This window comes from Pseudoalteromonas sp. BZA4, from assembly GCF_040104395.1.
In the GTDB taxonomy this organism is placed as follows: Bacteria; Pseudomonadota; Gammaproteobacteria; order Enterobacterales; family Alteromonadaceae; genus Pseudoalteromonas.
The window spans coordinates 1-57,671 of sequence record NZ_JBECOT010000007.1 but is presented as its reverse complement, the minus strand read 5'-3'; the positions used below and the strand labels follow the sequence as shown (position 1 = coordinate 57,671).

The following is a 57,671-nucleotide window of genomic DNA, read 5'->3' as shown; positions in this document are numbered from 1 at the left end:
GCGAGCAGTATTAATAATGATAGCTGACGGTTTCATCATGCTTAATTCTGCCGCAGCGATTTGGTTGCGTGTTTCATCAGTTAGCGGGCAGTGAACACTAATGATATCGGCTGTGGTTAAGGCATCATTGAAACTAACACGACCTTCACGAGGCGTTTGGCCTTTTCGTTCACTAATGATGACATTGGCACCAAAGGCGCGTGCTACATCGGAAACGGCTTTACCCAGTGAGCCATAGCCAACAATAGCCAGTGTTTTGCCGGCAATTTCATTAAAGCTGTAATCTAAACGGCAAAACATAGGGCTTTGCTGCCATAAGCCTTGCTGGCAATCATTAATGTATCTGTGAGTATTGCCCAGTAAATTAGTGATGAGAGTAAAGGTATGCTGCACCACACTCGGTGTTGAATAGCCCGCTACATTTGTCACTGCGATGTTATGCTCTTTGGCTGCTACCAAATCAATATTGTTAGTCCCTGTCGCTGCAACGCATATTAATTTTAAATTAGGTAATTTGCTCATGGCGTTATGATCAATCACCACTTTATTACTGATAACGATATCGGCATCTTGGCAGCGCTCAACAACCTGTTCTTGAGCGGTTAAATCGTAACAGGTTAACTTACCTAATTGCGCTAAGGCATCTAACGAAGTGTTGGCTAATGTCGCTGCATCAAGGACAGTAATATTCATGTGCTTTCCTTTTTTAATTTATTGCTTGACCTTGGGGTGTACTCCAAGGTTTATAGTGAGCATAATAAATAAACGCTTCACAATGGAGACGGTGATGAAAATAGGTGAGTTTGCCCGTCAGTTGGGTGTCTCAACAGATACGCTACGGTACTACGAAAAGCATGGTTTGTTAACGCCTAGTTCGCGTTCAGACGTGGGATATCGTTTTTATTCTGAGAATGACTATAAACAAATGGCGTTTATTCTCAGAGCAAAGAATGTTGGTTTTAGTCTGGCTGAGATTAAAGAGCTACTGCAAATTAAGTTTCATAAAGATCAGCATTCTTGTCATGAAGTTAAAGAGATGACGTTACAAAAACGTGATCTCGTTGCACAACGAATTGCAGAGCTTACTCGCTTTTATGACTCACTTTCATTATTAGCAGATAAATGTTGTGGCGGAGAAGAACCTGCTGAAAACTGCTCAATACTAACGACGCTGGAGGATATCGATGGACTTACTCAATAATTTTTGGCATCTGTTTTTACTCTCAGCGCCTTGGTTAATGCTGGGCTTATTCATAGCAGGTCTTCTCAATGTGTATTTGCCTGCTAACTTTCTTAACCGGCATTTAGGCAAAGAAGGGTTATGGACCACAGTTAAAGCAGCCTTTATTGGTGCCCCAATGCCCTTGTGCTCATGTGGTGTGATCCCTGCGGCCATTGGTTTAAGAAGGGCAGGAGCGTCAAAAAGTGCTACCACAGCATTTTTAGTTTCAACCCCTGAAACTGGGGTCGATTCGGTTTCGGTTTCTTATGTGTTACTAGGTCCATTTATGGCGGTGATACGTCCTATTGCCGCCGTGTGTAGTGCCATTGTGGCCGGTGTCTTAGTAGGGAAAGACAGTGAACTTCATAAAGTGCAAAGTTCAGAATCAGATGAAAAAGACTTAGAATCAACATCTTGTTGTAGCAGTAAACAGCTTGAGCCTGTGACTACAGCGAGTTGTTGTAGCAAAGAGGCATCTACTAAGCCCGCACAAAGTTGTTGTAGTAAGCAATCACCTCAAGAACTTGAGCCTGCTAAAACAACAAGTTGTTGTAGTAGCAAGGAATCGCAACCAACACAGGAGCCGCAACACAGTTGCGCAACTGAAAAAGCAGCACCTTCGCAGAAAAGCTGTTGCAGCACTGAGCAGTCAACTAAAGTCGTTGAAAGTCGTTTTAGCAAACTGAAACGCGCGGTGAGCTTTAGTTGTAACAAGCTGCTTGAAGACACCATGATTTGGCTAATGATCGGTTTATTTTTTGCTGCTCTAGTTCAAACTTATGTACCAGAATCTTATTTAAGCCAATGGGGTAATGGCATTCTGGCGATGCTGGTGGTTATTTTAATCAGTATTCCTATGTATATTTGTGCTACTGCATCGACACCTATCGCGGCAGGCTTATTACTCAGTGGTGTGTCTCCGGGGGCGGTGTTGGTGTTTATGTTGGCAGGGCCGGCAACCAACATTGCAACGCTTGGTGTGGTTGGAAAAGAGCTTGGCAAGCGTGCGGTATTTGCCTACTTAATAGGAGTGATTGGCACGGCGCTGGCATTTGGCTTTTTAACCGATTATTTAGTGGCGCAATATGGTTTTGTGGTGGCGCCGATGATGGGCGAAGAGCATGAAGTCCTACCACATTGGTTAAGCCTTGGGGCAGGTATTGCGTTGGCAATTTTAATGCTTAGATTACTGCTAAAAATGGTATTAAAAAAGGCGTCGCAAACTGGTAAGAGCATTGCTTAATTGTTTGTTATAAAAATATATTTTCTACATTAATTGGCATTTAATTTGGTTAACTATCGCGTCTCGGTTCGCATTTAAAATTGCCTGAGTTATAATCCGCCAATTATTTTTAACGGCACGCTCTGCGTGCCGTTTTTTAACTTAAGTAGTTTTTAATGAGTGAAAGTGTGGATAAATACGCCGACATAAGACCTTACAATGATGATGAAGTAGCTGATTCAGTAGCGCGTTTGATTGCTGATAATGCCTTTGTAGATGTAATCGCTAAGTATAACCTACCGCGCTTTTTATCGAACTTCCCATTTATTACTCGCCCATTAGTGCGCAGTCAGCTGCGTAAAAAGTGGGGCAACACCGCATCGGTTGAGCAAGTTCAGCATGAAGTGGCTGATTATTTAAATAAACTAATCACCCGTACGACTTCAGAAGTGACGTTTTCGGGCATCGATAAACTAGACCCAAAACAAGCTTACTTATTTATCTCTAATCACCGCGATATCGTGCTTGATCCTGCGTTGGTGAATTGGGGCTTGTTCAAGCACAACATGCCGACAGTTCGCATCGCAATTGGTGATAACTTACTGCAAATTCCTTATATCACTGAGTTAATGCGTTTAAACAAAAGCTTTATTGTAAAGCGCTCAGCGAAAGCTCCGAAAGAGATGTTAAAAGCGTTGTCGCAGCTGTCTGCTTATATCTATGACTCACTTGCTGAAGGCCACTCAATTTGGATAGCGCAAAAAGAAGGTCGAGCAAAAGACGGTTTTGATCAAACAGATCCTGCCTTACTTAAAATGTTGCAGTTACAAGGTCGTAAGCAGAAAAAAGAATTTGCTGAGTACGTACGCGAATTAAAAATTGTGCCAGTGTCTATCTCTTATCAATACGAGCCATGCGCGATTGCTAAAGCGAAAGAGCTTTATCATAAACAGCAACATGGTCAGTATGTGAAACAGCAAGGTGAAGATATTGCTAGTATTGTTGAAGGCTTTAGTACAGCTAAAGGGCATGTACATTTAGCGTTTGGCGAACCAATTGAATCGGGCTGCGAATCACCTGAAGAGCTGGCAAAAACCATTGATCAGCAAATTGTTGATTCGTTTTTCTTACACCCTGGTAACTACATAGCGGGTGGTTGTACGCAAGCTGTGATTGACGAAAAAGATGCTGCAGCTTTTAACGAGCGACTAGCAAAAGTGCCAGAGGAGCTAAAACCTTTGGTATTAGCTATGTATGCTAAACCTTTTCATCGTAAAGCAGAACTTGCCACAAGCGAATCTGAGTAAGCGAAACAGATAGTTTAAGAAGCCACTTTATAAAGTGGCTTTTTTTATGGTTAATTTTCAGGCTATACTTTTAATATTACTTATTAACCGGCATTTGTGATGCAACAGATTGAAATATTTGAAATTCCAAGCCCTTGCAAAGGAATATGCCAAGTTAATAATCGAGGCTATTGTAAAGGTTGCTACCGTAGTCGTGATGAGCGTTTTTATTGGAATAAGTTTACCAATGCAGAAAAACGTAAAGTCATTAGCTTATGCCAACAGCGCTATAAACGTTTCCTTCAGAAAAAACAGCAGGCAGAGCTGCAACAAAAAAATCCTGAGCAAGGCGGTTTTGATTTTTAAAATTTACTGAGGTTGTATTTCGATTTTAAAAATTGCACCGTGCCGTTTTCATCAAGCTTTTTAAGTACTTTAGTCAGTTGTGGAATTATCGCTTTATGCCGTTTATGCACAAAGTGAAAGCTCTGCATCGGCATTAAAATCTGTTTATGAAAGGCCGTTTGGTCAAACCCCGGGTGCTTAGTCGACAATAAAAAGTCTAGTAATATTGTCCCTTCAACACGTTTTTGAGTGAGTAAATTAAGCTGCGCGGTGACATTTCTGACCTTGATTACATCACCATCAAATGGATGGTTATCGATATAACTCTGGGCCGCCGGGTAGCTTGACTGAATTGCTAACGATTTAAGATCTTCATATTGGCATTGTCGGCAGTTTTTCAGTAGCACTAGATTAAAATCAAAAAGCGGATAGTCTACTTTCAATAAATTAGGGTAATCATCTTTAACATTGGCAATGCGGCCTAGTTGCCCATCGAGCACACCTTGATTCGCGGCAACCAAGGCATTTTGATGATTAAAGTCGATAATATGGATCTCATAGCCAATTTCTTTGTATGCCATTTTCATTAAATCAATAACATAGCGAGCTTGTGGTGTATCGGCGGGGCGATTAAAGATCAATAAATTAGTGCTGGCACTACTTGAGAAGCAAAAAAACAGCAAAAATAAGGCAAATCTGTGACTCAGATACTTCGACAACGTGCGTTCCTTGCGTACATAAATTGCTCGTTAATTTACTGATATGTGTTTCCAAAATCAAGCTTATCCGAGGGCTTTTTAAGCTAATAAAAGGGATTAAAGCCTGTTAATTTTGTTATACTTGTGAAATCAAAAATTTATTGCTGAGAAAGTATGAGTTTCAATTTATGTAAATTGCCACGAGAGCAAAAATATCAAATTCAATTGGATTACGAAGCGTCTTTTTGGGCTTATCAAATAAAGCGTGGTAAGAACACCCGCGAAGGTGTTTACACTGCAATAAATAATCGCCCTATGTCTGAGCGAGCTTTTCTTAAGCAGCAATTTGAGCATTACCTTTCGCTAATGAGCTAACCATGGCTGCGTTTAGATTTTATTTACTTGAGCCAATTAAAACGCCGTTAGTAAACAAATTTTATGATAAACACAAGGCTCGCGGCCGAGCGACCAAAGCTGACCAAGTATGGGTTGCTTACAAAGAAACAGAAATAATTGCCGCTTGCCGAGTTCAAAACCAAGCTGGGCTGTTATTTTTGTCTACCCTTTATGTTGATGAAGTATGGCGGGGTCAAAAAATTGCCTCACAATTACTTGCGGCTGTCACCGCCGCACAAAAAGGGACAGTTTTTACCTTCGTGTACCAAAATCTGATTGATTTTTATCTACAAAATGGGTTTAACTATGCATTAACATTACCCAATTCTTTGCAATCGTTGTTTGAGGTATATGCGCATCGAAACGTAGTTGCGATGCACTTTACGCGTGACACAGTGCCAAGTTAGCAATTTGGAACGTCAATGACTAAGTTCTTCTCCAGTATAACGTTATTTTTTATTTTGACCTGTGGCTTGTTTAGCCATCCCGCTATCTCGCAGGTAAAACGTTTATCAACCAGTGAAGGCTTATCGCAAAGTTATGTAAACACCATGCTTATCGATAACAGTGGCTACTTGTGGTTATCGACTGAAGGTGGCCTCAATCGCTACGATGGTTATCAGGTGGTTCATATCAAAGGCCCTAATGGTGAGCTTGAAGATGCCATCATTGACCGTATTTACCAAGATCCACAAGGCTATATTTGGATAGCTTCGCTACAAGCGGGTTTATTCCGTTACGATCCCACTTCCGATACTTATCAGCAGTTTATTGCTAAACCAACCACTGAAGAGCAAATATTTATTGAGTCGGTGTTTAGTATGGTGGCTGTTGATGACAAAACACTATGGCTAGGGCGTGGCTGGGATTTTGCCAAACTAGACTTAGAAACGAAAAAAATCACCTCTATTTTTGAAATACCTGAACGTGTAAAAAGCAGTGTTATTCGTGAGCTTTTCGCGTACCAGAGTTATATTTTTATGGGTACCAGTAATGGTGCTTATGTCTATGAGCTGGCATCAGGAAAAGTCCGTAAGCTTGATCATCTGCAAAATGAGCCAACTCATATTTATCAAAACTATGTGAAATCATTCGCTATTATCAATGAACAAACATTGCTAGTGGGTGCTGTAAGAGGCCTTTATCAGGTTGATATTAGCAATTTAAAAGCAATGTTTGATACCCCAGACATCGCCTTTAAAAATAAAACACTCATCAGTGAATTAAATATTTGGAAGATTATTCCTGAGGCTAACTCTATTACGCTTGGCACTGACAAAGGGTTATTCGAATATAACCTTGAAACAGGTGAGTTAGCTAAGAATATGCGCTTAAAAGAAAGTGGTTACACACTAGCTGACACCAGCATTATTGATATTGTGAAAGACCGCTCTGGTGGAATGTGGCTGGCAACCAAAAATGATGGGGCGTTTTATCAGTCATACGATAATTACAATTTTATCAATGTGACAGCCAATTCATTAACAGGCGATGGGCTATCTCATCATTCAATTTGGAGTATTACTGAGTTCCAAAATCGTCTTTGGCTTGCCACCCATAATGGCTTAACAGCGGTTGATTTAGAAACCTACGAAAGTGAAGTGTTTTTAAAAGATTATCAGGTTGACTTGATAACCACTGAGTTTAGTGTTTATCAAGTTATGCCCTATAAAGATAAGTTATGTCTGCATACTAATCGCGGCATTTTAAGCTTTGATCCGAAAACCGGGCAGGCCATGCCTGTCAAAGCGGCAAACCCCGATAATCAGGTTTTAATTAACGATTGGGTGCACGGCATATTGTTGATGCCATCGGGCGATCTTTACTATGTTCACCCTGATTACGGCATGTTTGTTTATAATATTGATAGCCAAAAAGTAACCCGATTAGGCGGTAAATTTGATGAATTTGAGCCGTTTTTAGCCTACGGGTTTTTACCTGCTTTATCTTCAAAGCCTGATGCGCCATTATTTTATAATGCGGGTATTCTTTATCAAGTTGATCCCAAAACTTACGAGCTTTCGACGATTTACAAAGTGCCTGAACAGCATGAAAATGTTGCTGTGAATGTGATGTCTTACATCATAGATAACAACAATGTGTTGTGGTTATCGCTTTCAAACTTTGGCTTAATTGGCTTAGACGCCAGCACCTACGAACATATTTATACCATCGACCTTGAAAAGAATAAGTTAGGTACTTTGTTATACGACATGGTGCTTGATGAAGCAGGCATGATCTGGATGAGTAGCCACAAAGGACTTTGGCGACTGAACCCAGATAATTTACATTTTCAGCAATTTACTGGCTCAGAAGGGTTATTCTCAACCGAGTTTAATAGCGGAGCTTTTACTAAGCTTAAGTCAGGGCAAATTGTCTATGGTACGCTAAAAGGCTTTACCTATTTTTACCCTATGGATAACCACTATCAGCAAGCTTTAATTGATCACGTAAATATTACCAACCTTGATTTGATGTCGCGCGATTTACCCGCTGAGCTAAAGCAGCCAATCGACAGTGTCGTCCTTGAGCATGATGATATAGGCCTTGAAGTTGCCTTTTCGGCGATGGCATTTAACTATCAAGAACGTATCATTTATGAATACCAGCTAGGTGATGGTCAAAAAACTTATACCCGCAATAACAACCGAGTGCTCTTCCCAAAACTTAGTGCAGGAAAATACCACCTTAAGGTATGGGCAAAAGATCCATTAACCGGAGAGTTAACGCCGCCGGCAATTTTAAATATCGAAGTGAAATACCCACCTTGGCGTGCACCTCACTTTATTGTTTTGTATGTAATTTTGGTTGCTCTGTTTGTTGCTGCATGGGTGTTTAGACGTAACCGTATGCAACAAATATTGCTAGCCGCCCATAAAGAAAGTAAAGAGAGTGAAGCACGCTTAAAACTTGCTCTCGAAGGCAGCCATTCTGGAGTGTGGGATTGGTCTTCGCAAAGCCCGATTATTTATCAGCCGCGTCTTAAAAATGAGTTAGGCTATGAAACTGACAGCGTTTATTTAGATGATTATTTAGCAAAGATTCACCCCCATGATAAACAAAATTTCCGGTTAGAGTGGTTAGAGTTTTTATCTACACAAAAAGGCTACTTCAATTGCACCTACAGGCTGCGCCATGCTGATGGCAATTGGCGTTGGTATAAAGACTTTGGCAAAGTGGTTGAGTGGCAAGACAGCGCCCCTGAAAAAGTAGCTGGTACCTACACAAATATGACCCGAGAGCTGGTATTTGAAGAAAATGCCCGTTTGTTTGGTGCGGCATTTGAACAAACTCGCGACTGGGTGTTTATCTTAGATAAAAATCTGCGTATTCGCGCTACCAATAAGTCATTCCAAGATGCCTTTGGTTTTCCTGCAGAGCCTCGCTCTAGCCGTTCGCTCACACTTGGTATGCCTATATCAACTCGTATCCATTACTTACGCATTATGCAAAAGCTTGAATCGGGTGAGCACTTTTCAGCCGAAGATGTTGTTGAAGTTGCTGGCGGTGAAAAGCGCCAAGTATTAATAAAAATAAGTGCGGTTGCAGGCAATAATCGCCAACTTGATAGCTATGTGATTATAGTTACTGATATTAGCGCGCAAAAGCTGGCTGAAAACGAGCTGCATCTACTGGCCAACTACGATGCTTTGACGGGGCTGCCAAATAAAACCTTGTTCAACGACCGAGTCGTTCACGCTATTGAACAAGCTGATTACCATCAAACAAAAGTGGCGTTATTAAACGTTAATATTAAGCGCTTTAAGCACTTTAATGATTCGCTAGGCCGTGAAGAGTCTGATGAATTAATTAAGCGTGTTGCTAAGCGTTTAAAACAGGTGTTGCGTCCACAAGATAGCGTGGCTCGTTTTGATGGTGACGAGTTTGTTATCCTTGCCGAAGATTTTAAACAGCTTGATGAGTTACTGCTGTTATGTGCAAAAGTGATGGATTGTGTCGATACTCATATTGAACTGAGCCAGCAAGCTGTAAAAGTGAATCTGAGTGTTGGGGTTGCTGTTTACCCTGATGATGCAAAGGATACCAAAGCCTTATTAAAAGCCTCTAATGTGGCACTGTACCACGCGAAAAGTCATGTCGAAGGCTGTTATCAGTTCTATAAGCAAGAAATGAACTTACAAGTGCAGCGTACTTTGCATCTTGAATCACAGTTAAGTAAAGCTTACCAAGAACATGAGTTTTGTAATTTTTATCAGCCAATCGTGAGCGCTGAGACTCGCCAAGTGGCGGGGCTTGAAGTGTTGTTACGTTGGCCGAGTAATGATGAATATAAACCAGAAGACTTTGCAAATGCAGCAGAAAGCTCCGGGCTCATTACCAAAATTATGCTGCAGACTCTATCAAGAGCATTGATTGAGCTGCGCCAATGGCGTACCACGCATCCTGATTTATATATTTCTATTAATCTCTCAGCTCTTGATTTTGAAAGCGAAAATCTGGTTGAGAAAATACATCAATCAATAAGCGCAATTAAAGTTCCTGCGAGCGCGTTAGTGTTTGAGATCACCGAATCAGTGATGATGCATGACTCAGATAAAGCGCAGCAAAGTATGGAAAAACTCAAAGCCCTAGGCTGTCGTATTTATATGGATGACTTTGGAACGGGTTATGCGTCACTGACCTATTTGAAATGTTTTCCGGTTGATGTGCTTAAAATAGACAAAAGCTTTGTTAATGACATTGGTATTGATAAAGGTGATGAAGCGATTATCAATTCAACGCTTACTCTGGCAAAAAGTTTGGGTAAAGAGTGTGTAGCAGAAGGAGTTGAAAACCGCACGCAATTGCAGTTCTTACGCTCTTTAGGCTGTGAGTATTTCCAAGGTTACCTGTTTAGCAAACCTGTAGCGGGTGATGAAGTGAAAGCGCTTTTAGATACCCAGTGGGATAATGAATTTTTAGGGTAAAGCCAAAGCTTTACCCTTTTCGTTAATCTTGGCGTTTACCACAGTGGCGGCAATACAGATTGCGATTGCGGTTTCTAAGCTCGTTATGAATCGCTTTATTCGCCTCTTGCTGACTTAAACCCAGTTTATACCGTAAGTTTTCTAAGTGTTCTTCTTCAACAGGCGATAAGTGCCCATCTTCAACGGCTTCGTGGACTGCGTCGGTAAACACTTGTCTGCGTTTACGTAACTGCTCAGAAAAGCTTGAGGCCAACAAACCAGTTGGAATAGCCACCATGCCCATACTCACTAGTGTTATAGCACCACCAAATAAGCGGCCAAGGGGAGTCACAGGTACGACATCGCCATAACCAACGGTTGTTAATGTCACCATTGCCCACCACATTGCAGCAGGGATAGAACCAAATTTATCTGGCTGCACATCATGTTCAATTAAGTAGATACCGCATGAAGCAATGATCAGCACTACGGCCATAATAAAAAATGCCGCAAGTAGTGAGCTGCTTTCTTCTTTGAATGAGTTTAATAGTAGCTGCATCGCCCTTGAATAGCGCGTCAGCTTAAAGATACGCATTAATCTAAGCACTCGTAAGAAGCGTAAATCAACACTCACAAAGACCATCAGAATGGTGGGTAAAATCGCGATGAGATCAATCAGCGCCAACGGCGAAAAGAAATATTTAATGCGAATTTTTGAGTTTGTTAACGGGCTTTCTTTATGCACGCTTTTATCTACACAAGACCAAAGCCTGAGCACATATTCTAAGGTGAAGATACCGACAGAAATCAGCTCAATCATTAAAAATTCGTGATGATATTGCTTTGCTAAAGGGGCAACTGACTCCAACACAATCGCCACCACATTAATCATGATCAACGACATTAAAAACACGTCGAGAGCGCGTCCTATACGTCGATATTTACCGTTACCTTCAAAAACTCGTGCAGTGTAATTTCTTAAACGATGCAAAATAATGATCCAGTTTTAGTTAAGTTTTAGCACCATATTAATGCTGCCTTCTTCAAAGTCGCGGGTGATCTTAAACCCGAGTTTTCGTGCCAGTTCAATCATGCCGGTGTTTTCTGGCAAGGTAATACCAGCAATTTGTTTTACGCCTTGGTTCTTGCAATGCTCAATCGCCGCATTCATTAATATTGTGCCAAGTCCTAAACCTTGGCAATCAGAGCGCACCACAATTGCAAACTCAGCATCGAGTTTGTCTGGATCCATAAGTACACGAGACACCCCTAATGTACAGGCTGAGCCATTTTGCTCTTGGCTAACAATAAACGCCATTTCTCGGTCATAATCAATTTGCGTCATTTTCGCGAGCTGATCATGGTTAAATTGCGGTAATTCACCGAAAAAACGCTTATATCTGTCTTCTTTACTTAATGATTGATCAAACTCTAAGTGAGCTTGCTCATCTTCTGGTTTAATTGGCCTTAGCTGTGCTTGGGTATTGTTTTTAAGTGTTACTTCTTTAACCAATTCAATCGGGTAGGGGCGAATGCACAAGCGTTTACGGTTCGCTTTTGCTTTATAACGGCTAAGGCCGATAGTCGCATCAAGGACCAAAAACTGCCCGTTGCTGGCTAAAATAGGGTTTAACTCAACACTGGTAATGTCAGGTTGGTCGATAACAAGCTGCGAGATACGGGTGAGTAGGGCACATAAACGGTATTTATCGACTTTTTCTGGTAGTACGCGATCTTTAAGTACGCCTTTATCGTGCGCCGCAGCAATCAGGTATTTTGCCAAGTTCATATTCAGTGGTGGTAGTGCCACTGCAGCTTGAGCGAATTCAAGTCCGGTGCCTGCTTCACCAAGTAAGATCACCGGGCCAAAGTTGGGCTCTGTTTTAATAGCTATTCGTAGCTCATTAGCACCTGCTCGCGGCGCCATCTTTTGCAATGAAAAGCCTTCAATATGGGCGTCAGGGTAGGTGTTTTTGATTCGTAGCAGCATGGCAAAGGCTGTTTGCTCAACTTCTTGCGCATCATTTAAATTAAGGACCACACCACCGACTTCTGATTTAGAAGGAATACTTGGGCTAATTAGTTTTAACGCTACCGGAAAGCCCAGCTCAATGGCTTGCTCTTTGGCTTCTGTTGGTGTGTAAGCAACCTCAGTTTGAATACAATCAATACCATAATGAGTGAGTATTTGGCTTGCTTCATGGGTTGATAAATAGCTTTGCTCTTCGGCTAAAAACTCATTTACGACTGTGCGTGCTGCGTCTTTATTTATTTTTGCATCATCGGTGTTTGATTCTGGCGTTTGCGTTAAATGCTTTTGGTTACGGCGATAACTTACCAAGTGCATAAACGCACCAACCGCACCTTCAGGTGTACGGTAGGTCGGAATGGCATTATTAGCGCAGACCTTTCGCGCAGCATACGCGGCATCTTCACCCATAAAGTTTGTCATAACATAAGGGCGAGCCATCTTCGGGATTTTTTCTAAGGTTTCGACAATAATCTCAGCATAGTCTTCACTCGGTGCAAGCGCAGAAGGGGTATGAATGATCAGCAGGTTTTTAACTTCTTTGGCTTGCAGCAAGATTTCTAAGGCTTGTTGATATCGCCTCGGTGCTGAGTCACCAAAAATATCCACCGGATTCGAGGTCATTTCTGATTGTGGGATCACTTTATTCAGCGCTGCTCTGGTCTCGTCGCTAAGCTCTGCCAGTTTCCCTGAGCTTTGCAAAAGCGTATCAACCGCCATGACACCTGGGCCGCCGCCATTGGTTAAAATAGTCAGCTGTTCGACTTTAAGTAGTTTGGGGTGCATTGCCAGTGTTTGTGTCGCAGCAAAAAGCTCTCGTAAGTCATTTACCCTTAGCATACCCGCTCGCTGGAATAGCGCATCATAGACCGCATCAGAGCTTTGTTTGCCACCTGTGTGTATTTCTGCAGCAAGGGCTCCGGCACTGGTTTTACCGGTTTTAATGGCAATGACGGGTTTGCTAAATGCAGCGGCTCGCGCTGCAGAAATAAAGCTGCGAATATCTTCTATATTATCGATATACAACAAAATAGCCTTGGTTTTTGCATCTCGACCTAAAAAGTCGAGTAATTCATCAAAGTCGATATCAAGGCAATCACCCACAGACACAAAATATGAAAAACCAATCTCTTTGTTCTTCGCCCAATCAAGAATGGTTGAGCAAACCGCCGCTGATTGCGATACAAAGGCGAGCTTTCCGGGGCTTGCAACTGTATGCGAAAAACTAGCATTTAAGCCTATGTGAGGAATAAGTAAGCCCAAACAATTAGGCCCAAGTAAAGAGACATTTGCCTCAGCAGCTGCTTCTTTTAATGCGTACTTTTGGTCGGCGTTTAAGCCCGCCGCAATCACCACTGCATGTTTACAGCCAAGCTCCCCAAGCTCGTTAATGATGTTGATTAAGGTGTTTTTATTAGTACAAATAACCGCAAGGTCAGGTACTTTTGGAAGTGCAGCAATGCTCGGATAGGCTAGTACGCCGTGTACAGCGCTGTGATTTAAACTAACAGGCATGATTGGGCCTTTAAAACCCCCTTGTAAAAGGTTGCGCATAACCACAAAGCCCGCTCGGTTAGGGGAATTTGAGGCGCCAATGACCGCGACTGATTTAGGGTTAAAAAATTGGCTAATACGTTTAACGCTCATGCTGTTTCCTTCGCTTGCGCTGTTTGTTAAAACTTCAGGGTCTGTTAAGTTTAATACACCCAAACTAGAACCGACACGCTTCTAAAGTATTAAAAGTTATACTCATAAGATAACCTGTTTATAACTACTTTTCGAGTCAAAAACAGTGACCTACATCAAGGAGAAAAGCATGAATAAAGCGCAACCATTTAATATCGTTATTGCAGCGTGTGCATTGGCGGTTGGTTTGCTCGGATTAGGTTTTATTTTGAAAAGTGCAGCCCTTGATGTGAAAGGCATGGAGCGCACTGTTCACGTTAAAGGGTTAGCTGAAATGGAAGTGCCAGCAGACACTGTTATATGGCCGTTACAGTTTTCTGATGCCGATAACAACCTTGAAAAATTAGTGGGTCGGGTTGAAGAAAAAAGCGATGCAGTCGTCGCCTTTTTAAAGCTGCATGGCTTTAGTGATGAAGAAATCAGCCTTGGTAGTCAGTCAATTATTGATAAACAAGCCCGTGAGTATGGCGGCGAGAATCAGCAGTTTCGTTATATTGCCCGTAATAATGTCATTGTTTATTCAAATGACATCGAAAAAGTGCAACATGCGTTAGGCGCAGTAAGCCAATTAGCCAAGCAAGGCATTGCGATAGTACAAGACAATTACGAAACGCGTATTCAATATTTATTTAATGGCTTAAATGAAATTAAGCCAAATATGATTCAAGAAGCAACCGAAAAAGCCCGTGAAGTGGCAATGAAATTTGCCAAAGATTCACAGTCTAAATTAGGTAAAATTAAAACAGCCCGTCAGGGGCAGTTTTCAATTTCTGATAGAGATTCAAACACACCTCAGCTGAAAAAAGTGCGTGTTGTTACCAGTGTTGAATATTATCTATCTGACTAAACCCAATACCACAGATAAAGGCAGCCGCATGCGTGTACATACAATCACCATGCGGCAAAGCGCACCGAGCATAAAGCCACCACTAAATGCCACAGCCACCCCCAATAAGCCAAACTGATCTTTTAACAGTATTGCCATTAAAACCGTGACACTGGTTGCGCCAAGCAATACGTACAAATTAATAAGCGGGTTTCCTTTTAACTTGATTGAGCGCGTTTAGTAACTGCGCTGTTGGCACTTGCAAATAGGCCGCGCACAGTAGAACTTTACTGTCGCTACTCGTTGGTTGATTGGCACCATAAAATTGCTTAAGGGTATGTATTAAGGCGCTGACTGCGCTAGGGCTATGGCTTTGGTCGACTTCCATCATAGCTAATAACGCAGAGAACTCATGTTTGGCTAGCATTTGGGTCGTACTATTTTGCGCTATAAAGCAACCAATAGGAGTGAGCTGCTGTTTATTTAATGTTTTTAACGCTTTGCCTAAGCTTTCGTTGCTTTCAAATAACATTAACGAACGCAAGTAATTAAAGGGTAGGTTATCAACCTGACATTGCGTAAATAAATGATGTAGTAAGGTATTGCCCTGATTGTCTGTTACACAAAAAGCATTTTGAAACTTAAGACCAGGCGTGAAAAAGCTCAGTTTATCGATATCATCAATTAAGGCTACAGCTTCACTTGGCAGCGGGCATGCTTCGAGTAAATGCGCTGCCACATTTTGTAAAAACAAGTATTTAACTTCACTACTGCACGCTAATTGATAAATGTGCTGTAATTGTGCCGCTTGCAAAACTCCCGATAAACTTTGGTAATCGGCAATGAGTTCTTTTAACTGATGAAGTTGAAGCCGGCTGTTCAATTGCTCAATCGCGCTTTGCATGGAGATACTCGTTTTTTATTATTTATACATTTATAGCTCAACTAGTTGTTTAAATAAATAAAAAAGGCCGCTTAGCGGCCTTTTTCAAGTCTTTATTGATTATGCTGCTTGTTTCTTAGCAACCCATTGGTCAACAAACTTCTCTAGTACATTTAATGGTACTGCACCATTTTTAAGTACTACATCGTGGAATTCACGAATATCGAATTTATCGCCTAGTTTTTCTTTAGCCGCTTCACGAAGCTCTAAAATTTTCAGCATGCCCACTTTGTATGCCGTTGCTTGTGAAGGCATTACAATGTGACGTTCAACCATTTTAACGCCATCAGACGTCGCATTTGGTGTGTTATTTACGTAGTAGTCGATACCTTCTTGACGTGTCCACTTCATAGCGTGGATACCTGTATCTACTACTAGGCGACATGCACGCCATAATTCCATCGCAAGACGACCAAAATCTGAGTAAGGGTCTTCGTATAAGCCCATTTCTTTTGGTACTAGCTCTGAGTATAAACCCCAGCCTTCAACATACGCTGTGTAGCCGCCAAACTTACGGAACTTAGGTACATCTTCAAGCTCTTGCGCGATAGCAATTTGCATGTGGTGACCCGGAATACCTTCGTGGTACGCAAGTGCTTCCATTTGGTATGTTGGCATTGCTTCCATGTCGTAAAGGTTTGCGTAATAAATGCCTGGGCGTGAGCCATCTGGTGCAGGTTGTTGGTAGAACGCTTTACCTGCAGCTTTTTCACGGAATGCTTCAACAGCTTTCACTTTAAGGTCAGCTTTTGGCTTAACAATGAATAGCTCGTCTAGACGAGATTTCATGTTATCGATAAGAGCTGTTGCCTCATCAAGATAACGTTGTTTACCTTCAGCCGTGTTAGGGTAGTAGAACTGCTTATCAGTTTTCATGAATTCCATGAATGCTTTAAGGTCACCTTTAAAGCCTACTTTGTCCTTAATTTCACGCATTTCGTCGTGAATACGCGCGACTTCAGCTAAACCAATTGTGTGGATTTCTTTTGCTGTTAAATCAGTCGTTGTGGTACGTGCTAAAGCATTATTGTAGAACGCTTCACCGTCAGGGAATTTCCAAGCACCATCGCGGTCATCAGCGCGTTTTTCTAACTGAGCTAAGAAGTTAATTAGCTTAGTGTAAGAAGGCTTTACTGCTGCTTTTAGGGCTTTTTCAGCATCGCTGATAAGTGCTGATTTTTCGCTATCGGCAATCTCTAACGCATTAACTTTACGTTTAAAGTCAGCTAGTAACGTTGAGTCTTCACCGTCATGGAATGGGGCGCCGCGTAAGATATTATTGCTTGAATCAATCACGTGTGGAAAAACAAACTTAGGCGCGATAATGCCTTTATCTGCACGTACTTCAAGGTCTGTGATTAGCTGATCAATAACCGTTGTAACACCATTTAAACGTGAGATATACGCTTTAGCATCAGATACATCGGCAATTTGATGTTGATTGATTAAAAACGCAGGGATCATCGAGTGAACACCAAACATTTGGTTCACAGGGTAGTTGTAATGACGCCATTTGAAATCAGCAATTTCGTTTTCTAAATCTTGCTTTTTAAGGTCGTAGCTTACTTTTGTTGCGTCATCTAATAGGTCGCGGTTAATTGCGTTAAGCGCAACTAGGTCAGCTTTAGTTTGTTCAAAGTCTTCTAAAACGCGCTCTTCGCTGCCATCGTCCCATTTGTCGTAATCTTTTTTGATGCCCATGTATGTTTGATAGATAGGGCTTTTCATTACATCACGGTTAAAAGTATCTTCGAAGAAGGCATTAGCTTTATCGATTTCACTTTGTACAGGTTGGCTTTGTACACTAGGTGCAGGCTTCGGTTGCTCTTGCATTTGTTGGCAGCCGCCAAGTAATGCAACACTTACCGCCGCAGCGATGAAGGTCAGTTTACGCATTATCGTTCCTTTGTAGTTGTTAGAAATTTAATTATAATTCTTAAACGAATAATTCTAGCAGGTCATTTAAAAAGCGGTGGCCTTTTTGGCTTACCTGCCAGTTATCTTTATCATCAATTAGTAAGCCTTTTGCAATTGCATCAGTCAAGGCTTGTTCCTGACTTTGCAGTGACAAACTTGTAAGCAAAGGTAAATCAGCTTTGGGGCAGGGTTCGACTAAACGAAAACGATTCATAAAGAATTCAAAAGCTAAGTCGTCTTCTGCTACTTGCCATTGTTCGTATAAATACGGTTTGGCAAGATCCATATAACCTCGAGGGTGTTTTACTTTCACCGTACGGGTGATGACTTTATTTTCATCAGTAATTTTACCATGGGCACCGCAGCCGATACCGAGATAATCGCCAAATCGCCAATAATTCAAGTTATGACGGCATTGGTAACCGGGCTTCGCGTAGCCTGAGATCTCGTATTGCTCATAACCTGCTGCTGCGAGTAACGCTTGACCTTGTTCTTGAATATCCCAAAGGGTGTCGTCATGAGGTAAGGTCGGTGGTTTAGAAGCAAACTGAGTATTCGGCTCAATGGTTAGTTGATACCACGAGATATGAGGTGGATTTAGGGCGATAATTTTTTCAAGGTCACCCAAGGCGTCTGCAACAGATTGCCCTGGTAAGCCATGCATTAAATCAAGGTTAAAGCTGTTTAGCCCCGCTTGATGCGCCTGTTTAGCCGCATAACTTGCTTCATCAGCACCATGAATACGGCCAAGGGCTTTTAGCTTGTCGTTTTGCATGCTTTGCACACCAATCGAAATACGATTGATGCCAGCGGCAACATATTCTTTAAAGCGACCTGTTTCGACAGTACCAGGGTTTGCCTCTAGGGTAATTTCACAGTCATCAGTTAGGCCAATTAATCTGTCGACTTCACCAAGTAGGCGAGTATAAGCGTCACCGGTTAATAAGCTTGGGGTGCCGCCGCCAATAAAGATGCTGTGGATTTTACGCCCTTGCACTAAATGCAAATCAGCCTTGAGATCATCAATAAGATGTTGAACGTATTCTTTTTCGGGGATTGTGCCTTTTTGGCCATGGCTATTAAAGTCACAGTATGGGCACTTTTGCACGCACCAAGGCACGTGCACATATAAACTTAAAGGCGGTAAACTCACAGGCCGCCTTTTTGCTGCAATTGCGCAAGTAATTGTTTTAAAGCTTGGCCGCGATGGCTAAGGGCATTTTTTTGCTCCTTAGTTAACTGGGCGCTCGTGCATTGCTCAGACGGTACGTAAAAAACAGGATCATAACCAAAACCACCCTGACCATCTTGGCTATAGGTGATTTCACCTTCCCAACTGGCACTACAAATAAGTGGTGTAGGGTCGTCGGCGTGGCGCATTAATACTAACACACACCAAAAACGCGCACTGCGAACTGGGTTATCAGCAAGCTCTTTTAGTAGCTTGTCGATATTATCTTGATCGCTGGCACCCGCTCCGGCAAAACGTGCAGAGTACACACCAGGTGCTCCATTTAGGCCGTCTACTTCAAGGCCAGAGTCATCAGCAATCGCAGGCATGCCTGTGATCTTTGCTGCATGGCGCGCTTTAATAATGGCGTTTTCAACAAATGTGGTGCCTGTTTCTGGCACGTCTGGCACTTGAAAATCGCTTTGTGGAACCACGTTAATATTAAGTGGGCTGAGCATACTTGCCAGCTCTTTTACTTTGCCAGGGTTACCCGTGGCTAAAACCAAGGTGTTGTTCATAGGTTAATTAATCTACGTAAAATTTTTGCTGAAACTTCAACGTTTGTACTTTGCCATTTTGATTAATTTCGATATCAAAACGGTAAATTTCTTCGTTGCTGTAATCGATTTGCGCGAGGTAATAAATCGCATCGCCTTCCACAACTTCTTTAAATGTAAGCTGTTTTTTATTACCAAGTAGGTTACGTGCAGTGCCAGTTAAAGTTGCAGTCTGCGCTGTTTTATCGGTGTTTTTTAATACCGAAATATTAATAATCCCTTTGCTAGGGCTACGCTCTAAATCATAGTTTTTAGCAATGTTTGGCTGAATAAAAGTCGATGGAAATGCAATGTAATGAACTTCCCAAGGGCCAAGAACCTTGTACTGGGCGCCTGCTTGTTCATCAGCTTTGGCAAAGGTTGTAAATAAACTCAATACAATCAAAGAAAAATAAATAAATTGCTTCATGGTATATCTCACTTAACAAAAGAGGCCTTTCGGCCCCTTACTGCTTCACGTTAAACGCTTAGCCAATTAAATCCATTACTAAAAACTGTAAAAACTGTAGACCAATAATCAACACTAAGATTGATAGGTCTAGACCACCTAGTGGTGGGATAATCTTACGAATAGGACGTAACATCGGCTCAGTTAGCTGGTGGAATACAGCCTCAATAGGGTTGTACCCTTGGCTTACCCAACTTAGTAAAGCACGAATAATTAATACCCAAAATAGTAAGTTTAAGCCTTCTTTAACTACCGTAATTAACGCTTGAATAAATACCGGACCTGGCGCCCAAGCGTTATAAAACATCAGAAAAATAACACTGAGTTTTGCTACAGCAACTAAATAAGCAAGCACTAACGAGGCAATATCAAAGCCACCCACTCCTGGGATGATTTTACGAAGTGGGTTCACTGCGAACGAAGTGGCTTTTACCACAAACTGGCTCATAGGGTTGTAAAAGTCAGCTTTTGCCGCTTGTAACCAAAAGCGTAAAAGGACCACCATTAAAAAGAGATCAAAAATAATCCCAACTAAAAAGTGCATGGCTTGCATAGTTTTACCTTCAAAAAGTAAGCTTAAAGTTCTTTTTCCATCGCTTCAGCGCGAGCAATACAGGCATCCATTGCATCTGCAACAGTGCCGACTAAACCTTGTGATTTAAGGTGTTCAACAGCTTCATGAGTCGTCCCCCCTTTAGAGGTTACGTTTGCACGTAGCTGAGAAATGCTAATGTCTGGTTGCGACAGTGCCATTTCGGCGGCACCCAGTGCTGTTTGTTGCACTAAACGGCGTGCATCTTCATCGCTAAAACCAAGTGCTTTCGCTTTTTCTTCAATAGCTTCCATAAATAAGAAGAAGTAAGCAGGTGATGAGCCTGTAACAGCGATGATGTCGTTGATTTGTGACTCTTGCTCAACCCAAACAACAATGCCTGTACACTCAAAAACTTGTTGTACAAACTCGTGCTCTTCAGCGGTTTCGCCAGCGCCATAAAGACCTGAAACACCACGGCCTAGTAATGATGGTGTATTTGGCATACAACGTACCATTTTCACATCTTGACCTAGCATTTCACGTAAACGGCTAACGGTAAGGCCTGCTGCTACTGAAATAAATAGCTTGTCGCTAAAATCAACGCCTGAATCTTGGAATGATTGGCAAAGATCGCCCATCATTTGTGGTTTAACAGATAAGACAATCACATCTGCATCGCGAAGTGCCGCGTTGTTATCCGCGGTAGTTTGCACCCCGAAATCAGCAGCAACCTTAGCTAATTTTTCTTGGTTGCGATTGGTTGCAATGATGTTTTTTGCTGCAAAACCGTTCTTTACCATGCCGCCAATGATGGCGTAGCTCATGTTACCCGTGCCTATAAATGCGATTTTTTTGTCTGACATATGTCTGTTATCACCTTTTAATTTCGTTGGCCAAATATATCCGTGCCAATGCGTACCATGGTTGAACCTGCTGCGATCGCCGCTTCAACATCATTACTCATACCCATCGACAAGGTGTCTACTTGGGGATATTGGGCCTTTAGTTTATCAAAGCAAGCGCTTAATTGCTCAAAATATTGTAATTGTAGCTGGACATCATCGGTTTTGGCAGGAATCGTCATCACACCGCGCAGGCACAAATTAGGACATTGATTGACGAATTCGGCCAATGCCATTAGCTCGTCTGGGTGGCAGCCTGACTTAGCCTCTTCTAAACTAATATTAACTTGAATTAATACATTGAGCGGGGCTTTGTCGGCTGGTCGTTGCTCATTAAGACGTTTTGCAATTTTAGTGCGGTCAACACTTTGTACCCAATCAAAATGCGTGGCTACTTGGGCACTTTTATTTGATTGAATAGGACCGATAAAGTGCCAAACAATGTCTTTATAATCTGCCAGTGCTGTAACTTTTGTTACCGCTTCTTGAACGTATGATTCGCCAAACTGGCGTTGACCATGCTCATAGGCAGCAATAATATCGTCGGCAGGTTTTGTTTTTGAAACAGCCAATAGGCTGATTGATTGCTCATCGCGGTGATTATTTTTTGCAGCTTGAGCAATTCTTGCGTAGGCGGATGTAAGTCGTTCTGCTATTGTAACCATATAATTATCAGTTGGTTGTGGAGTCATAATGGATATTACCGAATTATTGGCCTTTAGTGTGCAACACAAAGCCTCGGATTTACACTTGTCATCAGGCGTATCACCTATGATACGTGTTGATGGTGATGTGCGTCGTATTAATATTCCAGCATTAGAACAAAAAGATGTAAATAGTCTGGTATACGATATTATGAACGATAATCAGCGTAAGGACTACGAACAAAATCTCGAAGTGGATTTTTCTTTCGAAGTACCAAACCTTGCGCGTTTTCGTGTTAACGCATTTAACTCAAACCGTGGCCCTGCGGCGGTGTTTCGTACTATCCCAAGTGATGTTTTAACACTGGATGATTTAGGTGCGCCTGATATTTTTAAAACCATTTCCGATAATCCACGTGGTTTGGTGCTAGTCACCGGGCCAACGGGTTCTGGTAAATCAACCACATTAGCGGCAATGGTTGATTATATTAACCAAAATAAGCATCACCATATTTTAACTATCGAAGATCCAATCGAATTCGTACATGAGAATAAGCTGAGCCTTATTAACCAGCGTGAAGTTCACCGTGATACGCATAGCTTCTCTAATGCACTTAGAAGCGCATTACGTGAAGACCCTGACGTTATCTTAGTGGGTGAGCTGCGTGACCTTGAAACGATTCGCTTAGCGATGACCGCAGCAGAAACAGGTCACTTGGTGTTTGGTACCTTGCATACCACATCAGCACCAAAAACCATTGACCGTATCATTGACGTATTCCCAGGTGAAGAAAAAGACATGGTACGTTCAATGTTGTCAGAATCATTACGTGCCGTAATCTCGCAAACTTTACTTAAAAAAGTGGGCGGTGGCCGAGTTGCAGCTCACGAGATCATGATAGGTATTCCTGCAATCCGAAATCTGATCCGTGAAGATAAAATTGCACAAATGTATTCATCAATTCAAACCGGTGCATCGCATGGTATGCAGACCATGGATCAATGTTTAGCAAGCTTAGTTAACTACGGTATTATTACAACCAATGATGCGCGTGCTAAAGCGCAAGATAAAACCCAGTTTGGTGGTTAACGGAGCTATTTAAAATGTCTTTACCTTTAAATCATTTTTTACAAGTTATGATAGATAAAAAAGCGTCTGACTTGTTTGTTTCTAGCCAACTGCCGGTCAGTGCAAAAATCAACGGTGAGCTAGTACACCTTACCGACGAAAGGCTTTCGGATGATGCTTCTCTTGCGTTAGTTGAGTCGGCTATGAATGATAAACAACGCAAAGAGTTTCATGACACTAAAGAGTGTAACTTTGCGATTGCAACCGATGAAGGTCGTTTCCGTGTTTCTGCTTTTTGGCAGCGTGATAGAGCAGGTATGGTTATTCGCCGTATCGTGACGCAAATCCCAGATGTGAACGAACTAGGTTTACCATCAACATTAACCGATGTGATCATGGCAAAACGTGGTTTAGTACTGTTTGTGGGTGGTACAGGTACAGGTAAATCAACATCATTAGCAGCGCTTTTAGGTTATCGTAACCGCAATCAACGTGGTCATATTCTTACTATTGAAGACCCTATCGAATTTGTTCACGAACATCGTAAAAGTATCATCACCCAACGTGAAGTTGGTTTAGATACTGAAAGCTTTGAATCGGCGCTAAAAAGCTCGTTACGTCAAGCACCTGATGTGATCTTAATTGGTGAGATCCGTTCACAAGAAACCATGGAATACGCACTCAGCTTCGCTGAAACAGGTCACTTGTGTGTAGCAACACTACATGCGAACAACGCTAACCAAGCTATTGACCGTATCATGCACTTAGTACCAAAAGAAAAGCACGATAAGTTAAAGTACGACTTAGCACTTAACCTTCGTGCCATTGTTGCGCAGCAGTTGGTGCCAACTGCCGATGGGGAAGGGCGTGTTGCTGCTATCGAAATTTTGCTTAATTCACCGATGGTGGCAGAGCTTATTAAAAAAGGCGATATTGGCTCTATCAAAGAAACCATGGCTAAATCGAAAGAAATGGGCATGCAGACCTTTGACCAAGCGTTATTTGAGCTTTATAAACAGCGCCGTATTAACTACGCTGATGCGCTGCACCATGCTGACTCGCCAAATGACTTGCGCTTAATGATTAAGCTGCAAAACAATGAGCAAAGTGGTGCGGGCTTCTTACAAGGCGTGACTATTGATGGCCTTGATGGCAAGAGTGACGCGTAAATGAAATTGCGAGTAAATTTAATCGGCTGGCTATTTTTATTATTGAGTACCTTTCAGGTGTATGGCAATGATAGTAAAAGCGTGGTTATTTTTATTCGCGATGATGTGTATGACGATTACAGTCGCTTTTTGAATGGTCGCAAACCTCTTGAAGTTAAAGACTTCAGCGGTGCCTACATACGCCGTGATGTGGTCGATATGATCATAGCTCAACAAGCATTGAGTTTAGGCGGTTTTACCAAGCCATTTCGTTATCACAAAGGCAATGTTAATTATCGCAATACCAAGCTGTTAGAAGATGGCCAGCTACTATTAAGCTTCGATAGTGTGTGGTCTGTTGATGCAAAGCAGCTAGTTGAGTCGGTATATATCTCTGATCCTGTGATTAGAGATGGTGAGTATTTTGCAGGTATATTCACTTCACCGAACAATAAGAAAGTGCAGCAAGTAAAACAGCTTGCTGACTTTAAACAATTAACAGCAGTGTCAACGCCACGCTGGCAAACCGATTGGCAAACGTTATCTGCTCTGCCCTTAAAAGAGTTGCTCAGAGAAGATGAGTGGCTTGGGCAAGTCCGCACTGTATCGATGCAGTGGGTTGATTTTATGATGATGCCCTTAATGCCTAGCCTCAATAATCGCTACACATTAGAAAACATTGAACTGGTAGCTGTGCCAAACCTAGTGCTCCAGCTTAATGATAGCCGTCATTTTATTATTTCGAAGAGTCACCCCGATGGAAAAGCGGCCTTTGTTGCAATTCAAAAAGGGCTTGCGCAGCTTCGTAAAACAGGCGCAATTGAAAAAGCCTACCGAGAGGCAGGCTTTATTCCTGATTTAAACGATTATACAGTGATTAACAAGGCGCTTTAGTCGCCATAAAACTGCTCAAAAAAGCTTTCTAAGATGATCACCGCAGACATATTATCAACATTACCTTTACCAAGGTTTCGGTAGCCACCTTGTTCGAACAAACGCGCTTTGGCATCTGCCGTTGTTAGTCGTTCGTCCTGCGTTTCAACCGGTATAGCAAAGTGGTTGTGTAAGCGATTTGCGAACTTCTTAGCTTTAAAGGTAACTTCTTGATTGGTGCCGTCCATATTAAGCGGTAAACCAACCACCATTAAATCTGGTTGCCACTCATCCACCTGTTTTTTAATAAGTTGCCAATCAGGGATCCCATCTCTCGCTTTTACAGCTTGTAAGCTTGATGCTGTTCCTGTGAGCTCTTGACCAATGGCAATACCAATACTTTTGGTGCCAAAGTCAAAACCCATTACGGTGCGTTCACCGAGTGGCTTAAACGTTCGTTTTGTCATAGTTTTAAAGTTTATAAATGTTAAGCGTGGCCAGCTTCAGAGCTTAATTGCCCGATATCAAAACCCAGCATAGAAACGGCTTTTTCCCAGCGTTTTTCAACTGGGGTGTTAAAGATGATCTCAGGATCTGCTTTGATAATTAACCATGAATTCTCTAGCAGTTCCTGCTCTAACTGTCCTTGATCCCAACCAGCATAACCGAGTGTGATAATAAATTGTTCAGGAGCTTCACTCGTTGTTAGGCTTGCTAACACATCTTTTGAAGTAGTGATCATAATATCACTACTAAGTTTTTGACTCGCTGCATAACCAGGTTTTGGTGAATGCAAAACAAAACCGCGATCGGTTTTTACAGGCCCGCCTGCGTACACAGCTAAACCTGCAGCTTGCTTGCTTTTGTCGTTATCAATTTCGATTTTATCGAGTAGCTCGCCCACGGTGATATTGATAGGCTGGTTAATTACCAAGCCCATCGCACCATCTTGATTGTGCTCACAAATGTAAGTGACTGCACGCTTAAAAAAAGGGTCTTGCATGCTCGGCATCGCGATTAAGAAATGATTCTCTAATGACTGCATAGGTCGCCCCTTTTGTTGTTTAAATTAAGTATGGCTCAGTTTTCTTTCAATGGCATCAAATAAGTGACCAGTGATTGAAATGTCACAAGCGGCTTCAATCTCTTTTACACACGTTGGCGCAGTGACATTGATTTCAGTTAAACGGTCGCCAATGATATCTAGACCAACAAAAATAAGGCCTTTTTCTTTCAGCGTAGGTGCTACAGCCTCTGCAATTTTACGGTCTGAATCGCTAATCGGGCGTGCTTCACCTCTACCACCTGCTGCCAAGTTACCGCGCGTTTCGCCATTTTGTGGGATACGCGCTAGGCAATACGGCATTACTTCACCATCAACCACAAGTACGCGTTTATCGCCTTGCTTGATTTCAGGGATATAGTTTTGTGCCATTGCAAAACGACTACCATGTTCGGTTAGCGTTTCGCAGATCACACCAATATTGGCATCATCTTCTTTAACTCTAAAGATAGATGCACCACCCATACCATCTAGCGGTTTTAAAATAATATCTTTATGCTCAGCTAAAAATGCACGAATGTCTGCTTGGCTACGTGTTACTAAAGTATCTGGTGTATGTTCGCTAAACCAAGCTGTGAATAGCTTTTCGTTAGCATCGCGTAAGCTTTGCGGCTTATTGATTATAAGCGTGCCAGCTTGCTCAGCACGCTCTAAAATATAGGTAGCGTAGATGTACTCAGTATCAAAAGGCGGATCTTTACGCATTAAAATAACGTCTAAATCTGCTAAAGCAATGGTGGCTTTTTCTTCTAATTCATACCAGTGATTTACATCATCAAACACACGGGCTTTGGCGGCTGTTGCAAAGCCTTGACCTTGACGTAGAGAAAGGTCATCCATTTCAATGTAGTAAATTTCGTAACCGCGCTGTTGCGCTTCCATCATCATTGCAAAGCCAGTGTCTTTTTTAATATTAAAGCCACTAATTGGATCAGAGATTATGCCTAGCTTAATTGCCATATTTTTGCCTTAGAATCGTATGCCATACTGTGTTTTGTTACTTTGATATATGGGTGTTTTTACGGTTTTCAATTCGCTAAATCGCCAAACTGTAATTGTAATGCGCTCAATACCGTCAGAGCGGCTGTTTCTGTTCTTAGAACACGTGGGCCTAAACGAATATCAACAAAGTTTTGCTGTTTAGCAATGTCAATTTCTGCATCGGTAAAGCCACCTTCAGGGCCGACTAAAAAGCGCACCCCTTCGTTTGGTACTTGAATAGTTTTGATGCTGTGTTCAGCACGCGGGTGCAAAGTAAGTTTAATCGCATCACTTGCTTGTTCTAGCCACTCTTTTATATCGATAGGAGGGTGTACAACAGGCACTAAGTTACGGCCAGATTGTTCTGCGGCGGCAATTGCAATTTTTTGCCATTGTTGATGTTTTTTAGCAAGGCGATCACCACTTAGTTTTACGCCACAACGTTGGCTAAAAATTGGGGTGATTTCTGTGATACCAAGCTCGACTGACTTTTGAATAGTAAAATCCATTTTATCGCCACGAGAAATGCCTTGGCCCAAGTGAATCTTTAGAGGCGATTCAACATCATGATCAACAAATTCCTGTGGCTCAACGACCACATTTTTTTTGCTGACTTCAATAATTTCACTGAGGTATTCACCTCCTTTACCATTAAAAATCGAAACCTTGTCACCGACTTGCATACGCAATACTCGGCCAACATGACCTGCGGCATCATCATCAAGTGCTACTGGGGTGTTTAAAAAAATTGCTGAAGGTTGGTAAATATGTGGAACTCGCATGGTTGTCACTTATCAATAAATTTAGCAATATGGTAAGTATACAGCGGCTTAGGTGCAATTATTTATTTGTTATTTAAATTCGTCTTTGGCACTTAAAACATCTGCAGTGGTTTCTGCAATCTCAGATTGGCAAGAAAGGTGGTTAATGTGAGCAGCATCTGGGCAAGGAGTAAAGCTAAAACTATGCCCATCTTGTTGCACTAAGTAACGTATTTTGTGCAGTGAGTTATAAATAAACTTTTGGGCATCATTTGCCAATTGGTAGTCGGTCTGATTGATTAGTACACCTTGAATATCGTGGTGCTCATGTAAATAGCTGGCGAGTTCTGAGACACTAATTTCATTACTAAAATCGCAGTAGCAATAATCTTTAACGAGTTGATCAAACATGAGTTTAACCATATGGCGGCTGTTTGCGCCAGCCACCACTAAGGTTGAATTTTCAGCGTTCGCAAAATAGTGCTGAGCAAACGCGCGACTAAACTCATTGTCTATATCAACTAATAAATAATTATTAACTTTAAATGGCATAACGCCCCACGATTCAAGAACTTCCGTATCAAATTGAAAACATACTTATTAGTAAATAGCCTATTGCACCGAAAACGGCAAACTCAATACAGGCAATGCCAATGTTATCTTGGTGATCTACTTCTAACGATGTGTCGATATTAGGTAGAGAAATATATCTTATAATGTAGCTCAAAATATAAAGCAATACCCACATTGCACCGCAATGAGATACTAGAGTGAATAAATTTTCTACCATCTTACCACTAATAAATGATGCACTGGCAAGACCAGCATAACCCGCAAGTGCTAGGCCAATAGACTTACCCGCATAGCGAATGCCAATAGAGGTATTTTCAAGGTTAAAATTACTTTGTAGCGATGCGCCTTGGTTGGCTTTAGCAAATCGATACTCACGGATTTTACTATCAAGGGCAAACATACCTTGCAGTACAAAGAAGCTTACAGTGGCGATTAGCAAGCTGCTGTAGCCTTGAGTATGGCACCAGTTATATAGCCCAAGAGCAATAATACAGTTTGCGATTAGCATGCCTGAATCGACTAAGGCGGCGCAAACATTTTGCTTTAGAATGGCTGCTTCTTCATTAAAGCGATGCAAAATCCATTTACGATGAATTAAATGACCTATTTTTATAAAGGCAAACAACAACACAATGAGCAAAAGTACTTTTAGCGGGTTAGATTGGGCTGCACTTAAGCTAATTTCATCAAATATATAAGCGATAGTGGCTATAACGACCATAATTTCGCTGGCAAAGCTGATCCCCATGGCAAAGTTATCATGTTGCGCAAGCTCTTCTTTAAGCGCTTGTTTTGCTTTGATTTGCGTTAGAACACGTAGCAGTACTATAGTGACGCAAATTACAGCGAAACTAATAGCAATCGCGACTAAACTAGTGTTAGATAGTGATAAATATGACATGCAGGTCCCTGCTAAATAATTCTTTGATAATCATTCTAGTACGGTTATTGGCAAGTTAAAAGAGAGTATTTAATGAGTAATTTACACGCGCTTCCCGAGTCACTTCATCAGTTAGGCCAAACCCGCTTCGCGAGCTTGTATGAGGGGCAAACTGAGCAACAAAACATTATTAACTTGCTGTCTTTAAGTGACTTCGCGTGGAACTGCTTACAATCTCAGCCTGATTTAAAAGACTGGTTACTTGATGACAAAGAGCTTGCTAATCGTGCAGTTGAAGCTCCGTTAAGTAGTACTGAAATCAATGAGCTTGACGACAATGCTGCGATGGCAAAGCTACGTTTGTATCGAGAAAAGTACTGGTTGAAAGTGGCTTTTCTTGATTTGTGCTGTGCAAACCCAATTGCCGATAGCATCGCTTATATTTCTGCGCTTGCAAACCAGCTTATCGATAGCGCCAATCAGTGGGCGTTTGCGCAGGTAGCTAAAGTCAGTGGCATGCCGCTTGATGATGGCGGTAATGCAATGCCCATGTTAGTTTTAGGTATGGGAAAACTTGGTGGGGGAGAGCTTAACTACTCATCTGACATAGATTTAATTTTTTCTTATCCTCGCGATGTTGCAACGCAAGGGGGGCGCCGCTCCATTGAAGCGCAAGTGTTTTATACCAAAGTGGCGCAAAAGCTAATCATGGCGCTTAACCAAACCACGGTAAATGGCCAAGTATTTAGGGTTGATATGCGCCTGCGTCCATTTGGTGAAAGTGGGCCTTTGGTAATGAGTTTTCATGCAATGGAAGATTATTACCAAGAGCAAGGACGTGAGTGGGAACGCTACGCCATGCTAAAAGGGCGACTAATTGGCACTGAAAATCGGTATTGGGATGAGTTTTATGAATTGCTACGCCCATTTGTATACCGCCGCTATATAGATTTTTCGGTGATTGAATCGCTGCGCAAGATGAAGCAAATGATTGCCCAAGAGGTACGTCGAAAGCGCCTTATAAACAATATTAAATTAGGTGCAGGCGGCATTCGAGAAGTAGAGTTTGTAGTGCAAGCACTGCAAATGGTTCGAGGTGGCCGTGAAGCTAACCTACAAACTCAGTCATTGCTGGTTGCTTTAAAAGAGCTGGTTAACAACCAAGTGATGTCGAATAAAGAAGCTGAGTTATTAACACAAAACTATTTAGACTTACGTCAAATTGAGCAGTACTTACAGATTTTCGATGATAAGCAAACGCAAACCCTACCTGATGACGAGTTAAACCAGCAACGTTTATGCTATTTGCTCAACAAAGATGACTTTAATCAGTGTTTAACGAGTATTGAGCTGACCATGTCTCAAGTCCATGGTGAATTCGAACAAGTGATTGGCTTTGAAAGCGAAACAGCGGATCCGTGTGAAAGTGAGTACATTAGCGCTTGGGAAATGACCGATGTAAGCCTGATGTGTGAACCGAACCTTGACTGGCAAGTGGCGCTTGAAGATTTTAAAGCGCGTTTAACTAAGGCGAAAATTGGCAGTCGAGGCCGTGATATTCTCGATAAATTAATGCCACTTTTACTTAAGCAGTTAACAGTTACAAAAGCCAGTAGCGATGCTTTTACCATGATCTGCCAAGTGCTGAACAAGATCATCTCACGAACTGCCTACCTAGAGCTGTTATACGAAAACCCAGGTGCCTTAAATCAACTGGTTGCACTTTGTTGTCATAGTAAATGGATTGGCGAACATATCTCTCGTTACCCAATTTTACTTGATGAGCTGATCGATCCTCAGGTGCTTTATAAACCAACGCCTTTATCTGCTTACAAAGATGAAATTAGACAGTACTTCTTACGTATAGAGCATGGTGATTTAGAGCTGCAAATGGAAGCACTTCGTCAGTTTAAACAAACGCATCAGTTACGCATCGCTGCAGCCGACGCAACCGGTGTACTGAGTGTGATGAAGGTAAGCGATCACCTCACTGCGCTTGCTGAGGCAATTGTAGAGCAAGCGGTTAATATTGCATGGCATGCATGTGTTGAGCGCTTTGGTCGGCCAGCGAATACCTCAGATCAAGAAAAGGGCTTTGCGGTTATTGCATATGGCAAAACGGGCGGCTTTGAAGTTGGCTACGATTCAGACTTAGATCTGGTATTTGTGCATAACCACGATGGCAGCAGTTATACCGATGGTGATAAGTCGATTGATTCGCGTCAGTTTTACTTAAAGCTTGCACAGCGTTTAATGCATCTATTCAACACCCGCACGGCTTCGGGGATTTTGTATGAGCTTGATACTCGTTTACGTCCCGAAGGGGCATCGGGCTTACTGGCTATTAATTTAGAAAGTTACTACCACTATCAGCAAACTCAAGCATGGACCTGGGAGCATCAAGCCTTGGTTCGTTCACGCATGATTTATGGGCAAGATTCGTTGAAAGAGCGCTTTACACAAATCCGCAAAGACGTTTTGTGCCAAGCCCGCGATAATGAGAAGCTAAAGACCGATGTCGTTGAGATGCGTGAAAAAATGCGCGCTCACCTTGCTAAAGGTAATGATGATCTGTTTGATTTAAAGCAAGATAGGGGCGGTATTACAGATATCGAGTTTATCACTCAGTATCTGGTGCTAAATAATGCTATGCAACACTCTGAGCTAACAACATGGTCTGATAATGTGCGCATTTTAGCTGATGCTGCACGTTTAGGCTGTATTACTGAGCAAATGCAGCAAGAATTAGTGGCTGCATATATTGCTTATCGCTCACGTTATCATGTGATGAGTTTGAATCAGCAGGGGCGGTGTGCGCCACGTGCTGAGTTAACTCAGCACATTGACATAGTAAGTCAGGCGTGGCAACAGGTGTTTTAGCTTTTTAAGCGACGACAGTTTTCGCGCACATAAGCAGAGGGCAGCTCAGTGATAACCGCGGCTCTTTGCTTAAAGCAAAAATAAGTGTAAACCTCATTTTCGAAATCATCGTTGATGGCGCGCCCAACTTGGTAAAGTGCAGACACAAAGTTACTATCAACGCGAAAGTGGTCTTTTACTACATAATCCTTACTTAAATACCAATATAATACGATGTCTTCATTGCGAGCATAATCAGATAAGACATCTTTTAATGTTGTACCGTTTTCAAATCGTCGTGGCACAATATCACCAGTCCAGTTAGGTGATGAAGGCTCTACGACTTTTTCACGTTCAAAAAGTGCGACATCTAAGCTGGTTTCTGGCGTAGGCAATTTAAGAACGTATTTATCGCGCTCATTATTTTTGTCATTCACTTGGTTACGTAGCGCTGCATAAAAGCGCGATAAACCTTGTGCTGCAGCATTTTTGGTATCTTTCATGTCCAATACAGGACCACTACCAAATAAAAAGTAAATAGCAGCAGCAATTAAAATAAAAGCTAATGATAAATGCTTAACCCAAAACCACATTTCTAATACTCTTGTTGTTAATTAGCTTAATAAAACCATATAAACAGCAAAATGTCACTCTACTTGTAGTAAGAAGGTGCGTTCTTATCTGGGCGAGTTTTAAAACGTCGATGTAACCACATGTATTGCTCTGGGGCATTATCTATGGCTTGTTCCATTCGTTGATTGACACGTGTTACATCTTTTAGATCATCGCCACTTGGGAAATCGTGCAAAATAGGCAGTACTTCTAAATGGTATCGACCTTGTTCATCACGTCGGCTGGTTAGGCTGACAGTTTCGCAGTTTTTGCTATCAGCGAAAAGCAAAGTCCCAGTTGTTGTTGCTGTCTCTTTTACTGCATAAAAAGGCGCAAACTCACAGCGATTACGGCCATAATCTTGATCAGGAAGGTAATAGCACACTTTTTTATTTTTAAGTGCTTTTAGTAAACCCTTTACATCTCGCTTGCCAATTAAGTATTCGTTTGAGCGTAAGCGGCCATTAGTCGTAAAGTATTCCATCAAAGGATTATTATGAGGGCGATAGAAACCAATGCCTTGGTGTTTTAAACCCATGACACGGCTTGCCATTTCTAAATGAAGAATATGCGGTACAAGTAACAATACCCCTTTTCCTGATTGCTGGATTTGCTCAAAGTATTCTAGGCCCTTAATGGAGCCATATACTTTTTTTACACGCCACTCGGGCCACCACCAAGCCATGCCAGTTTCCATCATGGCAATACCGGTGTTTTCCATATTTTTACGAACTAATTCGCGCTGTTCATGTTCTGGCATATCAGGAAAGCACAAACGAATGTTGACCTCAGCGATATGGCGACGGCGTTTCATAAAGCGATGCACTAAACGGCCCAGTAGTTTACCTAGTGCAAGTTGTAATTTGTGTGGTAACCAAGAGATAAGATATAAAAAGAACACGCCAATCCAAGTTAACCAGTAACGAGGGCCTAAAAAAGACGCTTTAAAAGGAGAAGAACTAACCACAAAAAAATCTCTAAAAATAAAAAAGCTAGTTTAACTGTATGTCCTTAAAAATACAAAAAAGCCAGCACTAGGCTGGCTTTACGGTAAGGACTTTATAGAAGAAATGCTTAGATTTCTTTTAAACCTTGGTTAATTGCAACAAGGTCTTCGCTAGTTAGTGTACCAGCAGCTTGTTTCAAGCGAAGTGTTGAAACAACATAGCGGTAACGAACGTTTGCTAAATTACTTTTTGCATTATAAAGATTTTGTGTGCTGATCAGTACGTCTACGATTGTACGTGTACCCACTTCAAAGCCTGCTTCAGTTGCTTTAAGTGCACTTTCAGCAGAAACAACAGCTTGTTGTAGCGCTTTATAAGTAGCAATGTCAGACACTACTTGGTTGTACGATGTGATAACCGAGCGAGTTACTGCACGTAAGCTTGCTTCTAAATCTTCACTTGCCGCAACATAGAAAGCGCGTGCTTGATCTGTCGCTGCTGTTGTTTCACCACCTGAGTAAATAGGTAGGCTGAAGTTAACACCAATACTTGTACTATCTTCACGTGGCTGGTGTGAGTTGCTGTTTAGATCAGTTAGGCTGTCACCGTATGAAGCGCTTAATGTTAGCTTCGGATAGTGACCAGCTTTTGCTAAATCGATTTGATCTTTAGCAATATCAACCGTTACTTTTGAAACTTGCAGATTTAAGTTTTGGTCTTTTGCAATTTCAATGTAGTCAGTTGACTGCTTTTTAGGTGCAACTGTTGAAAACGTTTCAGTATTCAACATGTCTAATTTCGCGTGGTATTTACCAGTGATTTCGCGAAGTTGCTCACGCGCTGTTTCAACACTGTTCTTAGCAACGATTTCTTGTGCAACAGAGTTATCGTACTGAGCTTGCGCTTCGTGTACGTCAGTGATTGCAGTTAAACCTACCGCATAACGCTCTTTAGTTTGTTGTAATTGGCGCTCGATGGCACGTTTTTCTGCTTGAACAAACTCAAGGTTATCGATTGCACTTAGTACATTGAAGTAACCCTCAGCTACACGAACGATTAAGTCTTGGCGAGCAAAATCATACTGAGCGTTTGCTTGTAATGCTTGTTTATCTGCAATACCCAGTGAATTCCATGCACCTAAATCAAACAGTGTTTGGCTTAAGCTAATACCACGGCTAAATTCATCAGGCTCGTAGTCATATCCTGTATAACCCGTAGCATCATTACCCTCGTAAAGATCTGATTTGGTTGATTGGTAACCAAGACTTAGACCAATTTGCGGTAATAGTGCACTTAACGCGCGATCGCTCTCATAGGCTTGTGCATCTGCTTGGGCTTTTGCTTTAAGTACGGTAGGATCGTTTGCTGTCGCAATTTCGTAAACTTGTAGTAAGTCTTCAGCATAACTAGCTGTTGCAGTCAGTGCGCTTGAAAAACCGATCAGCGCAGCGAGTAGTGTTTTTTTCATTGTTCGTTCAGTCCTTAGACAATTTTGTACTATCACCATGGTACTCTTTTTTAATGAATAACCAAAAAAAAATTACGTAAATCTGCATGTCCAAGTGTAACAGAATATAATTGGCCGTAACATTTACTTAAAACGCAAAGGAAATAGTGAATGAAAATATCAGCAATCTCACAATTTAATCATGATGACATAGAGTTAAAGCCGATTGAGCGTGTTTATGATGGTTTCTTTAAAATTAATACTTACCGCTTTCATCATGCATTGTTTTCAGGTGGTAAATCAGTAGAAGTTAAACGCGAAATTTTAGAGCGCGGCCATGCTGTAGCTGTACTTCCTTATGACTCGGCGACTGACCAAGTTTTGTTAATCGAACAAGTCAGAATTGGTGCGCTCGCATCAAAGCAGTCACCTTGGTTACTTGAATGTATTGCAGGCATGGCAGATGGCAGTACTGATTATGAAGAGGTTGCTAAGCGCGAAGCGTTCGAAGAAGCGGGAATTGAGCTTAACGAGCTAGAATTTATGATGTCGTATCTTTCAAGCCCCGGCGGCACCACTGAGCGTTTGTATTTATATTTAGCGCGCACTGACTTAGCAGGGTATCAAGGTGGTATTTTTGGCCTTGATAATGAAGATGAAGATATCAAAACCCATGTAATGTCATACGATGAAGCTATGCTGCGGCTAGAACAGGGTGAAATTGATAATGCAGCGACAGTTATCTCATTACAGTGGTTAGCACTGAATAAGCAACGTATACTGTCTGATTGGAAAAACTCATAGGGGATTATTTTGTCGTACGTCACTGCCCAGCAGCGTTATATTCAAAGCCTACCTAAGTACTTAACTTTGTGTGAGCATAATTACGTGCGTGCGCTAAAGCTATTACCCAATGAGCGCCGTATAGGTCAGGAGCGAAAGGTACAATTAGGGCACAGCACTTTTGCGGTTAAAGTTGACGATACAGCAAAATACACCACAGATATTTCTATCAAACAAGAAGCCGGTAATTTGCCTTCGGTTAAGCCTTTGTATTTAACGGTACGTATGTATCATGATGCGAAAGTCGCTGAAATTGTGCATCATGATTTTCATCAGCGCATCAAGCCTTCCTATGCTTACCCGAATCCGAATATGCATCAAAAAGATGAAAAATATCAGCTTAACGCCTTTTTGTATGACTGGCTGGTGGCTTGTGTTGAAAACGGCCGAGCAGTCTTAAATTGGGATGTAAATAATGGCTTGGTTTAGTAACGCCTACCATTTTGATAAAACAGCATTGAAAGTTGCCCATATCACTGATTGCCACTTATCAAAAGACACAACGGGTGAATACTTTAACGTAAATACGGCAGCGTATTTTGGGCGCTGTTTACAGGCTATTGCTGAGCTCGATGTGGATTGTGTGGTATTTGGTGGTGATTTAACACAAGATCACAGCACGGAGTCTTACCAGCTTTTTGCTAAATTAATAGCAGACTCAGCGCTGAGTTGTCCGGTGTTTTGGTTGCCGGGTAATCATGATGAACTTGGTGAATATGAAAAGCTTTCAAGCCCGCAAATTTTAAACAATAAGCGCATTACCTTTTTAGGTGGGCAGCTGCTGTTGGCAAACTCAAAAGGCCCGACGCCAGCAGGTTGGGTAACACAAGCGCATTTAGATGAATTAAGCCAAGCAATAGGGCAGGTACCTAGCGTGGTGTTTTGTCATCATAACCCGCTGCCTATTCAAGCCTATCTAGATAAACATATGCTAGAAAATGGCCCGCAGTTTTTAAATACCTGCGTTAATACTGAGCAGTGTGTGGGTGTGTTCCATGGTCATGTGCATCATGAGTACAGGCAAACCTACCGTGACCTTAGTGTGTATGCGACTCCAGCCAGCTCAATCCAATTTACCAAACACACTATGGCGTGGCAGCAAGAGGATTTAGGCCCCGCATTTCGAATCATCGACTTAATAATTGATGAGCAACAATACTTACTGTTAAGCACGGATGTAGTATGGCTAAACGAGTAATTTATATTCATGGCTTTAATAGCTCTGAGCAATCTTACAAAGCCGTTCGTTTTGGTGAGCACATGGCGCAATTTGATGTCGATTATCAGGTGCCGCGATTAACTCATGAGCCATTACATGCAATTTTACAATTAGAACAACTGCTAAATGATGATACTGTATTACTAGGTAGTTCATTAGGCGGTTTTTATGCGACCTATTTGTCGCAACGTTATTCGATACCAGCGGTGGTCATTAACCCTGCGGTTCGCCCATTTGAGTTACTCGATAACTATTTAGGGGAAAACTATAACCCGTATCAAGATAGTCATTATGAACTTGATACTCGTCACATGGATGCATTGCGCAGCTTATATTTGCCGCAATTAGACACCCCTTCATTGATTTATTTGCTACAGCAAACGGGCGATGAAGTACTGCCGTTTCAGCAGGCGGTTAAATATTATTCTCAGTGTAAGCAACACGTTGAATTTGGAGGCGATCATAGTTTTATCGGCTTCGAACAAACCTTTGCAAGTATTGTAGATTTTCTTAAAATCACGTAAAACATAGCTAAGCGCATAAAAGATATAAAAACTATGAGTCAGCAAAATTATAACGCCGAAGCAATTGAAGTCTTAAACGGATTAGAGCCCGTAAAACGCCGCCCAGGTATGTATACCGACACGGTTCGACCTAATCATTTAGGTCAAGAAGTTATCGATAACAGTGTCGATGAAGCAATGGCAGGTCATGCCACTAAAATAGATGTCATCCTTCATGAAGATAACTCCCTTGAGGTTATCGATGATGGCCGTGGTATGCCAATTGATATTCACCCTGAGGAAGGTATTCCGGGTGTGGAACTTATTTTTACCAAGCTGCACGCCGGTGGTAAGTTCTCTAATAAAAACTATCAGTTTTCGGGTGGTTTACACGGTGTAGGTATTTCGGTTGTAAATGCGCTATCGACTCGTGTTGAAGTCACTGTGCGCCGTGATGCGCAGCAATTTCGTATGGCCTTTGAAAACGGTGACAAGGTTGAAGACTTAAACGTCATTGGCACTGTAGGTAAACGTAACACAGGTACAACCGTGCGTTTTTGGCCTGATGCTAGCTATTTTGACTCAGCTAACTTTTCTATCACTAAGCTTAATCACTTATTAAAAGCCAAAGCGGTATTATGCCCAGGCCTGCGCATTAAGTTTACCAACAAGCAAACCAAAGAAAGCCAAGAATGGTATTACGAAACTGGCTTAAAAGATTATCTAGTTGAAGCTGTTAAAGGTTTTGAAGTATTACCAAAAGAGCCGTTTATTGGTGACTTTTCAAGTTCAACAGAAGGCGCTGACTGGGCTGTTGTTTGGCTACCTGAAGGCGGTGAATCAATCGCTGAAAGTTATGTAAACTTAATTCCTACCGCGCAAGGCGGTACGCATGTTAATGGTTTACGACAAGGCTTGCTTGAAGCAATGCGTGAATTCTGCGAATTCAGAAACTTATTACCACGTGGTGTAAAGCTAACACCAGATGATATTTGGGAGCGCTGTAGCTACGTATTATCGGTTAAAATGCAAGACCCACAATTTGCTGGCCAAACAAAAGAGAAGCTTTCATCTCGCTCATGTGCTGCATTTGTATCTGGTGTAGTGAAAGACTCATTTAGTTTATGGTTAAACGAGCATACAGAAACGGCAGAATTATTAGCTGAGTTATGTATCTCAAATGCGCAGCGCCGTTTACGTGCTGCTAAAAAAGTTGTGCGTAAGCGTGTTACCTCAGGCCCTGCATTACCGGGTAAATTAACTGACTGTAGCGCCCAAGATAATGACCGTACTGAACTGTTTTTAGTAGAGGGTGACTCAGCGGGTGGCTCAGCAAAACAAGCGCGCGACCGTGAGTTCCAAGCAATTATGCCGCTGCGCGGTAAAATCTTAAATACCTGGGAAGTTGAGTCTGGGCAGATTTTAGCATCGCAAGAGGTGCATGATATTTCTGTCGCTTTGGGGATTGACCCTGATTCAAGTGATTTATCTGGTCTGCGTTATAACAAAATTTGTATTTTGGCCGATGCTGACTCGGATGGATTGCACATTGCTACCTTGCTTTGTGCGCTGTTTGTTCGCCACTTTCCATCGCTTATCAAACAAGGCCATGTGTATGTAGCGATGCCACCGCTATTTCGTATCGACATCGGTAAAGAGGTGTATTACGCCCTTGATGAAGACGAAAAGAACGGTATTTTAGCGCGCATTGAAGCTGAGAAAAAACGCGGCAAAGTGAACGTGCAACGCTTCAAAGGGTTAGGTGAAATGAACCCATTACAACTGCGCGAAACCACCATGGATCCTAATACGCGTCGTTTAGTACAGCTTACTTTGGATGAAGAAGAGCAAACCATGGAGATGATGGACATGCTACTTGCGAAAAAGCGTTCGTCAGACCGTCGTCAGTGGTTAGAAGATCACGGTAACCGCGCAGAAGTTTAATAAAGGGTGTAGCAACCTAGTTGCTAGCAAAGAATTAAAGGGCAAGACAAAAATGAAAAAACTACTGACCTCATTATTATCGCTGAGCTTGTTATCAGCGCCTGTAATGGCAAAAGATATTCTTGATAAGTTAACAGTTGCTGATGGCTTTGCTATAAGCCTGTTTGCCGATGATGTTGAAAACGCGCGTCAAATCGCGGTATCAAAAAGAGGCATTGTTTACGCAGGTTCGCGTAAAGCAGGTAATGTTTATGCACTGATTGACCATAACAGTGATGGTGTTGCGGATAAAAAGATTGTCATAGCTACTGGCCTTGAAATGCCATCAGGTTTAGCGATTAAAGATGGTGATTTATATGTGGCTGAAGTGTCACGTATCATTCGTTTTAAAGACGTAGACAAAAACCTAAAAGATCCTAAATTTGACGTGGTATACGACAAGTTTCCAACTGATCGTCACCATGGTTGGAAGTTTATTAGTTTTGCGCCAACCGGTGAGCTAATTGTACCTGTGGGTGTACCATGTAACATTTGCGCTGAAGACGACAAATACGGCCGCATCTTCTCGTTAGATGTGGATACAAAAGAAATTAAAACCATCGCCAAAGGTGTTCGTAACTCAGTTGGTTTTGATTATCACCCTACAACGAATGCATTTTGGTTTAGTGATAACGGCCGTGACATGATGGGCGATGACATGCCACCTTGTGAAATTAACCGTGTTGGTGAAGGTGAAGAGGGCGCGCATTATGGCTTTCCTTATGTTCACGCTGGGGCGATTTTAGACCCTGAGTTTGGCAAAGGTAAAAGTATTGCTGACTACAAATCGCCAGCCCTTGCACTTGGTGCTCATGTTGCTCCTCTAGGTATTCATTTTTATAACGGTAAGCAGTTTCCTGCTAAATACAAAGAGCAGCTTTTTGTTGCTGAGCATGGTTCGTGGAACCGTAGTAAAAAATCAGGCTATAAAGTGATGCTAGCAAATGTTGAACAAGGTCGTATTACTAAGTACACCCCGTTCATCACAGGCTTTATGCAAAACGAAGAAACATTTGGTCGCCCGGTTGCATTTGCAGAGCTTGCAGATGGCAGCTTATTGATCTCAGACGACTTTGCTAATGTGATCTATCGCGTTAGTGCTAAGAAAAAATAGGTAAGCGTTAATGAGTGATACAGATACCTTGCTGATGCAAGGCGTAGAACAACAAACAATGGGGCGCTTTACTGAAGACGCCTACTTAAACTACTCAATGTACGTCATCATGGACCGTGCTTTACCTCATGTAGGTGATGGTCTTAAGCCTGTACAGCGTCGTATCATCTATGCAATGAGCGAGCTGGGGCTATCGGCGCAAGCAAAATATAAAAAATCAGCCCGTACCGTGGGTGATGTACTGGGTAAATACCATCCTCATGGTGATAGTGCTTGTTACGAAGCGATGGTGTTAATGGCGCAGCCGTTTTCTTACCGCTACCCGCTGGTGGACGGTCAAGGTAACTGGGGTGCTGCCGATGATCCTAAATCATTTGCTGCAATGCGTTACACCGAAGCGCGTTTATCTAAGTTCTCAGAAGTTTTACTAAAAGAACTGGGTCAAGGCACGGTCGATTGGACCGCAAACTTTGACGGTACACTTGATGAGCCAATGGTATTACCTGCGCGCTTACCGCACATCTTACTTAATGGTGTAACGGGGATTGCGGTAGGTATGGCAACTGATATTCCACCACACAATGTGCGTGAAGTTGCCAGTGCCTGTTGTCTATTACTTGATAAGCCAAAGACAGAAATCGAAGAGTTGCTTGAGTTAGTGCATGCGCCTGACTACCCAACAGAAGCTGAAATCATCACACCGAAAGACGATATTCGTAAGATTTATCAAACCGGACGTGGTTCTATAAAGATGCGTGCAATTTACACTGAAGAGCAAGGTGACATAGTGATCACTGCGCTGCCTCATCAGTGTTCAGGTGCAAAAGTACTTGAGCAAATTGCAGCGCAGATGAATGCTAAAAAGTTGCCAATGGTTGCTGATTTACGTGACGAATCTGATCACGAAAACCCAACTCGTATCGTGATTGTACCGCGTTCAAACCGCATTAAAGCTGAGCCATTAATGGCGCACCTATTTGCAACCACAGATTTAGAAAAGAACTACCGCGTAAACTTAAACATGCTTGGACTTGATGGTCGTCCGCAAGTTAAAGATTTACGTAGTATCTTAACTGAGTGGTTAACGTTCCGCCGTGAAACAGTTCGCCGCCGCTTACAGCACCGTTTAGATAAAGTATTAGCTCGCTTACATATTTTAGAAGGTTTATTAACGGCCTTTTTAAATATTGATGAAGTTATCGAAATTATCCGTACTGAAGATAAACCAAAGCCTGTATTAATGGAGCGTTTTGGTTTAACTGATATTCAAGCGGAAGCGATTTTAGAGTTAAAACTACGTCATTTAGCAAAACTTGAAGAGTTCAAGATTAAAGGTGAGCAGGATGAGCTTGCCCTTGAGCGTGACAAGCTAGAGCAAACGCTTGGTTCAGAGCGTCGTATGTCGACCTTGATGAAAAAAGAAATTCAAGAAGCGGCTGAAATGTATGGCGATGATCGTCGCTCACCAGTTGTTGAACGTGTTGAAGCTAAAGCGCTAAGTGAAAAAGACCTTATTCCTTCAGAGTCAGTGACCGTTGTGTTATCTGAAAAAGGTTGGGCACGTGTTGGTAAAGGCCATGATTTAGATGTTGAAGGGCTGAGTTATAAGTCAGGCGACAGCTATAAAGCCTCAGCAAGAGGTAAGAGTAACCAGCCTGCAGTGTTCTTAGACTCAAGTGGTCGTGCTTTTGCTACTGATGCACACAGTTTACCTTCAGCTCGAAGCCAAGGTGAGCCAATGACAGGGCGCTTTAACTTAAGCGCAGGAGCCAACTTTGAGCATGTGGTGATGGCAGAAGACAACCAAGTGTTGTTAATGGCCTCAGATGCAGGTTATGGCTTTATAAGCGACTTTAAAGATCTGGTGAGTAAGAACAAAAACGGTAAAGCGCTGGTCAGTGTTCCTAAAGGCGGTGAATTACTTGCGCCAATTAGAGTAACTGATGTAGCAACAGATTACTGTATGGCAATTTCTAACGAAGGCCGCATGTTGTTATTCCCACTGCGTGATTTACCTAAACTTAGTAAGGGTAAAGGAAATAAGATTATTTCTATTCCAAGTGCGAAAGTACAAGCCCGAGAAGAGTTTGTAAAAGTACTGGCTGTGGTGCCTGAGGGCAGTAGCGTAACCCTGCATGCAGGGAAACGAAAACTAACACTGAAACCTGCTGATCTTGAGCATTATCATGGTGAACGTGGTAGAAGGGGTAACAAATTACCGCGCGGCTTACAGCGTGTTGATGAAGCTGTTGTTGAAGTGACTCAAACTGATGATAGTGATGAGTCGCCAAGCGAAGTAACAGAGTAAAAAATAAAAGGCCTGCAATTGCAGGCCTTTTTTATTGTGTTAGTTTGCAACGACTCTCATTGAAACCGGTCTAGAAAAGTTAAGGTATTGACCATTATCAGCTTTTACATCTTGTAAATCTTGATGGCTGGTATTCTCAGTAAAACGAGCTGTATGTCGATAAGATAGATTCGGCCAGTCAGAAAGCATAACAGATACTCCTGGGGCCGTTTTAACGTATACAGGATGTTTATTGATATAAGATGGTAGTCTGTAGTTTGAGCGCTCATTTGCTTTTAGGCAGTATTCACTCTGATCTAACAAGCTAACAATACAACCTAATGGCTCTTTTGAGCTAAATACTCGCATAGAACGCGGTTTAGAGAAATCTAAGTACTGGCCATTTCTTGCTAAAACATTTTTTAGTTTGTTATTTTCAACGGTGCCATTAAAAGTCGCAATACGGTTATAAGACAAGTTCCCATAGTCAGATAACATGACCTGCAAGCCTTGAGGTGCTTTCACATATACAGGTTTTCTACTGATAAAAGCAGGGAGGTAGCTTGCTTTTTGCCCATCTTCAAGGCAAAACTCTTCGTTTGTCTCTATGTTTACAATACAGGCTTTTGGCTTTTCAAGTGTCGTAACCACTGACGTTGCTAACTTCTCTTTAGCTGGCTCGAGGGTTTTTGATGCGAGTAAGTTTGAGTCACAGCGGATCGTTGCACTAACAGGGTTTAGCGCTGCTTCAATATTGATATGAAACTTGTTCATTCTATCTGAATTTAATCGTGTAGCAGGTAAGTTAAATGTTTTTCTGCCTGCTTTTTCTGTTTCAACGGCAAGTTTGCAACGTGAATTCGAAAAGTTGTCAGTGTATACCGCACCTGAAGATCCATGTAAGGCTGGGTAAATAAAACTTGTTAACTGTTTATTTGGATCGTAATAACCAACTAACGTTGTGATTGCTACGTCTTGTTTATAAGGAACCCTTTTTACAACGCTATTAGTATTCGTGTCTAAAACCAAATTTTCCCAAGATTCCATCTGCTTAGTTGCAGAGTTCCATTTAGTAAACCCTGTTTTAGAGGCGATATCAAAGTTAGCTCGGCTCTCAAAAAAACGTTGTATATGGTTTAACTCGTAAGGCGTATGTAAAGTATATTTATTAAATTCGTAATACATCGGACCACCACCTGACATAGAGCCAGTACCATATTGATGGCCATTAAATGGTGCTATACAGATCTCTTTATAGCAACGGTCTTTATAAGTTAGTTTAGCTGAAAAGTTAGGTATAAACTTATCTAAATCTGCATCCCAGCCCCAGGTCGAATTACGCTCATCAGCAGGACGATGTAATATGCCATTTAAGCCGCCAGGAAAATGGCCCATACCATAGTTATGGCCTAATTCATGACTGAATTCATTACCCTCAGACCGAATTAATGTAACCATGCCTGCGCCACCAGGTAAGCCATGGACAAAAGTACCATTATCATACTTACCTATTGAAGTGTGTGCTGTTAATTGTGCGCTACTAAATGGGTGCGCAGTTGAACCAGAGACACCTGAGGCATTAATGCCATAATTAGCATTGTTGATACCATGTGACATCAAGCTCTTAGCAATAAGATGACGCATATCGCCTGTATATACACCGCCCTTACTCGGATCTGAGTCAGTTAATAAGTTACCATTTGGCAGCATCACTTCTGTAAGATGCATCGCCTCGAATTTATTAACCGTTAGCTTAGTGATCGGAACTTGTTGGAAATACTGGCGATGTAAATCAGGATTCTTTTGAAAAGTAAATTTATCGCGATATGGAGTCAATAAACCAAGATCGATGGTGTTCTGTATTAAATTCCCGTTATCTCCAACAGTGATGTTTTCTAGGTCGCCTTGCTTATTGCCAAACTGAAAAGAAACTCGTATGCCCGGCTTAATTACTGTAGCGGGTATAATGCTTGAAAATGTGTCTTCGCTATAGGTGGGCGGGTTGGCATCATTTTCATAACCAAAAGGTTTTGTGAAGTCCTCTGGTGAGCGCATAAATGTTTGATAAAGAAGGCTGTTATTATTATCGAATACACTTAATATAACTTTTGCAGCATGGCTCAATTTATCATGTGGTTTAAACATAATCATTGTTCTTCGCTCTGCTACCAAGTGAGGTTGAATATCATCTTCGACACCATTGTGTGATGGCATAATTGAGTTTTGTGCAAAAAGCACTGTGGCAGGGAAGTTTCCTGTTGTATCACTATAAAACTCATTTTGATTAAATGTATTTTCATCTGCACTGAAGACTGCTGATGTATGAGATAAAGCGAGAGAATAGAGTAAAGCTATGGCTATCGGTGATTTTTTCATTAGCGATTACCTTTGACTATTGTTTTTTGGGGGTAGGGGTATCTAACTAATTAGATTAACAGTGTAAGAAAAGTAACTCTTTAAGAGTCTTCATAATCTAAATTGAGAAAAATCTGTAAATAAAATCTTGTTAATTGTTGTGTGTTTTTAAATAGTTTATCTTCCATTTGCTAAAATAGAGTGGAGAAAAACTATTTAAGCGTACACATGTGCGCTTAAAGCTATTGTCATAGCATTTTTCACGTTATAATGCGCGCTGATTAGTACGAGGAGAATTCGTTTGTTAGCTATTTTTCGCATAATTTTCATGGCGTTATTCATTGTTTTAAGCTGTGTTTTTGGGCTGCTTTTATGCATCGTTAAGCCGTTTCATACTAATAACGTGCATATTATTGCGGGTTGGTTTTGCAAGGTAGCTAAAATTTTAGGTGTCAAACTAGAGCTTAAATATCACGAGACTCCAAAAAATATTGGCCCTGCTGTCTATGTAGCAAATCATCAAAATAACTATGACCTATTCACTTTACCTGCCATGGTGCCGGAGAACTGCGTAAGCCTAGGTAAAAAAAGCCTCAAATGGATCCCGTTTTTTGGTCAGCTGTACTGGTTATCGGGAAATATCTTAATTGACCGCGCTAACCGTTCAAAAGCAGCAGGCACAATCTCTAAATCAGCTGAGAAAATAAAACAAAAAGGCTTATCGGTTTGGATGTTTCCTGAGGGTACGCGAAGCTATGGCCGTGGTTTATTGCCTTTTAAAACAGGGGCATTTCACACAGCAATGAGTGCTGATGTGCCAGTAGTGCCAGTTTGTATGAGTACAACGCACAAAACTATTAAGCTAAATCGCTGGGATAATGGTACAATTTACCTCGAAATGTTAGCGCCGATTTATCTTGATAAAGACGTATCTGCTCGTGACCATGCTTCACATGTTCATCAGATTATGGCTGCTAAAATAACTGAATTAGATGCTCAAGTGAGAAACAAATAATGGAAAATTGGCGCGAAATTACTGAAGACATCGTTACTTCATTACTTGAAGATGGCTCAGATCCTGAAGTACTTTATGAAGTGGAGCACCACTTTGTTAGCGAAAATTTTGAAAAGTTAGAGCAAGCCGCTTTAGCCGCTTTTAAACTAGGTTACGATGTTGAAGAACCTGCAGAACTTGAGCTAGAAGACGGCGAGAAAGTGTGGAGCTTTGACGTGGTTGTTGAGTGTGAACTTGAAGTAGAAGCGATTATGGAAGATGTAGACAAGCTAGAAGCGCTTGCTCAGCAAACCGACGTAGAATACGACGGCTGGGGTACTTACTTTCAGGAATAAACAGCTACAGAGCTGTCAGCTATCAGCCGTCAGCTTTCAGGGATAAAGTTAGCGAGTTGCTACTTTCTAACTTTCCCCTTTCTAACTAATACCTATTTCGTATTCGCTACCCAATCTATAGACATTTGTAACCAATTAGCGATAATAAAAAACTCGATGTTTTTATGCGCTAAGCTCACATATGCTTATTACCTTACCCATTGCCGAACTTGTACCAGGGATGTTTGTTGACAGTGTCAGTAAGCAACAAGAGCATGTAAATAGTATTAAGATCAAAACACGTGGTTTAGTGCGTGATAAAACGATTATTCAACGCCTGATCTCTGAGGGGGTTGAAGAGCTACTCATCGACTTTACACAAAGCGATGTTGCACTCCCTAAAAAATACCAACCAAAGCCTGAACCGGCTAAACCTAAGGTTGAACAAAAACCTGCAGCTAAGGAAGCACCGCAAGGGATCACGGTTCAACAAGAGTTTCTAAAAGCCAGCGTGCATTACGAGCAGCACAGCCGAAAATTGCAAGGTTTCTACTCAGATATCACATCGGGTTTAAAGATGAATGTAGCTGTGCTTGATGATATCGCCGTTGATATAGTCAGCTCGGTATTTCGTAATCACAATGCCTTAACTATCTTAACTCGCCTTAAAGATAAACATATTTATAACTGGCGGCACATGATCAACACCGCTATTTTGGTGAGTGTGTTTGCTAAGTACCTAGGTTACAAAGAAAAGACAATTAAAGAGCTGGCAATGGGTGCATTGATGCACGATATTGGTCAGGCGAAAATGCCACAAGGTGTATTGTCAAAACCAAGCGCTTTGAACGACAACGAAATGCAAGTTGTTAAAAAGCATGTGGCGCAGAGTTTAGGTTTAGTGAAAGGTGAAAAGGGCATTACGCCGTTAATGCTCGATATGATAGTGAATCACCATGAGCGTTTAGATGGTACAGGTTACCCTCGCGGTATTGCAGCTGAAAAGCTGAGCCGTGCAGCCCGTATTATGGCAATTGTTGATGTGTACGATGCGTTAACAGCCGACAGGCCGCATCAAGAAGGGGATGAACCCATAAATGCACTGCGTTATTTGTTAGCCCATAAAGAGCTGTTTGATGCAGAGCTGGTGCAGCACTTTATTAAATGCTTAGGCGTTCACCCTGTAGGTACTATTGTTAAACTAACAAATGAGCGATTAGCACTGGTACTTGAAGGCAACAAATTAAATCCTATCAAGCCTAAAGTTAAGTTATTTTATAATGCTAAGCATGGGCATCACGTCACCCCTAAGGACTTAGATTTAAGTGAGCCAGATCAAAGTATAAAAATTGTATCGAGCATTAAGCCGCTTGACTACCAAATTAATTTGGCTCGTTTGTTAAAAGAGCATTTGTTGAACTAGCATTTTTACATCGTTTAAGTTTTGCCTGCCTAGCAGAAATATAAGCACCTAAAAAGCAACTAGCCATTAATGTAAGCCACAGCAAAGTACCCAGCTCTACATGAACTGCAAAGCAGCAAAAAGTTAAAGATACCAACGCATTTGTCATAGCCCCCAGCCAATAATGATTAACAGGGTTATCGCATTGTCCCGCTTGCGTACAGGCGCAATAATTTGCTTTATAAAAACAAAACACACTGGCGCCGCAAAAAATGAGCCCCGCCATAATAAGTAAAATGATCACACTTTTTAGCTTCCTTGGTGATTTTGCAATGAGTTTAAAATGCAGGTAATTACAAGTCAATCTAAATGATAATTAATTACAATTAGAGTATAAACTCTAATAACACATTTCTCATCCGATGAGTTTTAAAAAGTTGTTAAATCATCGTTAAAAAACGTGTTTTTTGCTGTTTTTTGACGCTTTGTTACAGTTTTTTATAAAAAATTAAGGTAGTGTAGCCAAGTTTAAAATCCTAATAACAACACATAGATACCCAAACAGCAGTTTGGTTAAGGACTTAACAATGAAATTTACTAAAACTCTAATCGCAGCTTCGCTTGCGTTAGTATCTGCAGATACATTTGCTGCTGCGTTTCAGTTAGCTGAGCAAAACGCATCAGGCCTTGGCCGTGCATATGCCGGTGAAGCCTCTATCGCTGACGACGCGTCAGTTGTTGCTCGTAACCCAGCTTTAATGACTCTTTTTAAAGATAAGCAATTAAGTGTTGCAGCTATCGGCGTAATTCCAGATGTGAGCTTAGAAGGAGCTGGTAATGATTATGGTTTAGATAATAGTGTCTTAAATGATGACAGTATCGCTCCTAGTGCGATTATTCCGGCTGCTTATTTCACTATGCCTGTAAATGATAAAGTATCGGTTGGTTTTGGCGCGTTTTCTAACTTCGGCCTTGCGACCGAGTTTGATGATGACTATGCTGCTGGTCAAATTGCTGGTGAAACTGAGATTGTCACAGTGAACATGAATGCAAGTGTAGCTTATAAAGTATCAGAGCAGTTTAGTTTTGGTGTTGGTCTAAATGCAGTGTATGCAGAAGCTAAAATTATTCGTAAGTTCGGTGAAGTACCACCAGTAAACCCTGCAATAGCATCTATTCCTGCAAGTGCCGATGCTGTTCACCTTGAAGGTGATGATATGGGCTACGGCTTAAACATTGGCTTAATGTATCAGTTGGATGAAAACAGCCGTTTTGGTTTTAACTACCGTAGCGAAACAGACATCACGTTTGAAGGTGAATATTCTAATGAGCTACCTACATACATTGAAGGTGGATTGAACGGACAACTTGAGTTACCAGGCTCAGTTGAAATTACATTACCTGCAATTGCTGAATTTTCTGGTTCTCACCAGCTAGATGAAAAACTAGGTTTACACTACAGTGTGCTATGGACCGGATGGAGCAGCTTTGATTCGCTAGAGGCTCAAGTAACGAGTCCAACGGGTGATAAGTTTAGCGCATTTGAAAAAACTGAAGATTTTTCTGATGCACTACGCTACTCGATAGGTGCTGATTACCAATATAACGAAAACCTGTTATTGCGTGCTGGTTTTGCCTTTGATGAGTCGCCTGTATCACAGAAGCATTTATCAATATCTATTCCTGATACTGACCGTTTTTGGTTCTCTTTTGGTGGTAATTACGCGATTGATAAAAACTCAAATGTTGATTTAGGTGTGAGTGTATTACGTGGTAAAACACAAACTTTCACTGAAACAGTAGAAAGTGAAACTTTACCTCAGCAATGGTCTTTTGAATCTAAAGGCCATGCAGTATTACTTGGTGCTCAGTACAACTACAAGTTTTAATGTAGACATGTCTTATGATTAATCGCAAGGTACAAAAAAGCCGCTCACTTTAACAGTAAGCAGCTTTTCCAATGCCTGCTAAATTGTTTTAGCAGGCAAAATATCTAAAGCTATAAACTTTCTATTTTAGTTTTTTGCTCAAGTAGCTTGGTTTTAGCATCAGTAAATTCAGCTAATTTAGCATTTTCTTTTGCAAGTACGGCTTCAGGTGCGTTATTTACAAACTTTTCGTTTGCTAGTTTATTTTGCACTTGGGCTAAGCCCTTTTCTGCTTTTTCGAGTTGCTTGTTAATACGCGCAAGCTCGGCTTCAACATCAATTAAGCCCGCCATGGGGATCATAATTTCAAGGTTGCCAACATATGATGTTGCACACGCAGGTGCGTCGTCTTTGTTTTCAAGCAAAGTGAAAGATTCAAGTTTAGCAAGCGAGGCAATAAACGACTCGTTCTCGTTAATACGGCGCACGTCATCACTTGATGCGTTAGCGAGTAATACGTTAAGTGGTTTACTTGGGCTAATATCCATTTCACCACGAATAACACGAATTGCTAAAATAAACTGCTTAACCCACTCTAAGTCGTCCATTGCTTGGGCATCAACGTTTGCTTCGTTATAAACAGGGAAGCCCTGTACCATAATGCTGGTGCCTGCTGTTTCAAGCCCTGCAAGTGGTGCAACGCGCTGCCAAATTGTTTCGGTGATGTATGGCATCATTGGGTGCATTAAGCGCAGTAGGCTCTCAAGTATGGTAATTAGCGTGTTACGCGTACCGCGTTGCTGTACTTCATTGCCTTTAAATAATACTGGCTTAGTTAGCTCTAAGTACCAATCACAGAACTGGTTCCATGTGAATTCGTAAAGCGTGTTTGCAGCTAAATCAAAGCGGTAGCTATCAAGGTGCTCAGTGTAGGTTTTAACCGTTGCTTCAAATTGACCTAATATCCAGCGATCTGCCAAAGAGAACTCTTTTTCAGCATCGTTGAAGCCACAATCTTGCTCTTCTGTGTTCATCAATACGTAACGGCTCGCGTTCCATAGTTTGTTACAGAAGTTACGGTAACCTTCAAGGCGGTTCATATCCCAGTTGATATCACGACCGGTTGATGCCATTGCTGCTAGGGTAAAGCGAAGCGCATCGGTACCGTGTGCTTCAATTCCATTTGCGAAAACTTTACGTGTGTCTTTTTCAATTTTAGCGGCAAGTTTAGGCTGCATCATGTTGCCAGTGCGTTTTTGTACTAGATCTTCAAGCTCAATGCCGTCAATCATGTCTAGTGGGTCAAGTACGTTACCTTTTGACTTAGACATTTTATCGCCGTTTTCATCACGGATAAGGCCTGTTACGTAAACGGTTTTAAATGGTACTTGTGGCTTGCCGTCTTCATCTTTGATGAAGTGCATGGTCATCATGATCATACGCGCAACCCAGAAGAAGATGATGTCGAAACCTGTTACCAATACGTCAGACGGGTGGAACGTTTTTAAATCGTCTGTGTTTGCAGGCCAGCCTTGCGTTGAGAAAGTCCAAAGCGCAGACGAGAACCAGGTATCTAAAACGTCTTCGTCTTGCTTAAGTGCAACATCATCAGCAAGGTTGTTATCGCGGCGTACTTCAGCTTCGTCACGACCAACGTATACGTTACCTTCGTTGTCGTACCAAGCAGGGATGCGGTGACCCCACCAAAGCTGACGTGAAATACACCAGTCTTGTACGTCGTTCATCCACGAGAAGTACATGTTCTCGTATTGTTGAGGAACAAATTTAATGTCGCCATTTTTAACGGCTTCTTTTGCAGGCTCTGCAAGTGGTGCTACGCGCACGTACCACTGATCTGTAAGAAGTGGCTCAATCACTACGCCAGAACGGTCACCGTAAGGAACTGTTAGGCTGTGATCTTCAATTTTTTCTAGTAGACCAAGTTCTTCAAATTCGCTCACAATCGCTTTTCGTGCATCAAAGCGGTCAAGGCCGTGTAAGCGCTCAGGAATTGGCGCGTCTAATTCAAGCTCTTTACCGTCGAACGTGTAGCTTTCGCCTTCGCTTAATACCGCAGCATCTTTGTTGAAGATGTTGATCATTGGTAGTTGGTGACGTTTACCTACTTCATTATCGTTAAAGTCGTGAGCAGGTGTGATTTTCACACAACCTGTGCCTTTTTCCATGTCTGCATGTTCATCGGCAACAATTGGAATACGACGGTTTACGATAGGCAGTAAAATGTCTTTACCGATCAGATCTTGGTAACGCTCATCATCAGGGTTAACAGCAACACCTGAATCACCTAGCATTGTTTCAGGACGTGTTGTCGCAACAATGATGTAGTCTTTACCATCTTTGGTTTTTACGCCATCAGCAAGTGGGTAACGTAGGTTCCACATGTGACCTTGTTTGTCTTTGTTTTCAACTTCAAGATCAGAAATAGCAGTGTGTAGTTTAGGATCCCAGTTAACTAGGCGCTTACCACGGTAAATTAAGTCTTCTTTGTGAAGACGTACAAATACTTCTTTAACCGCTTCAGAAAGGCCATCGTCCATAGTGAAACGCTCACGGTCCCAATCTACAGAAGCGCCTAAACGACGTAATTGTTTAGTGATCGTGCCGCCAGAGTGGTTTTTCCACTCCCAGATTTTATCGATAAATGCTTCACGGCCTAGGTCGTGACGTGTTTTACCTTCTTCAGCAGCAAGCTTACGCTCAACAAGCATTTGCGTTGCGATACCTGCGTGGTCAGTACCTACTTGCCATAAAGTGTTGTTGCCTTGCATACGCTTTAAACGCGTTAGCGTATCCATGATGGTATCTTGGAACGCGTGGCCCATGTGTAAGCTACCCGTGACGTTTGGTGGCGGGATCATAATTGAGTATGCGTCACCTTGGCCAGACGGTTTAAAGTAGCCATTTTCTTCCCAGCCTTGGTATAAAGACTGTTCAATATCTTGCGGATTATAGGTTTTATCCATTACACAGAACCTTAAATAAATGCTTAAATGTCAATTTCTTGCGTTGCAATATGGGCGCCCAGTTGGCGAAGCTTTTTAAACCGCTCACGGGCGGCTTGCTTAGCATTTGGCTCAACGGGTACGAAATCATAAACCTGCTGAAAACGGCGAATAAAATCCGGTAGGTGTTCAGCTAAGTTGATTAATATTTTTCTGTTGCCGACAGGTGGAGTCATACCAATTTCAACCGGAGCGCCACCTTTAGGGCCTTCACCTTGTAAGTTATGTGGTACAAAACTATCTGGTTCAAATGACCAAATGATGTCGTCGATTGTGTGGGCCGTGTCGGTGTTATCAGCGTAAATAAATACGCGATGACCTAGACGATACTGATCCGCAGCAATTTTAGCTGCCAGATCGAAAACAGCGCCAGCCGTTTGGTGGGCACTATCATCTTGTTTTAGAACGTAAAATTGTGCGTTCATATTCATAGTGACTTTCGTCCCCACAGATACACAGATCAAAGCAGGGATTTTGACATAGAACGCGAATTGCTTCAATTAATAAGGCGCCATTTGGCGCCTTATTTAGGGTTAGTTTTAAGCTTACGGTAAGGCTTAATCGTGACTTGCTTCACTCACGCCTGCGCGGTTCAGTAAATACTGAGTCAACATAGGCACCGGACGACCGGTTGCGCCTTTGTTTTTACCGCCGCTGCGCCATGCTGTACCTGCGATATCTAAATGCGCCCAGTTATATTTTTTGGTGAATTTAGATAAGAAGCATGCCGCTGTAATCGTACCTGCAGCACGGCCACCTAAGTTGGTGAAATCAGCGAATGGGCTTTCAAGTTGCTCTTGATAGTCATCCCATAAAGGTAACTGCCATGCGCGGTCGCCACTTTGCTCAGACGCTTTTAGTAGGTCATGGGCAAGTGGGTTGTGGTTTGATAGTAAACCTGTGGCATGTGAACCCAGCGCGATAATACATGCACCTGTCAGTGTTGCTACATCGACAACGGTATCTGGTTCAAAACGCTCAACATAAGTGAGTGCATCACACAGTACTAAACGGCCTTCAGCGTCGGTATTTAACACTTCAACTGTTTGCCCCGACATGGTTGTTAAGATATCACCCGGGCGGTAAGCGTTTGAGCCTGGCATGTTTTCACAACCTGCTAAAACACCGACAACGTTAATTGGTAATTGCATTTGCACTAAAGCGCGCATAGTACCAATAACACCTGCTGCACCACCCATGTCGTATTTCATTTCATCCATGGCTTCGCCTGGTTTGATCGAAATACCACCTGAGTCAAAGGTTAAGCCTTTACCCACTAACACGATTGGCGCTTGGTCTTTGTCGCCACCTTGATAGTTGATCACCGACATAACCGATTCATTAGCACTACCACGGCCAACCGCTAGGTATGAATTCATGCCCAGCTCTGCCATTTTTTCTTCGCCAATGATATCAACGCTTACATTATCGAAGTTATCAGCAATTTCTTGTGCTTGCTCACCTAAATAAGCTGGGTTACAGATATTTGGCGGCATGTTAGCAACGTCTTTACATAACTTGCTACCAGCAGCGATGGCTAAGCCATGCTCAATTGCACTTTCGCCAATGGTTAACTCGCGACGCGTTGGTACGTTGAAAACAATTTTACGTAGTGGGCGACGTGGATCGCTCTTTTTGCTTTTCAGTTGATTGAAGGTGTACAAGCAGTCTTGAGTTGTTTCAACTGCTTGGCGTACTTTCCAATAAGTGTCACGGCTTTTAACGTGTTGCTCAGTTAAAAAGCATACCGCTTCCATCGAACCTGTTTCGTTTAGCGTGTTAATCGTTTTTGAGATGATTTGTTTATATTGTTTGTCATCAAGCTCTCGCTCTTTACCACAACCTACTAGTAGTACACGCTCGCTCAGTACATTAGGCACATGATGCAATAGCAATACTTGGCCTGGTTTACCTTCAAGGTCACCACGACGCAGTAAGTTAGAGATATAACCGTCACTGATTTTATCTAATTGTTCACCAATGGGGGATAAACGACGTGGCTCATAAACGCCTACTACAATACATGCGCTACGTTGCTTTTCTGGACTACCACTTTTTACGCTAAATTCCATTGTTACTCCTGATATTGAGTCGTATAACCTTAGTTTATAAGGGTAAGAAATTCTTTTTCGAGTCCTTTCTTACATTTTTTAGTTTAATAGCACTAATCTTAGTACATAAACTATGACTCTATTTATGTGTTTTTGAACTTTATCTTAATGTGAATATCAATATCACATAATAGACGCCATCTGCACCATTTATGCAAGATTATATGTTCTTGCTAGGTATGATATTTAACTTTGATGGCATATAATAAAGTGAGTAAAATAACTAGTTTACTCAAAATTCCTTACTATTCCAGTGAAACTCGATGTTTAACAGGGGCGAGCATTGCTAATTTTTCGTTATTTGACCACTGAAGTCTTCAAGTCGCAGGTCGCCGTATTTTTAACTTTGATGACTATTTTTGTGTCTCAAAAGTTTGTTGTTATTTTAGGAGACGCCTCTGAAGGGGGTCTTCCAGCTAAACTTGTGCTTTCGATGATTGCACTAAAACTTCCTCAACTTGCTTCACTTATCTTGCCTTTGAGTATCTTCTTAGGGATTATTTTGGCATACAGTCGCATTTATGCCGACAGCGAAATGACCGTATTCAGAGCTTGCGGTGTCAGTGAATGGTATGTGGTTCGGGTAACCCTTATCTCAAGCACTGCGATGGCTGTTTTAGCCGGTGCGCTTACTCTTTATGTTGCGCCATGGGCCAGTGAACAAGAATATCAATTAAAAGAGCAAGCCAAAGCTGATGCTGGCTTATCGGCATTACGTGCAGGTCGCTTCCAACAAACAGGTAACGAGAAAGCGGTGGTTTTTATTCACAACATCGAAAATAGCGGTAAAGAGCTACACAAAGTATTTGTTGCACAGCTACCAGATCGTGAAAAAGGTGACTTAGCCCGTTTAGTGTATGCAGAGCGTGGTGTGGTGATTGAGCAAGATAATGGTGAGCAGCAACTTGTTCTTAACGATGGTAAGCGCTACGAAACAGATGGTGAGTCTGCTGCGTTAAACCTAACAGAGTTCGATGGTTACAGTGTACAAATTCAAGATCAAGAAATAGAGCACCAGCGTCGTAAGTTAGAAGCTATACCAACGTTTGATTTATTCAAAATGAAAACCTCTGAAGCTATTGCACAGTGGCAGTGGCGTTTAGCTATTCCGCTTTCAATTCCATTATTAACTTTACTCGCAGTACCTTTGAGTGTGGTGAATCCGCGCCAAGGTAAATTCGCTAAATTAGTGCCTGCAATCAGCTTGTATTTAGGGTACTTCATTTTATTGAATGCAGCTAAGTTTGCTGTTGAAGATGGTAAAATTCCACCTTCAATTGGCTTATGGTGGATCCATTTATCAGCCTTGTTTATTGGTGGTTTCTTGATTATCAAAGGTCGTCCGCTCGGCGCATGGTTAAAGGCAGTTGTGACTAAGCGGGAGTTAAGCGCATGATGAAAACACTCGACTGGTATTTAGGTCGCAGCATAATTCAAACCACCGGTTTTGCATTAATGGTGCTGGTAGGTATTAGTACCCTGATTAAGTTCATTGAGCAGTTAAAATCAGTTGGCCGTGGTAGCTATGATATTGCAACTGCGCTGATTTACACCCTGTATAGCATGCCGGGTGATTTAGTTATCTTCTTCCCAATGGCAGCCTTGATTGGTGGCTTAACAGGTTTAGGCGCATTGGCCTCAAACAGTGAGCTGGTCGTTATGCAAGCGGCGGGTATGTCACGCCTGCAAATTATTGCATCAGTCATGAAAACCGCGATGTTTATGGCAATTTGTATGATGGCGCTAGGTGAATGGGGTGCCCCAGAAGCACAGCTCAAAGCAAAAGAAATACGTAACCAAGCGATTTATGGTGGTGATGTATTTAATGCTAAGCAAGGTGTGTGGGCGAAAGATGGCAGCAATTTTATTAATATTGAAGATGTCGATCAGCAAGGCACTTTACGTGGCGTGCATATGTATCACTTTGATAAATCGTTACAACTTACTCAAATTACCAAGGCAGAAGAAGCAATAAACCGTAAAGATGGTTGGTTACTTCGTGATGTAAATAAAGTCATGATCACGCCAGAGCAGATCAGTACTGAGCAGCATAAAGAAGAGTTTTACGACTCGCAACTGACCGCCGAAAAATTAGGAGTGGTGTCGGTTAAGCCCGAAGCGCTGTCGTTTACTGGGCTTTGGTCATATTTAGGTTATTTGCAGCAAAATGAGCAAGACACCAGTACTTATGAGCTAGCGCTATGGCGTAAGATCATGCAGCCTGTATCTATCGCCGTTATGTTGTTAGTTGCTTTATCGTTTATATTCGGCCCGCTTCGCACAGTAACTATGGGCGCACGTATCATCATGGGTGTAATAACCGGTATTACTTTCCACTTAACTAATGAGATATTTGGTCCTGTGGTGATGGTTTACCAAATTCCAGCAGTGGTTGGTGCTGTGTTACCAAGCGTACTGTTTATAGGGTTTGCAACTTATCTATTGAATAAACGAGTTTGATAGTCGTTTAAAAAGCACAAAAAAAGCGTGGTTTGAGCCATAATGCCGATCAGTTAAGCAATTGACATTTGGCATAATAGGATCAAAATCCGATGATCACAGGTCATCGGATTTTTTTTATGCCCCTTAGTCATAGCTTCGCCAATATTTCATCATTTATCGATTCT

At 41.9% G+C, this 57,671-nt stretch carries 52 protein-coding genes (1 of these 52 running past the window's edge); 25 read left to right on the top strand and 27 right to left on the bottom strand.

What is annotated here, in order from left to right; genetic code table 11:
* Positions 1–693 carry the 5' portion of a D-2-hydroxyacid dehydrogenase gene (locus ABMY41_RS04770; protein WP_349274254.1) on the bottom strand. 252 nt of this gene lie to the left of the window's left edge, so only the first 693 of its 945 coding nucleotides appear in the window; the start codon lies at positions 691–693; its stop codon lies beyond the left edge, outside the window.
* Positions 694–787: 94 nt separating this feature from the next.
* Between ABMY41_RS04770 and zntR the strand changes: the two genes are divergently transcribed.
* The 4 genes from zntR to ABMY41_RS04750 all read left to right on the top strand — a co-directional run bounded on the left by zntR (position 788) and on the right by ABMY41_RS04750 (position 4,096).
* Complete coding sequence (gene zntR, locus ABMY41_RS04765) at positions 788–1,201, top strand: Zn(2+)-responsive transcriptional regulator (RefSeq protein ID WP_082874003.1); 414 nt, start codon at positions 788–790, stop codon at positions 1,199–1,201.
* Positions 1,185–2,465: an SO_0444 family Cu/Zn efflux transporter gene (locus ABMY41_RS04760; RefSeq protein WP_349274253.1), complete on the top strand. Its 1,281-nt coding sequence runs from the start codon at positions 1,185–1,187 to the stop codon at positions 2,463–2,465. The genes zntR and ABMY41_RS04760 overlap by 17 nt, the downstream gene beginning before the upstream one ends.
* 155 nt (positions 2,466–2,620) lie before the next feature.
* Positions 2,621–3,751 (top strand): 1-acyl-sn-glycerol-3-phosphate acyltransferase, encoded by a 1,131-nt coding sequence (locus ABMY41_RS04755; RefSeq protein WP_054562756.1) that lies wholly within the window; start codon positions 2,621–2,623, stop codon positions 3,749–3,751.
* 99 nt (positions 3,752–3,850) lie between these two features.
* A complete protein-coding gene (locus tag ABMY41_RS04750; protein ID WP_175078657.1) occupies positions 3,851–4,096 on the top strand; it encodes a DUF1289 domain-containing protein in 246 nt (81 codons plus the stop codon).
* Here ABMY41_RS04750 and ABMY41_RS04745 read toward each other — a convergent pair.
* Positions 4,093–4,794: a transporter substrate-binding domain-containing protein gene (locus ABMY41_RS04745; RefSeq protein WP_287245369.1), complete on the bottom strand. Its 702-nt coding sequence runs from the start codon at positions 4,792–4,794 to the stop codon at positions 4,093–4,095. The genes ABMY41_RS04750 and ABMY41_RS04745 overlap by 4 nt on opposite strands.
* Before the next feature lie 153 nt (positions 4,795–4,947).
* Between ABMY41_RS04745 and ABMY41_RS04740 the strand changes: the two genes are divergently transcribed.
* Genes ABMY41_RS04740 through ABMY41_RS04730 form a run of 3 tightly spaced genes read left to right on the top strand, consistent with a single transcriptional unit; the run spans position 4,948 to position 10,097 of the window.
* The gene (locus ABMY41_RS04740; RefSeq protein WP_349274252.1) at positions 4,948–5,148 is read left to right on the top strand and encodes a DUF3283 family protein; all 201 of its coding nucleotides are present in this window, start codon (positions 4,948–4,950) and stop codon (positions 5,146–5,148) included.
* Positions 5,149–5,150: 2 nt separating this feature from the next.
* Positions 5,151–5,576 (top strand): GNAT family N-acetyltransferase, encoded by a 426-nt coding sequence (locus ABMY41_RS04735; protein ID WP_349274251.1) that lies wholly within the window; start codon positions 5,151–5,153, stop codon positions 5,574–5,576.
* A 15-nt stretch (positions 5,577–5,591) separates the two neighbouring features.
* Positions 5,592–10,097, top strand: coding sequence for an EAL domain-containing protein (locus tag ABMY41_RS04730; protein ID WP_349274250.1), 4,506 nt, complete (start codon positions 5,592–5,594; stop codon positions 10,095–10,097).
* 22 nt (positions 10,098–10,119) lie between these two features.
* On the opposite strand, the gene ABMY41_RS04725 is transcribed toward ABMY41_RS04730, so the two are convergent.
* A complete protein-coding gene (locus tag ABMY41_RS04725) occupies positions 10,120–11,073 on the bottom strand; it encodes an ion transporter (protein WP_349274289.1) in 954 nt (317 codons plus the stop codon).
* Between the two features lie 9 nt (positions 11,074–11,082).
* The gene (locus ABMY41_RS04720; protein ID WP_274167466.1) at positions 11,083–13,752 is read right to left on the bottom strand and encodes a bifunctional acetate--CoA ligase family protein/GNAT family N-acetyltransferase; all 2,670 of its coding nucleotides are present in this window, start codon (positions 13,750–13,752) and stop codon (positions 11,083–11,085) included.
* A 169-nt stretch (positions 13,753–13,921) separates the two neighbouring features.
* Here ABMY41_RS04720 and ABMY41_RS04715 point away from each other — a divergent pair, with 169 nt between their 5' ends.
* Positions 13,922–14,638: an SIMPL domain-containing protein gene (locus ABMY41_RS04715; RefSeq protein ID WP_054562750.1), complete on the top strand. Its 717-nt coding sequence runs from the start codon at positions 13,922–13,924 to the stop codon at positions 14,636–14,638.
* On the opposite strand, the gene ABMY41_RS04710 is transcribed toward ABMY41_RS04715, so the two are convergent.
* The 9 genes from ABMY41_RS04710 to ABMY41_RS04670 form a co-directional block, all read right to left on the bottom strand.
* Entirely contained in the window at positions 14,627–14,815 is a 189-nt protein-coding gene (locus tag ABMY41_RS04710) for a hypothetical protein (RefSeq protein WP_349274249.1), read from the bottom strand. The two genes, ABMY41_RS04715 and ABMY41_RS04710, sit on opposite strands and share 12 nt — an antisense overlap.
* Position 14,816: 1 nt before the next feature.
* On the bottom strand, positions 14,817–15,521 hold the full coding sequence (locus tag ABMY41_RS04705; RefSeq protein ID WP_349274248.1) for a hypothetical protein: 705 nt from the start codon (positions 15,519–15,521) through the stop codon (positions 14,817–14,819).
* A gap of 99 nt (positions 15,522–15,620) precedes the next feature.
* Entirely contained in the window at positions 15,621–17,456 is a 1,836-nt protein-coding gene (locus ABMY41_RS04700; protein ID WP_349274247.1) for a DUF885 family protein, read from the bottom strand.
* A 40-nt stretch (positions 17,457–17,496) separates the two neighbouring features.
* Positions 17,497–18,630: a radical SAM family heme chaperone HemW gene (hemW, locus tag ABMY41_RS04695; protein WP_063527263.1), complete on the bottom strand. Its 1,134-nt coding sequence runs from the start codon at positions 18,628–18,630 to the stop codon at positions 17,497–17,499.
* Positions 18,627–19,226, bottom strand: coding sequence for an XTP/dITP diphosphatase (locus ABMY41_RS04690; RefSeq protein WP_062566133.1), 600 nt, complete (start codon positions 19,224–19,226; stop codon positions 18,627–18,629). The genes hemW and ABMY41_RS04690 overlap by 4 nt, the downstream gene beginning before the upstream one ends.
* Before the next feature lie 7 nt (positions 19,227–19,233).
* Positions 19,234–19,674 (bottom strand): DUF4426 domain-containing protein, encoded by a 441-nt coding sequence (locus ABMY41_RS04685; protein ID WP_287242933.1) that lies wholly within the window; start codon positions 19,672–19,674, stop codon positions 19,234–19,236.
* Between the two features lie 58 nt (positions 19,675–19,732).
* On the bottom strand, positions 19,733–20,266 hold the full coding sequence (locus ABMY41_RS04680; RefSeq protein ID WP_058586592.1) for a YggT family protein: 534 nt from the start codon (positions 20,264–20,266) through the stop codon (positions 19,733–19,735).
* Positions 20,267–20,289: 23 nt separating this feature from the next.
* Complete coding sequence (gene proC, locus ABMY41_RS04675; RefSeq protein ID WP_062566131.1) at positions 20,290–21,111, bottom strand: pyrroline-5-carboxylate reductase; 822 nt, start codon at positions 21,109–21,111, stop codon at positions 20,290–20,292.
* Positions 21,112–21,128: 17 nt separating this feature from the next.
* Positions 21,129–21,842 carry a YggS family pyridoxal phosphate-dependent enzyme gene (locus tag ABMY41_RS04670; protein WP_287242935.1) on the bottom strand — a complete coding sequence of 238 codons (714 nt, stop codon included), beginning with the start codon at positions 21,840–21,842 and terminating at the stop codon, positions 21,129–21,131.
* A gap of 1 nt (position 21,843) precedes the next feature.
* On the opposite strand from ABMY41_RS04670, the gene ABMY41_RS04665 reads away from it, so the two are divergent.
* From ABMY41_RS04665 to ABMY41_RS04655, 3 genes are read left to right on the top strand one after another with little or no spacing between them, the layout of a single operon-like run.
* Positions 21,844–22,884: a type IV pilus twitching motility protein PilT gene (locus ABMY41_RS04665; protein ID WP_217874943.1), complete on the top strand. Its 1,041-nt coding sequence runs from the start codon at positions 21,844–21,846 to the stop codon at positions 22,882–22,884.
* A gap of 14 nt (positions 22,885–22,898) precedes the next feature.
* The gene (locus tag ABMY41_RS04660; protein WP_175078647.1) at positions 22,899–24,032 is read left to right on the top strand and encodes a PilT/PilU family type 4a pilus ATPase; all 1,134 of its coding nucleotides are present in this window, start codon (positions 22,899–22,901) and stop codon (positions 24,030–24,032) included.
* Positions 24,033–24,905 (top strand): hypothetical protein, encoded by an 873-nt coding sequence (locus ABMY41_RS04655; RefSeq protein WP_251603475.1) that lies wholly within the window; start codon positions 24,033–24,035, stop codon positions 24,903–24,905. It abuts the gene before it with no gap.
* Here ABMY41_RS04655 and ruvX read toward each other — a convergent pair.
* The 6 genes from ruvX to ABMY41_RS04625 all read right to left on the bottom strand — a co-directional run bounded on the left by ruvX (position 24,902) and on the right by ABMY41_RS04625 (position 29,163).
* Complete coding sequence (gene ruvX / locus ABMY41_RS04650) at positions 24,902–25,351, bottom strand: Holliday junction resolvase RuvX (protein ID WP_054562738.1); 450 nt, start codon at positions 25,349–25,351, stop codon at positions 24,902–24,904. The two genes, ABMY41_RS04655 and ruvX, sit on opposite strands and share 4 nt — an antisense overlap.
* Positions 25,352–25,371: 20 nt before the next feature.
* Positions 25,372–25,929: a YqgE/AlgH family protein gene (locus tag ABMY41_RS04645; protein WP_054562737.1), complete on the bottom strand. Its 558-nt coding sequence runs from the start codon at positions 25,927–25,929 to the stop codon at positions 25,372–25,374.
* A gap of 24 nt (positions 25,930–25,953) precedes the next feature.
* Positions 25,954–26,907, bottom strand: coding sequence for a glutathione synthase (gshB, locus tag ABMY41_RS04640; RefSeq protein WP_349274246.1), 954 nt, complete (start codon positions 26,905–26,907; stop codon positions 25,954–25,956).
* Positions 26,908–26,975: 68 nt separating this feature from the next.
* Positions 26,976–27,710 carry a 16S rRNA (uracil(1498)-N(3))-methyltransferase gene (gene rsmE / locus ABMY41_RS04635; RefSeq protein ID WP_349274245.1) on the bottom strand — a complete coding sequence of 245 codons (735 nt, stop codon included), beginning with the start codon at positions 27,708–27,710 and terminating at the stop codon, positions 26,976–26,978.
* Between the two features lie 69 nt (positions 27,711–27,779).
* A complete protein-coding gene (locus ABMY41_RS04630) occupies positions 27,780–28,241 on the bottom strand; it encodes a hypothetical protein (protein WP_287242940.1) in 462 nt (153 codons plus the stop codon).
* A gap of 28 nt (positions 28,242–28,269) precedes the next feature.
* Positions 28,270–29,163, bottom strand: coding sequence for a hypothetical protein (locus tag ABMY41_RS04625; protein WP_349274244.1), 894 nt, complete (start codon positions 29,161–29,163; stop codon positions 28,270–28,272).
* 72 nt (positions 29,164–29,235) lie between these two features.
* Here ABMY41_RS04625 and glnE point away from each other — a divergent pair, with 72 nt between their 5' ends.
* A complete protein-coding gene (gene glnE, locus ABMY41_RS04620) occupies positions 29,236–32,022 on the top strand; it encodes a bifunctional [glutamate--ammonia ligase]-adenylyl-L-tyrosine phosphorylase/[glutamate--ammonia-ligase] adenylyltransferase (RefSeq protein ID WP_349274243.1) in 2,787 nt (928 codons plus the stop codon).
* Here the strand turns inward: glnE and ABMY41_RS04615 are convergent.
* The 3 genes from ABMY41_RS04615 to tolC form a co-directional block, all read right to left on the bottom strand.
* On the bottom strand, positions 32,019–32,594 hold the full coding sequence (locus ABMY41_RS04615) for a TcpQ domain-containing protein (protein WP_289097448.1): 576 nt from the start codon (positions 32,592–32,594) through the stop codon (positions 32,019–32,021). The genes glnE and ABMY41_RS04615 overlap by 4 nt on opposite strands.
* A 59-nt stretch (positions 32,595–32,653) precedes the next feature.
* Positions 32,654–33,580: an LpxL/LpxP family Kdo(2)-lipid IV(A) lauroyl/palmitoleoyl acyltransferase gene (gene lpxL / locus ABMY41_RS04610; protein ID WP_175078640.1), complete on the bottom strand. Its 927-nt coding sequence runs from the start codon at positions 33,578–33,580 to the stop codon at positions 32,654–32,656.
* A 107-nt stretch (positions 33,581–33,687) separates the two neighbouring features.
* Entirely contained in the window at positions 33,688–35,028 is a 1,341-nt protein-coding gene (gene tolC, locus ABMY41_RS04605) for an outer membrane channel protein TolC (RefSeq protein WP_349274242.1), read from the bottom strand.
* A gap of 150 nt (positions 35,029–35,178) precedes the next feature.
* Here tolC and ABMY41_RS04600 point away from each other — a divergent pair, with 150 nt between their 5' ends.
* From ABMY41_RS04600 to parC, 7 genes are read left to right on the top strand one after another with little or no spacing between them, the layout of a single operon-like run.
* On the top strand, positions 35,179–35,811 hold the full coding sequence (locus tag ABMY41_RS04600; RefSeq protein WP_287243441.1) for an NUDIX domain-containing protein: 633 nt from the start codon (positions 35,179–35,181) through the stop codon (positions 35,809–35,811).
* A 9-nt stretch (positions 35,812–35,820) separates the two neighbouring features.
* Positions 35,821–36,279: a DUF1249 domain-containing protein gene (locus ABMY41_RS04595; RefSeq protein ID WP_251603491.1), complete on the top strand. Its 459-nt coding sequence runs from the start codon at positions 35,821–35,823 to the stop codon at positions 36,277–36,279.
* Complete coding sequence (locus ABMY41_RS04590) at positions 36,266–37,048, top strand: metallophosphoesterase (RefSeq protein ID WP_252949031.1); 783 nt, start codon at positions 36,266–36,268, stop codon at positions 37,046–37,048. Before ABMY41_RS04595 ends, ABMY41_RS04590 begins: the two co-directional genes overlap by 14 nt.
* On the top strand, positions 37,033–37,593 hold the full coding sequence (locus tag ABMY41_RS04585) for a YqiA/YcfP family alpha/beta fold hydrolase (RefSeq protein WP_175078638.1): 561 nt from the start codon (positions 37,033–37,035) through the stop codon (positions 37,591–37,593). Before ABMY41_RS04590 ends, ABMY41_RS04585 begins: the two co-directional genes overlap by 16 nt.
* Before the next feature lie 33 nt (positions 37,594–37,626).
* Positions 37,627–39,516: a DNA topoisomerase IV subunit B gene (gene parE, locus ABMY41_RS04580; RefSeq protein WP_054552648.1), complete on the top strand. Its 1,890-nt coding sequence runs from the start codon at positions 37,627–37,629 to the stop codon at positions 39,514–39,516.
* 52 nt (positions 39,517–39,568) lie between these two features.
* Positions 39,569–40,669: a PQQ-dependent sugar dehydrogenase gene (locus tag ABMY41_RS04575; protein WP_175078637.1), complete on the top strand. Its 1,101-nt coding sequence runs from the start codon at positions 39,569–39,571 to the stop codon at positions 40,667–40,669.
* Positions 40,670–40,679: 10 nt separating this feature from the next.
* Entirely contained in the window at positions 40,680–42,977 is a 2,298-nt protein-coding gene (gene parC, locus ABMY41_RS04570; RefSeq protein ID WP_175078636.1) for a DNA topoisomerase IV subunit A, read from the top strand.
* A gap of 39 nt (positions 42,978–43,016) precedes the next feature.
* Here the strand turns inward: parC and ABMY41_RS04565 are convergent, their stop codons facing one another.
* Complete coding sequence (locus ABMY41_RS04565) at positions 43,017–45,332, bottom strand: M66 family metalloprotease (RefSeq protein ID WP_349274241.1); 2,316 nt, start codon at positions 45,330–45,332, stop codon at positions 43,017–43,019.
* Positions 45,333–45,612: 280 nt separating this feature from the next.
* Between ABMY41_RS04565 and ABMY41_RS04560 the strand changes: the two genes are divergently transcribed.
* The 3 genes from ABMY41_RS04560 (at position 45,613) to ABMY41_RS04550 (ending at position 48,063) form a co-directional block, all read left to right on the top strand.
* The gene (locus ABMY41_RS04560) at positions 45,613–46,326 is read left to right on the top strand and encodes a 1-acylglycerol-3-phosphate O-acyltransferase (RefSeq protein ID WP_054552645.1); all 714 of its coding nucleotides are present in this window, start codon (positions 45,613–45,615) and stop codon (positions 46,324–46,326) included.
* A complete protein-coding gene (rraB, locus tag ABMY41_RS04555) occupies positions 46,326–46,661 on the top strand; it encodes a ribonuclease E inhibitor RraB (RefSeq protein WP_054562721.1) in 336 nt (111 codons plus the stop codon). The genes ABMY41_RS04560 and rraB overlap by 1 nt, the downstream gene beginning before the upstream one ends.
* 181 nt (positions 46,662–46,842) lie before the next feature.
* Entirely contained in the window at positions 46,843–48,063 is a 1,221-nt protein-coding gene (locus ABMY41_RS04550) for an HD domain-containing phosphohydrolase (protein WP_349274240.1), read from the top strand.
* On the opposite strand, the gene ABMY41_RS04545 is transcribed toward ABMY41_RS04550, so the two are convergent.
* Entirely contained in the window at positions 48,023–48,346 is a 324-nt protein-coding gene (locus tag ABMY41_RS04545; protein WP_349274239.1) for a hypothetical protein, read from the bottom strand. The genes ABMY41_RS04550 and ABMY41_RS04545 overlap by 41 nt on opposite strands.
* Positions 48,347–48,629: 283 nt before the next feature.
* On the opposite strand from ABMY41_RS04545, the gene ABMY41_RS04540 reads away from it, so the two are divergent.
* The gene (locus tag ABMY41_RS04540) at positions 48,630–49,931 is read left to right on the top strand and encodes an outer membrane protein transport protein (protein ID WP_349274238.1); all 1,302 of its coding nucleotides are present in this window, start codon (positions 48,630–48,632) and stop codon (positions 49,929–49,931) included.
* Positions 49,932–50,041: 110 nt separating this feature from the next.
* On the opposite strand, the gene ABMY41_RS04535 is transcribed toward ABMY41_RS04540, so the two are convergent.
* The 3 genes from ABMY41_RS04535 to pepA form a co-directional block, all read right to left on the bottom strand.
* Entirely contained in the window at positions 50,042–52,894 is a 2,853-nt protein-coding gene (locus tag ABMY41_RS04535; RefSeq protein WP_349274237.1) for a valine--tRNA ligase, read from the bottom strand.
* Positions 52,895–52,917: 23 nt separating this feature from the next.
* Positions 52,918–53,364: a DNA polymerase III subunit chi gene (locus ABMY41_RS04530; RefSeq protein ID WP_054562716.1), complete on the bottom strand. Its 447-nt coding sequence runs from the start codon at positions 53,362–53,364 to the stop codon at positions 52,918–52,920.
* A gap of 126 nt (positions 53,365–53,490) precedes the next feature.
* The gene (gene pepA / locus ABMY41_RS04525; protein ID WP_054552638.1) at positions 53,491–55,005 is read right to left on the bottom strand and encodes a leucyl aminopeptidase; all 1,515 of its coding nucleotides are present in this window, start codon (positions 55,003–55,005) and stop codon (positions 53,491–53,493) included.
* Positions 55,006–55,327: 322 nt separating this feature from the next.
* Between pepA and lptF the strand changes: the two genes are divergently transcribed.
* Complete coding sequence (gene lptF / locus ABMY41_RS04520) at positions 55,328–56,440, top strand: LPS export ABC transporter permease LptF (protein ID WP_287241807.1); 1,113 nt, start codon at positions 55,328–55,330, stop codon at positions 56,438–56,440.
* On the top strand, positions 56,437–57,504 hold the full coding sequence (gene lptG, locus ABMY41_RS04515) for an LPS export ABC transporter permease LptG (RefSeq protein WP_287241804.1): 1,068 nt from the start codon (positions 56,437–56,439) through the stop codon (positions 57,502–57,504). The genes lptF and lptG overlap by 4 nt, the downstream gene beginning before the upstream one ends.
* Positions 57,505–57,671: the final 167 nt, after the last annotated feature.

Bases quoted from the DNA above. Each gene is read 5' to 3' on its own strand.
- ABMY41_RS04585 (WP_175078638.1), top strand. From the start codon at position 37,033: ATGGCTAAACGAGTAATTTATATTCATGGCTTTAATAGCTCTGAGCAA.
- ruvX (WP_054562738.1), bottom strand. From the start codon at position 25,351: ATGACAAAACGAACGTTTAAGCCACTCGGTGAACGCACCGTAATGGGT.
- ABMY41_RS04690 (WP_062566133.1), bottom strand. From the start codon at position 19,226: ATGAACAACACCTTGGTTTTAGCCACGGGTAACCCTGGCAAAGTAAAA.
- ABMY41_RS04715 (WP_054562750.1), top strand. From the start codon at position 13,922: ATGAATAAAGCGCAACCATTTAATATCGTTATTGCAGCGTGTGCATTG.
- ABMY41_RS04680 (WP_058586592.1), bottom strand. From the start codon at position 20,266: ATGCAAGCCATGCACTTTTTAGTTGGGATTATTTTTGATCTCTTTTTA.
- parE (WP_054552648.1), top strand. From the start codon at position 37,627: ATGAGTCAGCAAAATTATAACGCCGAAGCAATTGAAGTCTTAAACGGA.
- ABMY41_RS04720 (WP_274167466.1), bottom strand. From the start codon at position 13,752: ATGAGCGTTAAACGTATTAGCCAATTTTTTAACCCTAAATCAGTCGCG.
- ABMY41_RS04540 (WP_349274238.1), top strand. From the start codon at position 48,630: ATGAAATTTACTAAAACTCTAATCGCAGCTTCGCTTGCGTTAGTATCT.
- ABMY41_RS04660 (WP_175078647.1), top strand. From the start codon at position 22,899: ATGTCTTTACCTTTAAATCATTTTTTACAAGTTATGATAGATAAAAAA.
- rsmE (WP_349274245.1), bottom strand. From the start codon at position 27,710: ATGCGAGTTCCACATATTTACCAACCTTCAGCAATTTTTTTAAACACC.
- ABMY41_RS04705 (WP_349274248.1), bottom strand. From the start codon at position 15,521: ATGCAAAGCGCGATTGAGCAATTGAACAGCCGGCTTCAACTTCATCAG.
- ABMY41_RS04535 (WP_349274237.1), bottom strand. From the start codon at position 52,894: ATGGATAAAACCTATAATCCGCAAGATATTGAACAGTCTTTATACCAA.
- ABMY41_RS04665 (WP_217874943.1), top strand. From the start codon at position 21,844: ATGGATATTACCGAATTATTGGCCTTTAGTGTGCAACACAAAGCCTCG.
- ABMY41_RS04600 (WP_287243441.1), top strand. From the start codon at position 35,179: ATGAAAATATCAGCAATCTCACAATTTAATCATGATGACATAGAGTTA.
- ABMY41_RS04750 (WP_175078657.1), top strand. From the start codon at position 3,851: ATGCAACAGATTGAAATATTTGAAATTCCAAGCCCTTGCAAAGGAATA.
- tolC (WP_349274242.1), bottom strand. From the start codon at position 35,028: ATGAAAAAAACACTACTCGCTGCGCTGATCGGTTTTTCAAGCGCACTG.
- ABMY41_RS04655 (WP_251603475.1), top strand. From the start codon at position 24,033: ATGAAATTGCGAGTAAATTTAATCGGCTGGCTATTTTTATTATTGAGT.
- proC (WP_062566131.1), bottom strand. From the start codon at position 21,111: ATGTCAGACAAAAAAATCGCATTTATAGGCACGGGTAACATGAGCTAC.
- ABMY41_RS04685 (WP_287242933.1), bottom strand. From the start codon at position 19,674: ATGAAGCAATTTATTTATTTTTCTTTGATTGTATTGAGTTTATTTACA.
- ABMY41_RS04735 (WP_349274251.1), top strand. From the start codon at position 5,151: ATGGCTGCGTTTAGATTTTATTTACTTGAGCCAATTAAAACGCCGTTA.
- ABMY41_RS04755 (WP_054562756.1), top strand. From the start codon at position 2,621: ATGAGTGAAAGTGTGGATAAATACGCCGACATAAGACCTTACAATGAT.
- ABMY41_RS04550 (WP_349274240.1), top strand. From the start codon at position 46,843: ATGCTTATTACCTTACCCATTGCCGAACTTGTACCAGGGATGTTTGTT.
- ABMY41_RS04565 (WP_349274241.1), bottom strand. From the start codon at position 45,332: ATGAAAAAATCACCGATAGCCATAGCTTTACTCTATTCTCTCGCTTTA.
- parC (WP_175078636.1), top strand. From the start codon at position 40,680: ATGAGTGATACAGATACCTTGCTGATGCAAGGCGTAGAACAACAAACA.
- ABMY41_RS04730 (WP_349274250.1), top strand. From the start codon at position 5,592: ATGACTAAGTTCTTCTCCAGTATAACGTTATTTTTTATTTTGACCTGT.
- ABMY41_RS04590 (WP_252949031.1), top strand. From the start codon at position 36,266: ATGGCTTGGTTTAGTAACGCCTACCATTTTGATAAAACAGCATTGAAA.
- glnE (WP_349274243.1), top strand. From the start codon at position 29,236: ATGAGTAATTTACACGCGCTTCCCGAGTCACTTCATCAGTTAGGCCAA.
- ABMY41_RS04630 (WP_287242940.1), bottom strand. From the start codon at position 28,241: ATGCCATTTAAAGTTAATAATTATTTATTAGTTGATATAGACAATGAG.
- ABMY41_RS04625 (WP_349274244.1), bottom strand. From the start codon at position 29,163: ATGTCATATTTATCACTATCTAACACTAGTTTAGTCGCGATTGCTATT.
- zntR (WP_082874003.1), top strand. From the start codon at position 788: ATGAAAATAGGTGAGTTTGCCCGTCAGTTGGGTGTCTCAACAGATACG.
- ABMY41_RS04530 (WP_054562716.1), bottom strand. From the start codon at position 53,364: ATGAATATGAACGCACAATTTTACGTTCTAAAACAAGATGATAGTGCC.
- lptG (WP_287241804.1), top strand. From the start codon at position 56,437: ATGATGAAAACACTCGACTGGTATTTAGGTCGCAGCATAATTCAAACC.
- ABMY41_RS04615 (WP_289097448.1), bottom strand. From the start codon at position 32,594: ATGTGGTTTTGGGTTAAGCATTTATCATTAGCTTTTATTTTAATTGCT.
- rraB (WP_054562721.1), top strand. From the start codon at position 46,326: ATGGAAAATTGGCGCGAAATTACTGAAGACATCGTTACTTCATTACTT.
- pepA (WP_054552638.1), bottom strand. From the start codon at position 55,005: ATGGAATTTAGCGTAAAAAGTGGTAGTCCAGAAAAGCAACGTAGCGCA.
- ABMY41_RS04760 (WP_349274253.1), top strand. From the start codon at position 1,185: ATGGACTTACTCAATAATTTTTGGCATCTGTTTTTACTCTCAGCGCCT.
- ABMY41_RS04740 (WP_349274252.1), top strand. From the start codon at position 4,948: ATGAGTTTCAATTTATGTAAATTGCCACGAGAGCAAAAATATCAAATT.
- ABMY41_RS04700 (WP_349274247.1), bottom strand. From the start codon at position 17,456: ATGCGTAAACTGACCTTCATCGCTGCGGCGGTAAGTGTTGCATTACTT.
- ABMY41_RS04575 (WP_175078637.1), top strand. From the start codon at position 39,569: ATGAAAAAACTACTGACCTCATTATTATCGCTGAGCTTGTTATCAGCG.
- gshB (WP_349274246.1), bottom strand. From the start codon at position 26,907: ATGGCAATTAAGCTAGGCATAATCTCTGATCCAATTAGTGGCTTTAAT.
- ABMY41_RS04645 (WP_054562737.1), bottom strand. From the start codon at position 25,929: ATGCAGTCATTAGAGAATCATTTCTTAATCGCGATGCCGAGCATGCAA.
- ABMY41_RS04670 (WP_287242935.1), bottom strand. From the start codon at position 21,842: ATGACTCCACAACCAACTGATAATTATATGGTTACAATAGCAGAACGA.